Source organism: Sulfurimonas sp., from assembly GCF_023228785.1.
Classification (GTDB): domain Bacteria; phylum Campylobacterota; class Campylobacteria; order Campylobacterales; family Sulfurimonadaceae; genus Sulfurimonas.
The window spans coordinates 1-46741 of record NZ_JALOAN010000017.1 but is presented as its reverse complement, the minus strand read 5'-3'; the positions used below and the strand labels follow the sequence as shown (position 1 = coordinate 46741).

Here is a 46741-nt window from a genome sequence, read left to right as displayed (position 1 = left end):
TTTGGCTTAATTACTATGTTGATGGAAAGCGTATTCAAAAATCTACCAAATTAAAAGATACGCCTAAAAATATCAATATCGTGACTAGTAAAATTATACCAGCTTTGGATATAAAAATTGCTACAGTAGAAATATACAAGAAAAAACCTAAAACTTTCGAGTATTATGGAAATATATTTCTACAGCAAAAAGATAGTAATCGAAGTTTTACAGTTAAACAAGAATATTATCTAAGAGTGATTGGGTTTTTTAAAGGTCGTGAAATTGACACGATTACAAGACTAGATATTAAGAGATATCTAACTTCATTAAACATGAAGTCAGTTTCATTAAAAGTTTACAAAAGTTGTGTAAATGAGAGTTGGCGAAATATTGGGTTTGCAGCTTGGTGATTTTAAAAATGGATATATTCATATAAAGAGGACTAGAACCAAAGGAATTATAGGAACTGGCAAAACTATAAACTCAAGAAGAGTAGTTCCTTATCCTAAATATATTTTATCTGAAATCAAAAAGATACAAACAAATAATATTTTCATATTTGGAAATATTGATGATGCTGATAAGTTAAAAAAACGCTGGGCAAAAGTTGTAAAAGATAGCGGAGTTGTAAGACATAAGCTATCTTCTACAAGACATACATTTGCCACATTAATGCTAAAAGATAATATCGTAAGTATTAATGAACTATCGGGACTTCTTGGACACAATAAAGCTAGTACAACACTAGAATATTATGCAAGTATTATAGAGTCTAAAAATATAGATTTAGGTGTTAATTTTTCTTTGTTTGATGATGATAATCGGTTACAAAACGGTGACAGTAAAAGATTAATTAACTATAAAGCCCAGAAACAAGTCAATTTAGGGGTAAGGACTAAACTCACGAAGAGTTTAGTTCTTACCCACTCTATAAGTTTTTTCTTCAATAAGCAGATCATCAAGTATTTTCATAACTGATTTAGATGCTTTTTGCGCATTTTCGAAGTATGTCTTCACATTCTCTGCTTCTTGTGTGCATGTTCCATTTTTAACACACTCAATAGCTTTTTGAATGTTGTCATGAACTTCTTTATGAGGTCCAGCTAGCTTAGCATAACTCGCTGCTTTTCCAAACTTCTCTTTGCCAACACCACTTAAGTACCACTTACCAAGTCTACACTCTGTTTCACTAACAAATTCAGCATCTATTTTTCCATCAAAAATCGTTTTATAGCCATTTGCTTTAAAGAGTAGATGATCTAGCTTAGTTAACACTACAAAAATTTCATATGTTATATTTATAGTCTCTTGTTCTATCTTTCTTGAAGCTATAGTTAGAGCATCTGTCTTTTCATGAAAAATGATCATCTGATCATTTGCACTTTGACTTAGCTCTTCCATAGACTTAGAGTGTTCATGTACTTCTTGAGTGTTTTGTTTTAGACTTTGAACTGTTATCTCTACTTCACTTGTAGCTTTTTGAGTTCTCTCTGCAAGTTTACGGACTTCATCAGCAACGACTGCAAAACCACGTCCATGTTCACCAGCTCGTGCTGCTTCAATTGCCGCATTGAGGGCTAGTAGGTTTGTTTGATCTGAGATGTCTTTTATAAGGCTTATCACATCTGAGATATTCTCAACATTAGAGTTAAGTGTACTTACTTGATCAAATGTACTTGCAATATGTTCTAAAAGAGAGTTCATTGTGCCAGTCATTTCAACTACATCAGTAGAACACTCACTCATATCTTCTTCATTGCTACAGCTTTCATTTTCTATGTCTTGTAGACTTGATAGATTGTCAGCTAAGTTTGACTGTAACTCTTTTAAATCATGTTCACAAGAGTTTGTTAATCCCGTTGTCAGTGCTTTTATAAGGTCATTCATAACTTCGCTTTCGCGATCTTTGCTTATGTCTCGTTCTAGCTCACGTACTTTATCATCAGCTTTTTGCAATGCTTCTTTTAAACTTTCTATCTCTAGATCTTTAGATCTTAAGTCTAATTCTAGCTTTTTCGTATCTTTAAAAAACATTGACACACACCCCATTCTGAGTTTTTTTGTTATATCAGATATAGTACACTTGGTAACATTACAAAGACATAAAAGAATAATTTTTTTTTATATTAGTTCTATCATTTCAGTTACTTTTCCTTGAACAATATTTATGTCTTTCTCAAGCAGTTCTTTCAATTCATCCATTTGCATAACTCCAGATGCTATCAAAGAGATGCCAATCGTGTCGGCTATAAGATTAAGTGAGGCTAGGGCTTGTTTACTTTGAGTTAAAAAGTAATCACTCTGTGCTTTGATGTAAACAGGTCTAAACTCTTGCAAATATTGATAATCTTCGCCCTCTGCGATAAACTCAAAAATTCCCATATCGATATTATATTTATCAAACAGATCTTTATAGCTTTTAACTAAGATAGTGTTTTGTCGCATAAACCTATCTGGCATCTCAATTATAAGCTTAAAAGGAAGAGCTTTAGCATGAGCATCTAAGAGTTTATTCATCCTAGCAAAAACACCTTCTTCTACGAGATAATCATACGGAAGTCTAAGTGAACATAAAGAGTTTTTAAGAGTCATATTTGGAACTTTAAACATCATATCAAGCACATTGTCATATATCTTAGAGCTTAGTCCTAATTGATTTGCTGGAGCCATAAACTGCCCATAATAATATGTCGTCTCTTTATCTACTTTTAAATTTATACTTAAAACATTGTGTGCTATTTTCTTTCTCTTTGCATCTACTACCTTCCATGAAACAAACTTAAATTGATTGTTCTGGACCGCTTCTTTTATAACCTCTCTCCAAGCATCTTTACCCATAACTTCAACCAAGGTTTGTGCTTTAGCTAAATATGTCTTGCTATCGCTAAACTTTGCTTGTGCTAAAGCGTTATCAGATTGTGAAAGAAGCTCTCCGATACTATCTTTGTAGTTGTACTCATACAAACCTAAAGATACATAGGTATGATTTGTATCTAGAGCAAAACCTTCAGTTATTTTTTGACACGATTTATAGATATTTTTTGCTAATTTTAATCCATCTTTATCTAAACAATCAGGAAGCAAGATAGAAAACTCCGTGCCGTTCATTCTCGCGACAATTGAGTTTTCATAGTTACTAGCGTGTGCATCAAATATATTTGCCATTGATAAGAGTAGTTTATCTACCTCTTTGTGTCCTATCTGCTCATTAGCCTCTATCACGCCACTTATAGATATCATCATGTTGATTCCACCTTTTGAAGTAGCATCTATCTTTAGATACTCTGGAAGTTTATCTATTAGGTATTTTCTATTTTTAAGTCCTGTAACTTTGTCTATATACTCAAGTGCCTTTTGATGCTTTAGTTCTTCATTAGCTTTAACTAACATAGCTTTTACTTTTGATACCATATTGTTCATGCCCAAAACTACATCTCTAAACTCTACTGTTGAGGGTATATTTTGCTGAATTATAAACTCATTTCTTATAACTGCTTCAGCCTGTTTTTGCACACCTTTTAGAGGTTTTAAAATAGCAACTAAAAGAAGATTTAACACCACAAGCCCGATAATTGAGATAACACTAAAAGAGATAAGCAGATCTACTAAGATAGAGTATAGTTGTTTGTATGCATATGAGTCATCACTTTGAACGCTTAAGATACCAACCTGACTCCATCCAGCCGAAACATTTGCTGATGCAACTGGTGCTTTGATATTTACAAATTTTAAAAACCAAGATGGCACATCTATGCTCTCTCTTTGAAGCTTTCTATCATATAGGAGAACTTCGTCAACATCTTGAAGCATTATATGACGATAGTTTCCACTGTCAAAGTTAGCATTTATCATAGTTGTCATCATAGAGAGATCGCCATTGGCACCACCCAACGAGAGGCTGAGTGAAGTTGCACTATTTTTAGCATCTTCATAGAGTCTCTCCTCAACTGAATGATTTGCACTTTTAAAGTTTAGTGTTAAAACCGTTGTTAGAAATATAAGCAAAAATATTGATAACATAGATGCTATTTGTTTAAATAGTGTCATATTTTCTTCCTTTTCATGTTTAGTTTTAGTTCATCAAATTTTTTGTGAGCTTTTTGATTTTGAACTTCTTTTCCAGTTTCGGCTCTATACAAGCTCTCTCCATTGAAGTTATAGATAGGTGTTAAATCTTTTCTTTGTGAAGCTTTTAGCACTTTAAAGTTGTTGTTGTCTAAGATAAGTGGTTCACTACGAGGTGTTTCAAAGTAGGTTAAAACCATATGTGCCTCTTTAAATTCGCTTGAGCGAACATAGGTAAAAAATAGTTTTTTTGCATCTACTTTAAGATACAAAAGAGCAAAATATTTAGAGATCACATAGTCTTCACAATCCCCTCTATCTCGTCCTAAAAATTCCCATGGAGTAGCCCAATAATCAGCTTTACCATAAATTTTCATGTCAGAAGAGTATCTTACTTTATTGAAAAATGAATTTACTGTTTCTAACTTTTGTAGATCACTTTTATTTTTTACTTTATCAAGACTTTTTTGAAGATAGAGAAATCTTTTCTTTGCAAAAAGATTATACTTTTTGGTGATCTTCTCTAAAAGAACAGCATCTACATAGGGCTCTGCCCAAAGTGAAGAAATATTAACAAACAGTAGTGATATAACAAAAAAGATTTTCAACTTGACCATTTGATGATTATATCAAAACTTATCTGACAAGATATACAATATTAAAATAGCTTAAGCTTACATCGTAAGCTTGATCATCTTATCTTTAAAACAAATGGATACAAAGCTGTATTTAGAGGGGAAGCTACTGATGAGTTTAAAAGTGATACTGAGTGTAGGCTTGGGAAGTGGTACTTTGATGGAAAAGGTAAAGAAGACTTTGAAATGTGTTCAAGCTATCAAGCATTTGCAACTCAGCATAAAGAAGCAAAATAGTAACTCTTAATACTCCAAGGAGTATTAAGATCTAAATATTTCTAGTTTATTATTGAGCTCTTCTGTCATATTGTTAAGATGTTCAGCTGCTGCGGCTATCTCTTCAACATTTCTAGCGTTTACAATTGAGATCTCATTAATAGTAGAGACTTTTTGCGATATGTCTTCAACATTTTTACCCGTAGATTCAAAATCACTCACTGTTTTATCATTAGCAATAACTGCTAGATTTACAATAGAAACGCTTTCATTTATCTTTATCTCAACTTCAGATGCAGATGTAGCTAGGGCTTGAATATCTTCTGAATTATCACTTATTTGTGTACTTGCTTCAAGGATAGACTGAACTATTACACTTATACTTGCGTTGATCTCTACTAGTGATTTTTGAGTTCTCTCTGCAAGTTTACGGACTTCATCAGCAACAACTGCAAAGCCACGTCCATGTTCACCAGCTCGTGCTGCTTCAATAGCAGCGTTTAGTGCAAGTAGGTTTGTTTGATCTGCAATATCGCCTATAACTTCTAGTATGTTTTTCACTTCATTTGCATCGTGAGAAAGAGTAGTCATTTTATGAGATAGTTCAACTTCTGTTTGTGCAGTTTCTTGAACTTTTGCGTTCATTGCCTTCATCTCATTACGCGCAGTATTTAGGTTTTCATTTGCTCTGATTATCTCTTTTTTACTCTTTTGAGCGTCTGTTATAGAAGTTCGTATCTCCTCTTTGATTTGCGATGCTCTTTGGTTTGCTTCTTGCGTAACTACTACTGATTTCTCAACATTTCCTCCAACGCCTAGAGCTGTAGTAGAGAGTTCATGTGCGATTGATGCATTTTCATTTGAAGAGCGTTTTGTGTTGTCAATGAGATCATGAAGTTGGTGTGTAAAGTTATTGAAACTAACCGCTATGTCATGGATCTCTGTTGGTGCATCTGTATCAACTTTAATAGTTAAATTATGCTCATTTGCAATTTTCAACATAGCTTCTTTAAACTTATTCAATGGTTTATTTATGCCTACTGTGATTATATACCAAGCAACACCCAAACTAATCACAATAGCAATAATTAAAATAAAAATCATCATAGATTCTGAACCATTTAAATCATCTATGCTGTCTTGTGCCATTCGTTTTGTAGCGTTGAACCCTGCAAGACTTACTTCTTCTATCAAAGGAAGAGTGCTAAGAGCAGACTGCACTGTTTTTTCTTTAATTGACTCAATTTGAAGATTTATTGTCATTATCTCTTGAAGATTATCTTTATAAGCGATAGTAGCTTCTTCAAATATTTTAAATGATTCTATATTTTTTGCGTTTCTTGCATCTTTACGAAGTGCTTGGATGGGAGCCAACACTTTTTCAAAATCTTTAAGTGCGTTTTCTAAAATAGTTGCGTCACCACGAGCACTTGCTCTAAAGTTCTCTAAACGAAGTTCTAAGCCACGAATGAGCGCGTCATAAGATATAAAAAGTCTTTCTGTGCGTAGTGGCGTCTCTACTTTAGTTTGAGCCGATTTTCTCATCTGCTTTTGTTGGTTTTTTAGTACTAGTTGAGCATGTTTAGTAAAACTACTTGCCTTTATATCTAGTTCTTTTTCGAGCTCTTTTTTCTTTACAATAAGAGTTTCAACTTCTTGTGTATATGATTTATAGTTATTAATCCCTGATTCAATAAGTGGAAGTTCCTTTGCCAAAACTTTTAAGTTAGGGTATTTTTTAGAGAATTCTTTGAGTTCATTTAATTTTTCATATACATTTAAAACGTGCTTTTGTGCACCTTTTATAATCTCCATATCTTCAGAATAGAGAAATTTTACTATATCAATGCGAGCTTTTGCATAGTTTCTCTCCAAAGATGTAGCAAGACCAACTTCTGCGATATACTCATTATTGAGTTTTTCTGAGTTACTAATGGCACTCGACATACTACCAATGGCAATCATTCCCATAATGACCATTGCCCCTAGGATAATTGCGAATCCTATACTTATCTGCTTGCTTAAACTAATCGTAGACATATTGTTACCCTTGCTGTTCTTAATTGTTTTAGAATTATACAAATGAAATACTTAATGTAAAGGAAGTAAAATAACTATAGTGTCAATAGTTTATCTATTTTGCCTCTTGTTAAACCCAGCTGTTCCCTCTTTAGCATCTACACTCTGTTCTTTTGCATAATGTTTTAAGTAAGTTGGCATAGCTCGTCCTTTTAACTTCATCATATCTTTTATCATAGAAGTTGCTATCAGTTCAGCGCCCAACTTTTTTTCATCTTTAAGATATGAAAAAAGTAGTTCACCTTGCCTCTCAAGCGAGATCTTGTAAGTAGAATCTGTTTGAGTGTAGATCCACGAACTAAAGTTATAAAAACTTCTAAAGACCTCATTTGTGTCCATCCAAAGAAGTTTTACACTCTCTTTAAAATTTGAACTATTATAAAGTAGATCCCAAAATCTAGCAAATCTTTTCATGATTTGGATATCTATAAACGTAAGATTATTATTTTTAAGTATGTCGTATGGCGGAATGTCGCTATAAACCATTCCATGCTCTATGTCATGCCTATTTATAAAGGTTCCAGAGAGTTTTTTAAGTATGCCTATCTGTATCTCACAACTACTAAGAGAGACTAACTCATCAAGATTTGCCCCAAAACTCTCCAAGCTCTCACCAGGTAGTCCAACTATAAGATCTAGATGGATGTGAGCATCTGTCTCATGTTCTAAAAAAGAGATATTCTCTTTTATCTTATCTAGTTTTAGTTGTCTTGAGATGTTTTTTGCCACTTGAGTATTTAGCGTTTGTATGCCAATCTCAAGTTGCAAAGCACCTTTGCTAAAGAGCTTGATCTTCTCTTTTATAGATGAGGGAAAATGATCAGGTATAACTTCAAAGTGTGCAAAATAAGGCTCATCTTTTGCTAAAAAAAAGTCTAAGATTGCGTTTGCACTCTTCATATTTAGGTTAAAAGTTCTATCTACAAATTTAAAAGCTCTAGCACCTCTTTGCCAAAGTTTTTCAAACTCTAACATCACAGCTTCAAGGTCAAAAGCACGAACCCTCTCATCCATAGAGGAGAGACAAAATTCGCACTCAAAAGGACATCCTCTTGAGATCTCTACATAAAGGTAACGGTTTTTTATATCATCATCTGTATAGTACTCATAAGGAAGACAAACATCTTTTAGTGAGGGTAGAGCCATCTTTATAACTCTTTGAGATGCTTTGTTGTCAATTATATCTCTGCAAAGTTTGTAAAAGGCAAAATCTCCCTCGCCTTGAATAATAAAGTCAGCCGCATCAAAGTTAACACGAAAAGGTTCATGAGTGACTTCTGGTCCTCCGAGGATTACTTTGATCTCGGGCGAGACTTTTTTTATAATACTCACTAACTCATGAACTTCTTTAGCATTCCAGATATAGACACCAATACCTATGATTTTTGGAGAGTGTAAGAGTAGTTTTTCAGCTATGGTTTGCAGAGCATCATTTATGCTAAACTCAACAATTTTTGCATCATCGCGTAACTCTTTTAAGTTAGCGTAAAGGTATCTTAGACCAAATGAACTGTGAGTATATCTTGAGTTTAGTGTTGTTAGGATTATCATGTTAGAAGTTTATCATAAAGAAAACAGACTAAGGGAAAAAAGGGGAAGTAACCTTAGTCTGTTTATAAAATTTATAGGATTCTTTGTCTCGATTATGAAAGGGGGAAACACAATTGAGATTTGAGATTATATTTATTATAAGTTAACATAAAGTAAATATCAACTATTTCTCATAAAACTCTTCTATCATATTGTTAAGCTTACTGTAGAGCTTTTCAGATGCTTCTTCCATGGCTTCAAAGTTTTTCAAGATAGTCTTAGGATTGTCAAACTTTAGAGTTGTGCCATTTTTAACAAACTCTAGGTTTTTAAAGACCGATTCATGAACTAATGCGTGAGGCGCTTCCATCTCTCTAAACGCTTTAGTATGTCCAAATCTCTCTTCTCCTGTTTGCGCATACCATTTACCCATACGACAATTTTTATGATCTGCAAAAACTCTTGTTTTATCAGATTCAAGTACAGTTGAGTAAGCATTTGATTTAAAGATAATATGGTCAACTTTAACCAGTGTTGTAAAGAGACGATTTTGAATCTTAACAGCTGATGAGGATGAGAGTTTAGCTAAAGAGTTAAGCTCTGTAAATGTTCCCTCAAATTCATGTATAACATCATTAGAATCTTGTGCAATTTGTGAGATATTATCAGAATTTACTCGCATATCATTTGCATCTTGTTGTAAGGTTGAAATATTTATCTCTATCTCATTTGTAGCTTTTTGAGTTCTCTCGGCAAGTTTTCTTACCTCATCAGCAACAACTGCAAAACCTCGTCCATGTTCACCTGCACGAGCAGCTTCTATGGCAGCATTGAGGGCTAATAAGTTTGTTTGGTCTGCTATATCTTTTATAAGACGAACAACTTCTGAGATCTCTTTTGAACGATTCTCAAGACTAACAATTCCTTCATGACTTGAGCCAATTAACTCTAAGAGTCCACTAAGTCTTTGACCAATATCTACAACACTTGTAAGACTTTTTGAAGATTCTTGTGCAGTTTTATGAGCCACCTCAGCTATCTCATTTGCATCTACTTGAGAAGTGTTTATATCTTCTTGTATAACATTTAACCCAGAACTAATTCCACCACCTAACGTGCTTAGTTTTTGCGCTAATTCTCCTCTTATTTTTGTCTCATAACCATTAGCTATAGAAGTTATCGCAACATTTAAGCTCTTAGAAGTAGTGTTAAATATCCCATGTAAACCTCTTGGATAGGTTCTTCTATAAGTTTTTCCAAGAGAAGCATTTTCTATCGTTGTCTTAGTATCTCTCATAAATGCTTCAAGCTGATCTAGAACATCATTTAAAGCCCATGCTCTAGCAGATAGTGAAGAGTTGTCATCTGGAATATTTGTTACTCTATCTTCTAAATTACCAAGAGCCGCACTTTTTAAAACTCTTTGCATATTTAACCCAAGTGCATCAGTAGGTTCTTTAGAGCTTCCTGCAGGAATAATTGCCGCTACAATAAGAGCAAAAATCACAATCCCAGCCAAAATGAACTCAGATATAACCAAAGCATAAATAACCACACAAATTAGTGCGACAAACAATAATATAGTTCTATTATCCTTGAAGAGAGATGATATATTCATCGTAGCTTACTCCTTTTTCTTTACATATGTCAGTTAAAACTTTAAATGAAGCATCAACACCACTATTTTTCTCAATTTCTATCATCTTTTTATATAGTGGGATAATAATTTCAAGAGCTTCTGGATTTGGTTTTCTTCTTACTGAATAGTAACCTATGATATTGCCTTTTGTATCAGTAGATGCCGTAACATTGGCAAATACCCAGTAGTCATTATTGTTTTTTGTTTTATTGACTATAAAAGCGAAGACCTCTTTTTTTTGAACGATTGTTTCCCACAAATACTTAAAAATAGCCTTTGGCATATCAGGATGTCTTAAAATATTATGAGGCTTTGCCAACAATTCTGATTCGCGGTACTCAGACATATCTATAAATATCTTATTCGTATAGGTCAAACGACCTTTTAAATCTGTTTTAGAGACAATAAAATCATCTTCTTGTAACTCTCTTGTCATAAAATGTCTCTCCGTTTTGTGTTATTTTGTGGCATACTTTTTCTAAATCATTATAACACACATCTTTGATATAATGTTTAATCCCAATCAAGAAACGACTCTAAAAAATGCAATTTATTCTCTCTTTATTTTACTTTTTATACTTTGCAATTATTGGAGTATATATTATATTCTTGCCTAAAGTTCTCTCGATGCTTGGCTATAGTGCTAGTGAGATAGGTATCATATTTGCAGCTGGTCCTCTTGTTAGATTTTTACTCCCTTTCGCTTTTGTCAAAGGTTTAAAACTAAACAACAAAACATTTAATCTAGCCATACTTATAATGCTCGCAAGTAGCATCTCTTTTTATTTTTGTGTAGATACTTTTTATGGACTTTTGCTCTCAAATATAGGTCTTGGCATGGGGCTTAGCGTTATTCTTCCTTTTGTTGAAGTTATTTCTCTAGAGACCATGAAAAAAGAGAGTTATGGAAAGATCAGACTCTTTGGATCTATAGGTTTTATTCTTGTGGCACTTGTCTTAGTTAGGTATTTGAGTTCTGCGCAAATTGCGCTAAATTATTTGTTACTTTTTACGTCTTTAACGGCTATTGTGGCGTTTATCATAGCTAGAAGCGCATCAACAGATCCAAAAGGACATAAACAACAAACAAACGATATAAACCTTTTAGCCGATTGGAAACTATGGCTAGGACTAACACTTATGCAGGTTAGTTTTGGTCCCTTTTACAACTTTTTTACTATCTATGAGACAAATCATGGGATCTCTTTGGATATGACTATATATCTTTGGACTTTTGGCGTAGTTGCGGAGATAATTATGCTCTATTATCAAGGTGGGTTTTTGCGTCAAAACCTACTTTTGATCTTAAAGATCACAACCTTTGCAACTGCGATAAGATGGTTTTTACTATTTCTATTTCCGCAAAACCTTGTGATGCTCTTTTTATCTCAACTTCTTCACGCTCTTAGTTTTGCACTATTTCACTCTGCTGCTATTAGTTACTTGTTTTATCTATACAAACATAAAGCTCTAGCTCAACAGTTCTTCTCTGGTATCACTTATGGTTTAGGCGGATTTGTAGGGGCTTTATATGCTGGGTATGTTTATGAATTGTTTCCAAGATACCTATTTTTAAGTTCGACTTTTATCGCACTTTTGGCATCTTGGTTTATCTATCTGTGGAGTAAAAAACTGCAAATAGCAGTGAAATCTAGTTGTAAAACTAAAAGAGATCCTGAATCAAGTTCAGGATGACGATGAATCAAGTTCAGGATGACGGTAAATCAAGTTCAGGATGACGGTAAATCAAGTTTTGGATGACGATGAATCAAGTTCAGGATGACGATGAATCAAGTTCAGGATGACGCCCTCCCCACCGTCATTCCGTGCTTGACACGGAATCTCTTGTTAGCGCTGCAAAAAAGTCAGAAGTAAAAAACCTTACTAATAATCTATAATCAGGTTAGCTGTAAAAGTTTTATCTGTGTTTTCTTTTCCTGATGGAGGAGTGTTTACATAGTCTACTTTGTAGCTTATACCTGCTGAGAAAGTAGAGTTAAACTTACTAGATAGCGCACTTTTTGAAGTAACAAAAATAACATTAGAATCTTCAAACTCTGATCTATATGAGAGTTCTTGATCAAACTTTAGGTTTGATAAAATCTGCCAACCATAAATACCTTTGATTCTATATGCTGCATATCTATTGATCTGCCCATTTTGTGTTTTTACAACTGCAAGATTGTCAGGGTTTGGATAAGGGATAGCGTTTCCAGCTGCATCATACTTAGTATCTTCTACGCTATCTTGTGAATAAAGCACACTTCCCTCAAAGCTAAGTTTATGATCTTGTGTCTTTATAAATGCATACTTAAGACCCGGACCTGTATAGAACTGATAGTCATAACCTGAAAATTTATCTTTTTTATAGCCAACTAAATAAGTCGCTGATAATCGCTGAGTTAACGAGTAGTTATATCCTAACTCTGTTGTATATTTGTTTTTCGTCTCAATCTTATCATCTGTTGCATACTGAGCATCAAAAGAAAATTCTACAAGATGAACTTTACTCCAGCCTTTTTTTACATTTAGATCTAAGTTAAATGTATCAGTATTTGTATTTCCTTGAGTCTTCATAAAACCTAGCTCTGCACGAGCTATAAGTTTTGCGTGTGGAAGCTTAGCTTGTAAATTTTTTATCTTATCATCAATAGCTGATTTTTGTGCTTTAGCCTCAGCTATTTCTGCCCTTAACTGCTCTTGTGAAACATCATCTGCCATAATTAATGAGCTAGCTACCATGAAACTTAGTACTATTTTTTTCAAATCTTTCCTTTTTTATTTTTGGGTATGAACATCTAGTTGAGGATACGGTATAGAAATACCTTTCTCATCAAATGTTAGTTTTACTATCTCTAATGTGTCAAAATAGACATCCCAGTAATCTTCTGTTTTTGTCCATGCTCTAAAAACAAAGTTCACACTAGAATCTGCTAACTCGCTAACTGCTACAAAAGGTGCAGGTTCGCTTAAAATTCTCTCATCATTTAGCATAATCTGCATCAGTGTCTCTTTTGCAAGCTTTAAATCATCACCATAACCTATACCAAAAGTATGACTTATACGGCGTGTGCTCTTCTTTGAGAAGTTAGTTATATTTGAACTTGTAATAGATGAGTTTGGAACTATAATAGTTCTGTTATCAGCAGGTGAGATCGTAGTTGAGAAGAGATTTATATCTTCTACTGTTCCACTCGCTCCAGCAGCCTCAATAAAGTCTCCAACCTTAAACGGGCGAAAAACTATAATAAGAACTGCCGAACCTATGTTTGAGAGTGAATCTTTAAGCGCTAAACCAACCGCTAAAGATGCCGCACCAATTATTGCAAGAAAAGAGGTTGTATTTATCCCCAGAGCATTTAAAGAGCTCAATATTACAACTACAAGTAGTGAAAAATAGATAATACTCTCTGCAAACTCAACTAAAGTATTGTCTACTTTTGCTTTTATCATAACTCTCTTGCTTAACGCTGTAAGTTTCTCAACTGCCCACTTTCCTACGAAAAAAATGAGTATAGCAGCTATAACTTTTAAGCCATACTGACTCATATATATAAGCACCATATCAAGGTATTTTGATATATCCATTTTATCCTCTCTATCAAAAATTTTGAAATTATAGCAAAACTCTAGTGAGCAACCAGTGAGCTTTTTTCATTTTTCTTTTTCTAGAGACAATTATGATAAATTTGGAGACAGTTAAAGTGATTTTATGATTATAAGATGTACAATAGTATATGAAAGAAAATAAATATATTTATAAAATTAGTTTATTATTTTTAACACTTTCTCCTCTTTATGCCAGTGCACAGGAGAGTAATTCTTCGCTTATATATTGGCTTATTTTAGGCATGATCATTTTAGCACTTGTGTTTGTTTTATACAGATACAGCATCATCGAAGAGTACTCAAAAAATCTACAACAAAACATAGATATTATAGACAAGCATGTGCTTATCTCATATAGCGATAAAAAAGGCAATATTACTTATGCTAGTGAGGCTCTTTGTAAATTAACCGGTTATACAAAAGAGGAGTTGATAGGGAAAAATCATAGGATTTTTAAACATCCAGATACTCCAAAAGCAGTCTTTAAAAAGCTTTGGCAGACCATAACTCAAGGTGAAGTTTTTAAAGGCGAACTTAAAAACATGAACAAAGCAGGGGGAGCTTACTGGATTGATGCAACTATTACACCCATCATAAACAAGTATGGAGAGATAGAAGGCTACAGTGCCATTCGCCAAGATATTACAGATAAAAAATATGCTCAAAAACTCTCTGTAACAGACAAACTAACCCAGATCTACAACAGACTTCATCTAGAAAATATCTTAGCGAAAGAGACGCAAAGAGCTAACAGATATGGAGAGATCTACTCAGTTATTATCATAGATATAGACTACTTTAAATCTGTCAACGATAACCACGGACACGATGCTGGAGATAAGATCCTCATAAGCGTCGTAGAAATTTTAAAGTCAAAGATAAGACAAACAGATGTTTTAGGTCGCTGGGGAGGAGAAGAGTTTCTTATAATTTGTCCTAAGTCAGATATGGATCAAGCCTATATAGTAGCTCAAAAGCTAAGAGTTGCCATACAAGAGTATGAGTTTCCAATTATTGGAAAATTAACCTGTAGTTTCGGTGTTTCTCAGTATAGATCAAAAGATAAAAACTCAGATGCTGTTATAAAAAAAGCAGATGAAGCGCTCTACGATTCAAAAGAAAATGGAAGAAATATGGTGAGCATTAAGTACTAAAGTATCGACATATTTTTTCGCCAATATCCACGACCACCTTTTAGCGAGATGCAGTGGTGTTTGGGAAACTTAAGCCTATACTCCTCAAGTCTATCAAGAGTCGCTTTTCCTGTGTCACAGTAGAAGACAAATACGCTTCCCTCAGGTTCATCTTTTAAAAGAAACGGGTTGTAAACTACAGTTTGGGCTTTATCTATAGGAGAGAGTATAGTATCAATTAGCAAGACTTTTATACCTTGCTCTTTGAGAAGCTTTTTATTTTCTAAAAACTCTTTTTGAGTCCACTCATCACTAAATGTCATTGTTACTTACCTTTTTGCTACTTAACAAGACTATAACACAACTAAGTAATGCTCCCAAAAACACAATGCTGTAGCCAGTTGGTAGATCATAGTAGTAAGAGATGATAATGGCACTTATACTAAAAAACCACCCAAAGGCAAAACTACCAAGATAGACTCTTTTTAGTTTTAAAGAGATGGAAACTAAAGCAGGTGCAATAAGTAGAACAAAAACTACTAAAACGCCAGCCAATGCAACTGAAGAAGTAACCGTAAGTGCCAAGAGAGAGAAGAACATCAACTCTTTTAAAAAGCCACTTGTTTTTGGGTAGATCTTCCATAAGACAAGAGCAATAGCTGCGTAAATGATTGTACTTTTTAGAACTTCTGATGGAGGAGTAAACAAAATATCACTCGCAAGAAGTGACTTAAAGTGTTCCATCCCCTCAGCAGAGTGAGAAAGAACCATCATAATCCCACTAGCTCCAAGCACATAGAGTAGCCCTATAAAAGCTTCAAGTTGCAGTTTTCTTTGAGATGCTATGGCTATAAGAAATGCGCTTAAGAGAGCAAAACTAAGAGTTAGCAGATAAAAATACTCCTCATGAAAGTAACCAAGACTAACTGAAGATCCAAGAGCTGCAAACTGAGCGATGGCTAGATCTGTAAAGATGATGCCTCGCTTTAAGATCCCCATACCAAACCAAGAGTGCATCATAACAAGCACTATAACTAAGGCTATTGGAACTAGTAAAATATCACTCATTTTATAGCACTCGTTAAGTAGTCAAACAAAGAACTTAGATCTCCAATGTTTTCTAATGCTTCAATATCATGAGGCATCAAAACTATCTCGATCCCACTCTTTGATGAGATAAACTTAGCCGTTTTTGTTGAGTGATAGACATCATGCAAGATGCAACAAGGCTTCTCTTTTTTTATAAGTTCTATAAGATCTATAGTATGTCTTGAAGATGGCGGGATCCCTGGAAGTGGCTCAATAGTACCAATGTTTACAAGTCCATAAGCATCGTTAAAATAGGCCAAGTTATCATGAAACTGTATAACTTTTTTACCTTTTTTATCCGCCATTTTTTCTTTCCACTCTTCTATCTTAAGGCTCCACATTTTTTCAAACTCTAGGTAGTTTTTCTCATAAACACTTCTATGCTCTATATCTATAGAGATTAAAAACTTCTCTATAGTCTTTGCTAAAGTTTTGATATTTTCTGGATTTAGATGAAAGTGTGGGTTTCCATCGGGATGTACATCTCCACCTGATCGATCAACTAAAGCTGGTTTATGCAGTAGATCTACATGATGAGAGAGATTTAAAAATGTACTCGCTCCCACTTTTGCTTTTGGGTTTGAGGCTCTATCTATTAGAGGTGGAAGCCAACCGATCTCTAGTTGGGCACCATTCATAATAAGGGCATCAGCAGATCTGACTTTTGAGATAAGCGAAGGACGAGGAACCACGAAGTGTGGATCCCAGTTCCCTTTTGCTAAAACTACACTATTTATATGATCACCACCTATCACTTTTGTTAACGCTCCAATATATGGATAACTAACTGCGATATTTAGATGAGCAAAAAGTGACAATGGTAAGAGTAGTAGTAAAAATTTATTCATTACTGTTCCTTTTGCGGATTATAATTGAGTGTTCTGAACAATTATTAAGTTAGATCCTGAATCAAGTTCAGGATGACGTGTGTTCTGCAGGCTGGCTTGTGTCCCGTCATTCCGTGCTTGACACGGAATCTAATTTATAGCTTAATCAGAGTGTTCAATTAAAAACTATGAGCTCCGTGAGCACCGATGGAGATATTTACTTGAAAAGTAAGAGTATCTATTTTTTGTCTTACATCGTTATCATTATATAGAGCGTTGTTGCGATCATATTGAAGTCTAAATCTTGCAAACTCACTTGTTGAGTACTCGATCATCGCAGAGTATTTATCCATATTAGTTGGCATGTTTTGATTAGTACCAGCTGTTTTTACATCATTTTGATATATTGTGTCATATCTAGCTCCTACTTTCCAGTTTTGGTCATACGCATATATGAGTTGAGAGTAAAGACCTGCTTGTTCTTTTGTAAGATTTACACCATTTGGCTTAGCAGCATTATACATTTTTCCATCCATATCACGCATCAACCACTCACTCTGCCATTTTAGCGAGCTATAAGAATCAAAATAGTGCTTAATAACTAAATCAGCTCCATATATCTTAGAATCGGCACTAAATGCATGTGCATTAGCATCTTTCATATGGTCAATTCTTGATTTTCCTTGTGCATAAGATAAACCACCTAAGATAGTAGTATCTCCAATGTCAAAAGATGCTTTAGCATAAGCGATAAAGAGTGATGGCGCATCAGCTGCTTCAATTTCTGTACCCCCAATAGCAGTTAGATCTATCTCACCATTTCCAAACATCTGCTCATTTTCACCTTGAAGAACTTCAGCTCCTAACATCAAGTAAGTAGAAGTTGGTGCTGTCCATTGAAATTGAGCTCCCTTTTCATTTATGCCGTGCATCCCTAAAAAAGACTCATAAACTAGAGGCATATCTGTAAAATCCCAGTAGTGGTGATGTTGCTCATTTAGATAACCAAAGTTTGAGTTAAACTTTCCACCCTTTACTCTTGTACCATATCCTAGAGCTGTAGTTGTAAAGTAAAGCTCTTCTATCTCAACTCCATTTTCGCTAAAGTGGAAAACTCCATCCATAGTAAAAAATGGATCAACTGAACTTGAGAGAACTAACTCTGCATAGTTTAGATTGAAGCCATTGCTTGCATTGTAAGTTGCATGATCGTGATCATCGTGAGAGTGAGATCCTAAGAGTCCATGAGCAACTCCCGGAACTTCAAGGTGTTCAAGTTCATGATCTTTTTTACTTCTGTCAACATAAGACATATCCATAATCAAAGAGATATCTGGAATAAACTTCGACTGAGCAAAAGTTCTTTTCTCAACTGGCAGAACATCTGCACCAAAAGCCATAACTGCACAAAGTGTGCTTGATAGTAGTATTTTTTTCATAATTGTCCTAAATAGTATAATTTTTTATATTTGAATGCTCCAAATAGGTATCAAGCTAGATCCTGAATCAAGTTCAGGATGACGTGTTTCCCGCAAGACGACGTGTCTTTCGCAAGATGACTTGCGTCTCGCAAGATGACGTGTCCCTCACAGGATGACTTGTTTCCCGCAGGATGACTTGTCTTTCGCAGGATGACTTGTCTCTCGCAAGACGACTTGTGTTCCGTCATTCCGTGCTTGACACGGAATCTAGTTTATAGCTTACTCAGAGTGTTTATTTGTAATAATTTTTTTGTTTTAGGAGTTAGAAGGAGGTGCGCGAGTCTGGTATGAGTGATCTTTTATATGTGTGTGTTTGACTAAAAGTGTAGAACTAATATTGCTAAATCTTACAATCTCAACTTCAGTAAAATCATCGATAATATCCGCTGATACTGAGTGGTTATCAACTACACAGATGAGACATGTAGAGCTATCGTGTTCATGCCCAATATGCTCTAGTTCATGTATAGCAGTAAGAGTTGTAGCAATGATAAATAAAAATGATATCAGCAGTCTTAGTTTCATAAATGAAATTATAGCAGATTTTGATATTTACTCTCATCGTTTTATAAATATTGATAAAATTTAGTAGGTTTTACACTTTCTCTTTTAGCAAAATTATAGTGGCAAAAAGAGATACTACTATCCCAAAAAAGACACTCCAAGTTATAGATACACCATGCCAAAAGTACGACATAACTGCAACAATAGCTGGGCTTAAATATAGATACGCCATAAGTTTTTTAGACCCTAGCAGTGCTGCACTTTTTTGATATAAAAAGAGTGTTAAAATAGTACTAGCAAGGGCTAAGTAGAGTACATAGTAAAAGTAATCACCTTCAATTTTTTCCCACTCAAGAGGAATATTTAAAATTTGCATCGTTAAAAACATAGCGATAGATCCACCTAAAAGCGTACTAAAGACAAAGACCAAAGTCTTATCACCTTTTCTATGCAATACTTTTAAAAATATAGAATAAAATGCCATGCATATAGAACCTAGTAAAAATATTATATCTCCAGAGTTAAGTGAAAAGCTCAAAAATAGATCTAGATCTGCTTTAAAAACAACAATGATCGTGCCAAACATCGCAACAAGATAGACTAAAAATTGTTTTTTACTTATCTTTTCTTTAAAAAAGAAAATACATAAAATCGCAGTTATGAGAGGAATGAGAGTGTAGAGAGTACTTGTATTTAGGACTGTAGTTGTCTCTAAAGCCTTAAACATCCCGATAAAATATAAAGCGTAAAATATACCAACGACAGAACCTCTTAAAAAAGTAGAAGCGAATTTTTGGCGATACTCTTTTTTTATAAAAATTAGAGATAAAACGATAACCGCAATAACAAACCTGTACAAAGTTATAGAGATAGAATCAATAAGTCCAGAGAGTTCTGCTGAGACTAAAAAAGAACTAGCAATCAAGATAGTGGCTATAGAGAGATAGAGGTGAGCGAGTAAAATAATAATGCCTTTTAAAAAAAACAGATTGTATCATATATCTTTATAAAGCTATTTCAAATGATGTTTTTATATAATAGTGCTTAACTTGAGTCATGCAAGTGTATTGCTTTATAGTTAAAATTTAAAATAAGGGATATTTATGAAGATAGTACTATATGCGTTGATAGGTTTTTTACTTATTGGTTGTGGTGATGATGCTTCAACACAAAACAAAGTTGTTGAGAAAAAAACTCAAGTAAAAGAGCAGGTAGAAGAAAATGTAGAGTCAGCGAAAAAAGCAATTACCGAGACTGCACAAGAGGTAAAAGAGACAGCCCAAGAAGTCACAAAAGAAGTAAAAGAAAAAGCTAAAGAGGTGACAAAAGAGCTAAAAGAGACGGCAAAAGAGGCTATAGAAGAAGTCAAACAAAAAGTTGCTGTCACTAAAGATGGATCTACACTTTACAAAACTTGTGCAGCATGTCACGGAGCAGACGCTTCAAAAGCAGCCTTAGGCAAGTCGCAAATCATAAAAGGTTGGTCAGCACAAAAAATTGCTGATGCACTAAATGGTTATAAAAGTGGTACTTATGGTGGAGCGATGAAAGGTCTTATGAGTGGACAAGTTAAAAATCTTAGTCCTGAGGATATTGAAGTTTTATCTCAACATATTTCTAAGTTTTAAAAAATCTTACAAACAAGCCAAGAGTTTTATGCTTCTTGGCTTGTTTAGCTTCACTAAGACATAATCTCTTCGATCGTAATATAATCCCCGACACGACCTGTCATCTGCTCAACGTCAGTGTTTACTGGAAGTGTTTTTTTACCAGGTTTCCAACCAGCTGGACAAACTTCACCAGTTGACTCTGCATGTTGCCACGCTCTTACTTGTCTTAAAAATTCATGTACATTTCTTCCAACCATTGGAGCTTGAACTTCTTGAGCTACTACAGTTCCCTCTGGATTGATTAGAAATCTTCCACGAAGAGCAACACCCTCTTCTTCGATCATTACACCAAATGCACGAGCAACAGTTCCAGTTGGATCTGCACCTATTGTAAGTTTTAGACCTTTTAAAAGTGGTTCAGTCTCTACGAATCTCTTATGAGAGAATTTTGTATCTGTTGAGATTGCTAAGATCTCAGTATTTAACTCTTGAAACTCATCATATTTTGCATTCATTGCCGCTATCTCTGTAGGACATACAAATGTAAAGTCAGCTGGGTAGAAACATACTACTGTCCATTTGCCTTTATAATCTTCGCTTGAAACTTCTGTGTAGTGACCTGTTTTAGAGTCATACGCTTCCATTTTAAACTCTGGTGCTTTTCTTAAAACTAAACTTGAGCTCATATTTTTTTCCTTTTTTTCTATATTATTATCATTGCTAGAAACTACTGTTTCAACTTCTTCTATTGGTTTTGAACCTGAATCACAAGCCATAAACTTTCCTTTATTTTAAAAGTGATGTAAGTATAACTAAAAGATAAATATTATCCTTTAGATAGAACTATTATAATATTTAGTTAAGATTAACATAAGTAAAAATATGGTTATTTTAGTAGTTTTATTATATCTATGTAGCGTTGTTCAACTTCTAGGCGGTCATCTATCTCAAACAAACCTTTATCTGCTCCTCTAGAGATCATCTCTGCATGACGCAAAAGTGCAGTTCTGTCTTCTATGCGATTTGCAGACTCACCAATCACAGCAATAGTCTCTAAAAGACGAATAGTTACAGCGGCACTAGAGTGAGCGTATTGTCTTATTTGGTTGAGTGCTGCGTCCATCATTGTTGAAAAAGTGACAACAGATGTAACCAACCAAAGTTCGCCCTCCTCGTCATAACGATAAGGTAGCGGCATCTTTCGCTCAGTCAAAAGAGATAGTGCAGATCCTAGTCTATCTACACAGGTCATAGCTGTAAAAGGATCGTTTATCCCTGGAGAGAGCGCCCTTAGGGCAATTTCTACTAATTGGTTTACAGTGCACTCTATATCTTGACGAGGGATTCGTTGATTGCCCAGAGTAAATACCCCATGTAGTTGCTTTATGAGCTCTTCATCTACACTTTGTGCAGGCCAAACCATAAGCAATTCTCTCTTAGCTACAACATATTGACCAGGTCGCCTCTTTAGTTCTATCACAATATTTTTCTCTTTAGCCAATGCGAGCAAAACACCATAGTCAACAAACTGTAAATATCCATCTTTATTGGCATCAATAGAGTATGCATCTCTGTGAAGTATTTTTAAAAAGCCATCATCATAACTCTTCTCATGGATCTGCTGGGCACTCTCTTCGTTCTCCTCTTTATCAGGAAAAAGACTCTCAATACCATCTGACAACTCTTTACTTACTCGCATTACAATCTCATTTGCCTGAACTGAGACAGATACATGATGGATGAAATATATCAACACCCCCAAGCTCACAACAGCAAGTATAACACCGAGTGAAACAGAAAAATGTGGAGTTAAAACAACACTTCCCTCTATATTTCTAATGTTTCTCAAAACGAGTAAGCTATAGATAAAAGTAGCGATAAATGTACCTAAAACGACCTGTGTAGTAGTGTCACTCATAAAGTTACGAAGCATACGAGGACCAAACTGGGATGAGGCAAGAGAGAGAGCAACTAGCGTCATGGAGAAGACCACTCCCGTTATAGTAATCATCGAACCAGCAATAGTTCCAAGCACTACGCTAGATCCCTCTGCACTACCTGTAAAACTCCAGTTAAGAGTACGCTCAAACCACTCTGTAACTACTATGTCAAAAGAGAGTGCCATAAAAGCCAATATCATAGCTCCCAGAGCCATGCTGATTGGAATAAACCAGAAACTCGAACGAATACGATCCCAATATTTTAAAATCCGAGTTTTCATTCTCAAACCCCTAGAGTTAAGATAACTTCTTTATTTAACTACATAGTATCATAATAACTTTCTATGTTTTATCAAAAAACTGTTGAGTTGGTTTGCAAACATTTGGGCATCTTTTTGTGAAAATGGCTTTGGTCCACTTGTCATCTCACCACTATCACGGATGCTCTCCATCAAGTTTCGCATTGCAAGGTATTGTTTTATATTGTCAACACTATAGAGCTCTCCACGATGATCAATCGCATGGGCATTTTTGCTAATGACTCTATCTGCAAGAGGAATATCTGCTGTGATGACCAGATCTCCCTCTTTAAGCATCTCGACAATTTTATTGTCAGCCTCATCGGCAAGAGTCTCTACTATGATGTACTCTATATGCTCAGATCTACCTAGATCTATCTTCTTGTTTGCCAAAACATAGGTTTTGATACTGAGTCGCTCAATAGAGCGAAGTAAAATAGGCTTTAAAAGATTAGGAAAAGCATCCCCATCTACATATAGGTTAAGCATTTAAAACTCCGTTTATCAATTTTCTTTCCCTCGCTCCCATCGCTCTGCGTGGGAGTGTATATATTCTCATCCATTTTTACAGCTTAGCCAAGGCTTATATGCATTCCCACGTGGAACGATGAGAACGAGAAACATCTACAACAGATATATACCATTTTTCCTGCTCTTCATCCCAAAGAGTACGCACCTTTTTCTCTTCAAAGAGCTTGATTGATTCATTTGGCTTCATCGGTTTTTCCTTTAGCAATCATTTAGGGCATTATAACTTTTTAAAAAAATCTTCTAAAAAAGTATTGCAATTTGTTGTGTTTAATTCTAATTTTATTTTTTTGTGTCTTTTCTAACTGATGTTATAAATTGATAATATAAATATCCTAGTAGTATTTTATTAGTAAATAAAATAACAGAGAATTTTTCATCAAAAACTTTTTGATTCAAAATATTTGTAAATTGTAAAATACTTTCAAATGAAAACTCTTTTCCTATTAATACATAAAATAAACTAACGATACAAATTGAACTGATAGCTACAAAATATTTGCTATTAGTCACAAATGAAAATAAAATTAATATTAGATGTAAACTTCCTGATATTATAAAAACATCAAATGCAAAAACTCCTTGTCTTATAAATCCTATGTTTGTATGCATACTAATACTTATAATCCAAATTAAAGGTAACAAGTAATCTCTAGAGTGCCTTGAAGTTAATCCATGAAAAAAGAAAATTATAAAACTTAAAAAAATATCCATACTTTTGTAAAAATCTTTTTTTAATTCATTTTCTCTTGCAGATAATTCAATACTATGAAATTTATTGGCATCAATTCTATTACCTATTTTTTCAAAGGAATGTTTTATTTGTCTAGAAGTTTTACGAGATATTTTATTTATATTTATATCAAACTTAAACTCTTCAAAATTTGTTTCATCTGGGATTTTTGCTGAGTCAAGATTTATTGTATTTAAATATTCCACATTATAAAAATCTAATCTTATTTCAAATGTAGTATTTTCAAGATTAAAATAATTCTTAACAAGAATATTTTTTAGTATAGTATTTTTAATAGAAGTATCATTTAAAAAAAGTTCTTCAAGTTTTAAATCTTTTAGTTTGAAAAAATTATTAATTTTACTGCCAGCTGTGTTAATGTTTCGTATGATTTTATTATTGCTTTTATTGCCAACTATATTCAAGTTTTCAATTAAACTCATTTGAATTCTTAAAGATGGAATATCACAATCTACAATATCAATATTATCAAATTTGACATTAGTTATATACAGTTCGCCAATAATTAATGTATTAACTACTTTGAATTCTTGTAGTGTAAATTTATTTTGTTCATATGAAGTAATATTTGTATTATCATAAAATATACACTCTGATAAAAGAATATTATTAGGAGCAAGTTTTTCAAGAACTTGACTAAGTAAAAATGGTGTTTCTTTAGATATAGGAAAATGTATTTTTTCAATAGTAAGCTCTTTTGTTTTATTTTTAGAATATATTTCAATAAAAGTATTCCAAAAAAAATCTAATTTAGATTTTTCAATGTCTAATGTATTTTGTTCAGGGCCGAAAATTAGAGAGTCCTGAATAGAATACCAATTATTTTTGTTGCAATGTAAAATACATTTTTTATTTTGGAAAACTTGTAAATTACAATTTTCTTCGATACAGCTCATATCTAAATCTCCTCCACAATCTTTATCTCTTTCTCTGTTTTGTGTTTTCGAGATTTTAATTCTTCTTTAGTGAAGTTTTTTAGAACTGACTTTTGAAACATTGACATATATAACCTCTTGATGGGATCTGATGAAGTTTATTTTATCTAAAAGTAACTGAGAGTGTTTATTTCTCTATAAGCGAGTTTTCATTGCCTTGGATCTTAGCTATTCTTCTGTTTCGCTCTCTCTCCCACTCTGTTGCTGGGTAAGTTTTATGCCAAGCTTCAAACTTTTGCATCTCTTGTTTTGAGAGCTTCATCTCGTACTGCTTGTTAAAGTAGAGATAGGTTCTTGCTATTGTGCCTCTTAGATCTTCTCTTACATTTACTCGTTTTGCTTTAAAGTTTACTTCAAACTTACACTCTCCATATTGAGTACCCTGTGCGATCTCAAAGTCAAAGCGGTAGTTACTTCTATCAGCGTTTAACTCTCCTATGGCAGGGTATAGATTGTGCAGATCTGCTTGCATGATGCGGTACTTTTTCTCTACTTTTTCACAACACTTTCTGCCTTTATACTTCTTGCCTTTTGAGTTAACGCACTTAGCATCGCCATCTCTCCAACAACTAAAGTGCCGACCAAAGTTCTCAGCAGGGATGAGATGCTCCCACTCGATGCGTCTAGCTCTTTGGTTTTTATTACCCTTTTTTGTGTACTCGTTTCTTGGAGTGTAGCCACAACTTTTTCTATCTATCATATTGTTTTTATCTTTGTAGTTGTATTTACATTCACAATAGATTGTTACTTGCTTGTCTTTGTAGATCTTACGAAGCTCTTTTTTTGACTTTGAAAAAGATTCATTTTGAGCAACTAGCCCACTCACACCAAAGAGTAAAAAGATAAAAACTAAAACCAATTTTTTAAAGTTAAAAACAACTCGTTCATTTTCGTTTATATACACGCTATAGCCTCCTGAAATAGGGCTGCAAGTATATACTAACGATCTAAAAAGAAGCTTCTAATTTTCTCTGATTTTTATAGTTCTTATAGCAATTTTTATAAGTGGTTTTGTAGTGATGAAAAATATCATATTTTATATTTAACAGATGGATTTTTTGATGAGATCTGATGAAGTTTATTTTATCCAAAATGGCTAGGAATGCTTGTAGGTCTCTTTTTTTAAAGGCTGCTATAGTGTCATAGCTTTCTAGGAAGATACACTTAAGAGTTTTTTCGATAAAATCTCTTGAAATTATAAAAAAAGAAGATCAAATGAAATTTTTTTTACCGATACTTTGTTTACCTCTTTTTCTCTACTCTTACACACTAAATGAGTTGCTAGATCTCTCTCATAGCAACAAAGTTGTAAAGTCAGCAGAACATACATTGGCGTCTAAAGAACTACTCTATGAAAGTTCTAAAGATTCATATCTTCCTACCATAGACATAGGAGCTAACTTTCAAAATGCTTCTAAAGAGACACCTGCCGTTGCCCAAAACACACTTAAGCTTCAAGCATCCGTAAAATACACACTCTACGATGGCAATAAAAAAAATAACTTGTATAAACAACTTGAATCTTCCATAGACTCTAGTAAAAGCAATGTTGAAGCGACTAAAAATTCCATCTCACTAGATGTTACAAGACTCTATTTTGAGTATCTTGGACTTGAGGCTGATAAAGAAGCAACCACTCAGGCGATAGAGCAGTTAAAAGAAGAACTCAAACGAGTTGAATTTTTTTATGAAGCTGGGACAATCACAAAAGATGAAGTTGCAAAAATCGACTCAAGGGTAAAAAACACTCTTGTTTTACTTCAAGAGATAGAGCTAAAGAGCCTAAGAGTTCTACACACTTTAGAGTATTATGTATCTCAAAAAGTTGAGAATCTTGATGGCACTACAACTATAAAATTGCCTACAGTCGAAGAAAAAGTTTTAAGAGCAGATATAAAAGCTCTAGAACAAGAAGCGATTTCAATAAGACATGAAGCTACTATAGAAAAAAGTCAAAATAGACCCTTGGTTTATCTAGATGATACATTTACTCACAGCGATTATTATTTTGATAACGAATCTTTAAAAAGTAGCTTTTTAGTGGAAAATCAAAACATCGCCATGGTAAATATGACATGGAATATTTTTGACTTTGGAGCTAGAACTAAAGCGTACGAGTCTAAACTCCAAGAGTATTTGAGCAAAAAATCATTAGTTGAGTATGAAAAAGACAAAGCAAGTGTCGAGTACAGATTGGCTAAAAAATCACTCGCAATTGCACAAGAAAAAGTGAAGTCAACAAGAGCAGTTGCCGAGGCTGCATCTTTAGCGTTTAAACTTATAAAGTTTAAGTACGAAAACCAGACTATAGACAATGTTGCTTATCTTTTGGCACTTAGCGAGAAGTACAATGCACAAAGAGATAGCAAAAGAGCTCTTTATGAGCTTGAGATTCGAAAAGCAGAGTTAATTTATTTTAGTGGAAAAGACATTAAGGAGTTTTTATAGATGAAAAATTTAGTATTTTTAACAGTGGTTTTATCTCTGTTCTTAGTTGGTTGTAATGATGAGAAAAAAAATCCTCAAGATGTTCCTAAAGCAGCCCAGAAGCCACCTTTATCGGTAGAAGTATATACCGTTAAATTTGAAAAAGCTCCTTTGATTAACAATTATTCTACGCTTCTTAAACCTTTTAACGAAGTTGATATAGTTGCGCGAGTAAGCGGGATTCTAATGAGTAAGAATTTTGATGAGGGTGCTTATGTAAAAAAAGGTGACACTCTCTATGAGATCCAAAAAGATGAATATGCGGCGACTCTAAACGAAGCAAAAGCCTCTCTTTTAAAAGCCGAGGCAAATTTCAACAAAGCTCAAAAAGAGTGGGATCGCAATGAGTATCTTTTTAAAAACAATGCGATCTCAGCGGTGATGCGTGATGACCTTTTTTACACTTTTGAAGATGCAAAAGCAGAAGTGACAAAAGCAAAAGCAGTGCTTCAAAACGCCCAAATAAAGTTTGACTATACAACTATAAAAGCATCTATTAGCGGTAATATCGGGATGAGTAACAGCGATGTTGGATCTTACATAGATGTTGGTGAAGATAGTGCTATGTTAGCAACGATTACAGCACAAGATCCAATATATGCTGAATTTTCTCTACCAAGTGGTGATGTCACAAAGTATATTTCTCAGATAAAAAATGGTTCAAAAGTTATACTCAGTGTTAATACAAAAGAGTATATGGGAGAGATTGATTTTATCTCACCAAAGATAGATGCACAGACTGATACTCTCAAGCTTAGAGCAAAGTTGCAAAACAAAGATAATGAGCTAATAGTGGGCTCTTATGCAGAGATTCAAATAGATGGATTAAGTTATGATCGTATTGCAAAAGTACCTCAAGAAGCTCTTATTAAAACGCAAGATGCAACGGTTGTCTATATTGTTAAAGATGGAACTATCTCCATGAGACCTATCAAGAGCCTGCAAGTGCAAGATGGCATCGCTTATGTCCAAGAGAATATTGAAGAGGGTGAAAAGATTGTTATAACCAATATCGCAAAACTGAGACCAAACTCAAAAGTTACTATCGTGAAGGGTAACTAAAATGTTTTCTAATTTTTTTATAAAAAGACCTGTTTTTGCATCTGTTATCTCGATTCTTATCGTTTTAGCTGGTGTAATTTCAATGCGTGCTCTGCCTATTGGAGAGTATCCTAGGGTCATTCCGCCACAGATTGTAGTTACTGCTACTTATCAAGGAGCAAGTGCGGAGACTATATCAAAGACAGTTGCAGCTCCTCTTGAAGAGCAGATAAATGGCGCTAAAGATATGCTCTATATGAACTCAATCTCTGCTGATAATGGTACGCTTACTATCAGTATATTTTTTGAAGTTGGAACAAATCCCGATGATGCGAAGATAGATGTAAACAATCGTGTTCAAGCAGCTCTTTCAAGACTTCCTGAACAAGTTAAAAGACAGGGTGTTAGAGTTCACGAGAGATCTCCAGATATGCTTCAGGTTATAATCCTACACTCACCAAAACAGTCCCGAGATGTTAGCTTTTTATCAAACTATGCTCTTTTAAATATTGTAGATGATTTAAAGAGAGTTAGGGGGATTGGAGATGTAGTTATCTACGGTGCAAAAGATTACTCAATGAGAATCTGGATAGACCCGTCAAAACTTAAAAAGTACTCTCTTACTGTAAATGATCTAGTTGTCTCCATCAGAGAGCAAAATGAACAATATGCTGCTGGAAAACTCTCAGCAGATCCCATCTCAAACAAAGAGATGTTTACATACACCATCGAGACTCCCCAAAGACTTAGTGAGCCATCACAATTCTCTGAGATTATCATAAAAGCCAATGAAGACGGAAGTTCACTAAAACTCAAAGATGTAGCAACTATAGAACTTGGATCTCAAACTTATGATAGAGAAAATAAGCTCAACAACTCTCCTGCTGTACCAATTGCCATATTTTTACAAAGTGGTGCAAATGCTATAGAGACAGCAAAAGAAGTTCGTAAAGTGATAGACACGATAAGTAAAGACTTTGTTGAAGATGTGGACTACACTATTCCTTATGATATTACTGACTTTGTTGAAATTTCTATAAATGAGGTTATTAAAACTTTTATAGAAGCTATTATCTTGGTTGCTCTTATCATATTTTTGTTTCTGCAAAATGTTAGAGCTACGCTTATCCCGCTTTTAGCCGTTCCTGTATCTATTATCGGTGCTTTTGCAGGTATGTATGTGCTAGGCTTTAGTATCAACCTACTTACTCTTTTTGGGCTTGTTTTAGCCATCGGAATAGTTGTTGATGATGCGATTATTGTTATAGAAAATGTTGAGAGGCATATAAAAGAGGGACTAACACCAAAAGATGCTTCCATAAAAGCCATGCAAGAAGTCTCTGGTGCTTTAATCGCCATAGTTTTAGTGCTCTCAGCGGTTTTCCTTCCAGTTGCCTTTTTAGGAGGTCTTAGTGGGGAGATGTATAGACAGTTTGCTGTTACCATCGTTATATCTCTTGCTATTTCAGGGCTTGTTGCACTTACTCTAACACCTGCACTTTGTGCTTTAGTGCTAAAACCAACACATAAAGAGCCAAAATATTTCTTCAAATGGTTTAACAACTTTTTTGAAGCGGCTACAAGAGGTTATTCAAACGCCTTAAAACTCACTATACGCTACGCTTTTTTAAGCATGTTACTTTTTGGTGGGCTTATATATATAACTTTTGATATGTTTACAAGTCTAAAAACAGGACTTGTACCGATCGAAGATAAAGGGACTGTTTTTGTATTTAGTTACAACCCTCCAGCAGCATCACTTAGTAGAACAGAGGCACTAGCCGAGGAGATCTATAACATAGCTTCTAAAGATGAACAAAATATAAAAAATATCGTGCAGTTTATAGGAATCGATTTTTCAACATTTTCAAATAGAACAAATGCGGCAGCTACTATTTTAAAACTTCAAGATTGGGATCAAAGAGAAGGTCCAACTCAAAGTGCAGCATACATTGCATCAAACATAAGCAAAGAACTCTCACAAACAAGTGATGGTTTCTCTTTTGGGATAGTCCCTCCTCCAATCAGAGGGATGGGGATATCTGGTGGGTTTGAGATGTATGTTCAAAACAAAACTGGCGCAGATCTCCAAGAGTTGCAAATGTATGTTAATGAAATCATTCAAAAGGCAAATGAAAGACCTGAGCTTATGGGAGTTAGAACTACACTAAATACCTCTATCCCTAAGTATAAAATAGAAGTAGATACTGCAAAAGCAAAAGCAAAAGGTGTAAACATTGATGAGATCTACCAGACAATCAATGCAACTTTTGGAAGTTTCTATGTAAATGATTTTAATCTCTTAGGTAGAACTTATATGGTAAATATGCAAGCTAATGAATCCTTTAGAAAGAAGCCTCAAGATTTAGAGAAAATCTTTGTCAGAAGTGAAAAAGGAGAGATGATAGCTCTTAGCTCACTCGTCTCACTAGAACAGAGTTTTGGTGCAGATCTAGTAGAGAGATTTAACCTATTTACCGCTGCAAAAGTCTCAGGTCAGGCAACTCTAGGATATAGTTCAGGAGACGCTTTGAGAGTTATAGAAGAAGTCTCAAACGAAGTTCTACCAGAAGGCTATAGTATTAGTTGGATAGGAACTGCATATCAAGAGAAGCAGATCTCAAGTGCTGGAAATCTTGCATTTATCTTTGGTATCATCTTTTTATACCTAATACTTGCAGCTCAATATGAGAGATGGCTTATGCCAATAGCAGTTATCTTGTCTGTTCCATTTGCTATCTTTGGGGCTGTTGTTGCCAACCATTTAAGAGGACTTGAAAATGATATCTACTTCCAGATAGGGATACTTGTTCTTGCAGGACTTAGTGCTAAAAATGCTATCTTGATAGTTGAATTTGCGATGCAAAAAAGAAAGCAAGGGATGAAACTTGTTGATGCTGTGCTTGATGCTGCAAGAGTTCGTCTGCGTCCAATTATCATGACTTCTTTAGCTTTTACTATAGGGGTTATTCCTTTAGCTATTAGTAGTGGTGCAGGAGCGGCAAGTCGTCACTCTATAGGAACAGGCGTCATCGGTGGAATGTTAGCAGCAACATTTTTAGCGATACTCTTTATCCCTCTTTTTTATATCTTAGTCTCAAAGATAAGAAATAAAGATGAAGACAAAGAAAAAGATATAAAGAGTTAGATCTAGTGCCACACTCCCTCAAGGGAGTAGGCACAATATAGATACTTTAAAATGTAGCTTTAATCAGCAAATCAACCTGATCGCGCACACACATAAATACCATACATGGCATTTCGATGCCATAATCACTCATTAAGATCATTGAAGAAGCATCAATTACTAAGCTCCCTTCTAGAGTGGTTATTTTAGCATTTGCACTCAACTCTTTTTTTTCACCGTGAAAATCAAGTATGCCATTTATAGTATAACTATCTTCTTCATCGATTTTTACAACATCTGTTATAGTGTATGTAGCAATTTCAAATTTATCTGTTTGAAGCTCCTCATACATGCTCTTATCTCTATCGCTTTTATCACTAGTAAAGAGAGTCATCTCAACCCAGAATTTACCCCTTATAGTAGTAATATCATTATTCTCTATAGCTATACTAGCATTAAGATGATTATTTATCGGATCAATATTATTGTCCATAAGCATCTCTGTATGTGCAGCCACATAACCACTCTTTAGTTCCAGATCAAGTGCTAATAGCGGAAAAGCCAAAAGCAGTATCATTAATATCTTTTTCATCATAAATCCTCATTATATAAATTAACTCAATTCTAGCATATATCTTATTTTAATATATAACCTCTAAAAGTGCAACTGTCAAACCAAGACCAGATGCTATCCAGCCGACAAAAATCATCATAAAGGCAAGCTTATAGATGTTTGCTTCTTTGCTCAAAGTCGTAAAAACCACAACGTTATAGTACGAGATTGTAAAAGGATAAAGCATAGCTAGTGCAAGAGTCCACCCAGAGTATGAGAGCATATAGCTCCCAATAAAGATGACCGCTATAAAAATATGTTTCTTTATTTTTGAGATCTTAAGATAGTAAGCAGCCGCAAGACCCAAAAGATGAAATGCTATGATTGTATAAGTGTGTGTTGACCAGATTCCCAAATCTGCATGTCTTGATAGAGTTTCAAAAAGATTGGAGTCTAAAAATATCCATAACATCAAAGGCAGATACTGTAAATATGGATGTGAAACCTCTTTAGAATCTGCTTCAACCCTATAATCTCTAAGCATAAATGCACTAAAAAGCGCAATTAGGGTAAATAAAACAGCCATAAAAGTTCTGTGTTGGGCATCATACGTAAAAAAGTAAGTACCTATCGTATAAGCAATAGCAAGTGCAAAAAGGAGCTCTCTTTGTTGCTTTACTTTAAAGAGGTAAATTCCCAAAGGAGCCATAATACCTACTGAAATACCTAATAAAAAAAGAGTGAAGATATTGTATTGAGGATAGATAAAGGACAATATTAATTGCAGGCTTAAGGCAATTGTTATCTTATGTATAGGCTTACGAACTCTTCCCCAAGATACTCCGCCTGCGATAGTTCCAAAAATACCTCCCACAAACATAGGAAAAAGCGTTATTAAATCGGAGTTATAGTATTCAACTACTCCTGTTTGAACTATTAAAAGATAGTAACATAACTCAAATCCAAGAAGTAAAACAAGAGCTAAAGAGTGAATCATAAGCGGCTTCTAAAAACAAGGTATATAAGAGCATAAAAAATATCATAAAAACCTACAATAAGCCCCAAAGCATCTATTGTCCCTAAATAAAATAGAGAGAAAAAGATGGTGCCTGTAATCAGGCGGGCGATAGAGGTATAGTATGCCAAAAAATGTGCCTCTTTGGTTATCCCAGCCAGATGTAAAATACCGACAAAACCCATAAAACCAAAAACAAGGTAGTAGTATGGAGTGAAAGATAGCCCTAAAAACTCAAACAGCACAGGCGCAGAGATAAAGAGTAAAAGCGCACCCAAACCATCCGACATAAAGCCGTTTATATGATACAACTCAAGCAAAGACGGCTTTGCAATTTTTATCTTTTTTATAATGAAATAAATTAGTCCCCCAACTGCTACTACTCCGCCAAAGAGGCGAATCCACCACATAGAGATTACATCAACTGCGAAAACTCCAGCTTCTCCAAAGCCTGCAAGAGAGAGCGCTACAAAGATAACTCCTATAACAAAAAGCCAAAAGTGCATAAACTTATCCGGCAATTTGTAAAAATACTTCAAGATGCTAAGAGACATAAAAAATATACCTACCCCGATAGCAACATGAGCATGCGCAATAATCAAATCATTTCTGTGAAACGGCCAGCGTATCTCGGGAATAAACAGTATATTTCCCTGAATCATTACAAACAAAAACGCCCAAATGGAGATTATAAGATAAGGTGTCTGCTTAAAAGTTATCTCTGCATCTCTGCACCACTTAATCAAAAGCGGAGCATAAGCAAATGTCAACCATTGATAAACCCACTCCTCCCCGTACGAGAGTTCACCTCTAAATATTCGAGTACCCACAGAGAGCGCATATCCGGCAAGAGGAATTATCCAAAAAAGGTGCCATTTTGGGGTAAAACTCTCTTTTGCATGTAGCTTTATCATAAGATAAAAAAGTGGAATAAGCGTAAAACTCATCCCTAAGGTATTGTCTCCATGAGGTCCGATTAATGTTTTTTCAACCTGTCCGAAAGTGGGGTTCATTAAGACCAGAAGCGATATAGGAGCAACAAATAGAAGCGTTTTGGAGACTTTTACCCATAACGGCGTAATCGTATAATGCTTTATTGTTTTAAATATGGCAACTATATAAAAAATTCCAGAAGCTGCAAGTATAAAATTTAACTCATAAGCAAAATCATAAAAAGGCAAGCCCCTTTGAACCCCGAGTAAAATAGAGACAACAGCCATAAAAAGAAATAGATGCCACAATAAAAAGTAGTTTTTAAGTGGCTCTACTGCTTGGCTTAAATCAAGCTTGTCTTTTGCAAAAAGTGCAAAAGGAAGCAGCGACAATGCAAGCATTATAGGACCATAAAGCATTAGAGTAATATGCAGAGAACGGGTAGTTGAAGCATTTAAAAGTGTAGAGTCCAAAAGTGGAAAGCCCAACATCTGCGCCCCATAGATAGTCCCTGCTATAATAGAGAGTAAAAATATAAAAGCCCAAATAGGCATAACCGAATCTACTAATTTATAAAATTTGTCCATCTTTTAACCTGATTATTTGAGTTGCATAGTTCTCTATCCGCATATCATGAGATGCGACTACTACTGTAGTGCCATTTTTTAGAGCATCTGCTAAAAGTCCATAAACTATTGTTGAGTTTTTTGAATCCAAACTGCCTGTCGGCTCATCTGCAAATATAATCTTTGGCTCATTAACAAGCGCTCTTGCAAGAGCCACACGCTGTCTTTGTCCGCCAGAAATCTCATTTGGATAACGCGCTGAGAGTTCCAAAATACCGAGTTTCTTAAGCATTTTTTTTATATTGTGCTTTTTATCTTCTAGTGCGGCTAATGCTATGTTTTCATATACACTTAGATAATTTATAAGATAGTGAAACTGAAAAACAAACCCTACCTTACTTTGGCGAAAATAATCTATATTTTTAATTTTATCAACCGACTCATCATCTATCAAAAGCTCTCCGCTTGATGGCTTTAAAAGAGTTGAGAGAACAGAGAGAAGTGTTGATTTTCCACTTCCACTTTCTCCGCTTAAAAATAAAAACTCACCGCCCTTAATCTCAAACGAGAGATCAAAAAGAACCTGCTCCTCACCGTAAAAATGTGAAATATGTGATGCTTTTATCATGCACATCCTTGATTTATCAGAAGTATCGGGTCTGTTTTGGAAGCTATCCAAGCCGGTACAAGCGAGCCCAGAAGGGCCATAAAAAGTGTTGAAGCCAGAACATAGATGGCAGTAGAGAGCGAAAGAGTGCCATTTACATACCCCTGAAGTATCTCTATATGTGGTAGCATTGCCAAGATGCCAAGACTTAAAAGAAGTGCAAATAAATAAGCAGAAATACTCATTATAAACGTCTCAAAAAAGAGATTTTTAATAATAAAAAATCTACTTTTACCAAGTGCACGCATTATCCCAAACTCCTCTTTGCGTGAGTTAACAATCATGCTCATAACCGAAGCAATCCCCATTAGCCCCATAGCAAACGCGAGTGTCGAGATTACAAGGGATGAGTTCTCAATAATCTTGAACTGGTTATACTCTTTTACAAAGTTTTCTGTAGTCTTTACCTCTACCTCATCATCAAAAAGAGAAATTTGCTTAGCAATATTATCTGTATTGTTTGGTGAATCAGAGGTGACTAAAATAAAAGATGCTGAACGATTAAAAAGTCGACCAGCATCCTCTATATTCATAACAACCCCACCCTCTTCAAAGCCTATTTCGCTACTAAAGATACCTGAAATTTTAAAACGCTTGTTCCCTATGTTTACACTTCTAGTTGCAAACTGTTTAGCCAGATTTGCTCCCAAAATAACTTCACCATCCTTTGGATATTCTCCTTCTGATAGCTTATAGTGTGAAAAATGATTTGCGGTTGTGCCGTAAATTCCAGCTATTGGAATATGCCCTATTGGAGAAGCTCCGACTATCATGCCGTAGCTTGAATCCACACTCTTTAGTTTATCTATCTTTTTAATTAAACCAATATCAACATTTGAAAAAAAGGTATCTGAAATACCTTTTTGAGTAATGATAATATCTCCATCAGTTTTTATCATCTTCGAGTACATCCCAATTACACCCTGAGATACCGAACTAATAAGAAAAATAGCCATTACCGCGATGGTAATGGATGAAAATATTAAAAGGCTTTTAAAGGGGTTTTTTCTGAGTGCTTTTAGCGATATCATTTCTCAATCGCTGTTTTTAACTCTTGTTTTGAAGAGATAAAAGATATCTCTTTGATTTTTGAATCCTCTATATAAAGTAGTGTGATTTTTTCCTCTTTGTTTGGAACTACATTTTGAAACTTATCACCATAATGCAAGTAGATAAGATGTTTATATTTTTGAAGTTTTGGCAAAGCAAACATACTTGTAATAATAGAGGGCATTTTGTTTATGTCTGCAATAAATATAGAGTTATGTTTAAGAAGATAAAACTCGTTTTGAGTATCAAGATACTCATTGATTAAGGCTCCAGTATCTTTATCAAAAGCAACCATTACCAACTTTGTTTTTTGTGGTATCTTCATCTGACGACCTGTAGGCGTCTCATACTTAAAGTTGTCTAGCGTATTCAGAGGAGAATCTATTTTAAGAGAATCCGCACCTAACAAAGCAACACTCATAGTTAAAACTACTAAAAATTTATTCATTTTTATTCCTTAAGTTATAAAAATAAATTATACTACCATTATGTTAATTAATGGTAAAAATTGGAATTTCGGATGAAACTTTATATCTAATGTTAACACCCCAATATCCAATCCCCCTACAGACATAAAGAAGTGTGTCTTTATGTCTGTAGAGTCCAGATATATAAGGTTGGAAATACTTAACAACAATGCTAAAGGGGTATATCTGACCACCATGAGTATGCCCACTTAACTGAATATCTATACGAAAATTATCTATAAGTGAGATATCTTTTGGCTGATGAGTAAGCAGTATTGTTGATAAGGCAGGATTGAGTTTTGAAAAAAGTTCTTTTATGGGTCTCTTAATTCCACGTATAAAGCTATATCTATCACTAAGTCCAACTAGCTGCAAAAGAGAGCCCTTTATCTTCAACTCTACTATTTTATTATCAAGACAGATAATTCCACTCTCTTGCATTAGAGTTTTAAGATCTTTTAGACCATAAAAAACATCATGATTTCCACTCACATAGTATGATGGTACTTTAAGCTCTCTAAAGCATCTCAGTTGCTCTCTTACTTTCAAAGCAGAAGTTTGAAGTATATCTCCACTAAAAAGAATAAGATCAGGGTTTATCTTGTTTATTTTTTCTACAAGAGATCTAAGATAATCAACCTTTACACTTTTGCCAAGATGAAGATCAGATAGTTGAACTATGCGCAATCCATTTAACGCAGTGCAAAAAGTATCACTTTTTAATGCAATTTCGTCGAATGGAAAGTGCTTCCAACCGACCTGCAAAGACACTCTACTCCAACCTAGTCGGCAAAATAATTTTTAACATGTTCTATCCATGCATCAAGAGCAGGCTTTATAGCTTCTAGGTCCAAAACATCAGCACTTAACACAACTTTTTTATCTTTTATTATATTCATACTTTCAATCAATACTTTATCTGTTGCAGAATCAACAATGCGCTTTTCACCTAATATTCTTACATTTTCATCCATGTAGGAGTTGTAGGATGTTACGGTAATATCCATCGCTATTGGAGAAAATTGATTCCATTTTTTGTCATCAAAGTGAACCTCAACTGCCGATACTGCCGACTCAAATATTAGTGTATCTGTACCTTTTTTCTCTACTATCTTGTATTTAGTGCTTTTTTGAATCTCTCTTTTATATCCTTCGTCTAAGTAGTTTGAAATCTCTTTGTAGAATCTCTTTTGTGAAACTGTTTGCTGTTGAAGCGGAATCGCAGATACAACTAAAGCCGGAGCAATTAAAATAGTTTTATACTTTGAGAGGTCAACCTTCTCTACACTCTTTGAAGCACTATAGTCATTTTGACTTTTAAGTTGCGTATAGTCTTTAAAAAAACCGCTATTTTTGGCATCTGTTCTCTTACCTGCACAACCATTCATTAAAAACATTATTCCAAGAATAACCGTGCCCAATATTATTTGTAATCTCAATTTAATCCTTTGTCGGCAAATTGCCTATTATAATTTTCACAAGAAGTTCTTGTAAATTATCAAAACTACCTACAGCTTAAGCTAGGCTCAGCTTATGTCGAAAATTATACCACCACTTTCAAAAATATGGTTGAAGATTACAAGCCTAGTTCCACACACCCTCTAAAATATAAGCACAATATGGGCACTTACCATTTTCATCAAGCTCATTTGTGACAAATTGCCCAATATTTCCACTTCTATCAATAACTCTATTTTTACAACTTGGGCAATATGTAGACTCAAAATCCCCATTATCAACATTGCCGATATAGAGATACTTTAACCCCTCTTCTTGACCTATCTTGTAAGCACGAAGAAGAGTTGACTCTGGAGTGCGAGGGATATCTAGCATTTTATAAGTTGGATGAAATGCTGAGAGATGCCACGGGATGGTTCTATCAAGGCTTGCTATAAATTTTGCTATATCTCTTATCTCCTCATCAGAGTCATTTTTATCAGGAATGAGAAGCGTTGTTATCTCTATCCAGATACCTTTTTCATGAGCATACTTTACCGCTTCAAGCACAGGCTTTAGACTTGCCCCACAGATCTCTTTGTAAAACTTTTCTCTAAAAGATTTGATATCTATGTTCATCCCATCTATATAAGGCTCAAGCAGATCTATAGCTTTTTTTGTCTCATAACCACTTGTGACATAGATGTTTTTTATCCCCTTTGCGTGTGCTAGTTTTGCGGTGTCATAGGTATATTCAAAAAATACAATCGGCTCGTTATAGGTGTAAGCGATGGATTCACAACTATGTTCAAGTGCAGCTTCTACGATTTTTTGTGGAGGAAATTCACGACCTGCTATCTTGTGAGGTGGCTCTTTTGGATATTGAGAGATATCGAAGTTTTGACAAAATTGGCAGGAGAGATTGCATCCTACTGTTCCTACTGAGAAGACTCTAGTTTTTGGCAAAAAGTGAAACATCGGCTTTTTCTCTACTGGATCTACATTTACAGCAGCAGCTAACCCGTAAACCAGGAGTTTCAGCTCCCCACCTAGAACTTGTCTAACTCCACAAACACCATACTCACCCTCATCAAGCTTACAAACATGAGCACAAGCCTGACACAAGATCTTCCCACTTTCTAACTTCTTACTAAGCCATGCTGTTTGTGACATTTTTTGCTCCTTTATCTCAATAAATCAGCGGAACGAAGGTAAAGCCATAGTGCTCATTAGCATCAAAGCTCCCATCCTCTTTTTTAATGATCTCAAAAATCGAACTTCGTATCGGGATGATAAGTTTTCCACCAACCCTTAACTGCTCTATTAACTCATATGGAAGTTCAGCCGCAGCTGCAGAGACTAAGATGCGGTCAAATTCCTCATCTGGGATACCTAGTTCATCCCCAGCTTCTACTATCTTAGCATTTTTAAATTTGTACTTTTTTAGGTTTGTGTTTCCAAACTTCACAAGCTCACCAACTCTCTCAACTCCTACTACGGAGCCACTCTCTCCCACAATATAAGCCAAAAGTGCCGTTGTCCATCCAGAGCCACTTCCTATATCTAAAATCTTATCCGCCTCATTTGGCGAGAGCATCTCAAGCATCATAGCTACAGTTCTAGGTTGAGAGATTGTCTGTCCGTTGCCTATACTAAGAGGATAATCCTCATAAATATTTTTAGAATACCTATCAACTACAAAATCAGCTCTATTGATATTTCTAAAAGCTTCTATAACTCTGTTAGAGCGAAGTGTCCCGACATTTACAAGATAGTCAACCATTCTGTTATTTGCTGCTTTAAAATCTCTCTCAAGCATATTCTCTCCTTACAAATTATAAATATTTTATGAAATAATCCCCAAAACAATATATGGAACAAGATTAAATAAGAAAACCGATAGCTTCCAAAATGCCATCGCACTGTAGTGAATAGAGTCAAATTTTTCATATGATATTTTAAACCATCTGCTGTGTAGGTTGTAGATAAATTCATGAGCCACTACAAACATTGCAAACCATATCAAAAGTATAGAGATGTTGATAAGAGAGCACCAAAGTAAGAATGATTGTAAAAGTATTAAATCCATTTTTTATCCTTGCGTAACAACTTGATTAACATGGAACTATTGTATAGAGATATTTCTTAAGAGAGACTTGGGGATGTTTATAGACTAGTAGTATGATAGTGGTGGACAGTGAGGGATTCGAACCCTCGGTAAGTTACCCTACACTACCTTTCCAAGGTAGCGGATTCGGCCACTCTCCCAACTGTCCACATTTAAAAGAGTGTGATTTTACCTTTATGTTACTAAATCTACTCTAAAGACTTATATTTTAACAATTTTCTCACAACAAAACCAAAGTAAAAAATAAGCTAAAGCATAGTAACTGTGATGTAAAATGAGTAAAAGTATATTTTTGGAGTACAAATGATGGACAATTTCTCTATTCTTGCTGTGGATGATGAACCTTTCAATCTCGACTTAATAGAAGCCGCATTTTTGGAGTACACAAATGTCAAAATCACAAACGCTGTAAATGCACAAGAAGCCTTAGATCTATTGGAACAAAAGAAGTTTGATGTAGTTCTTCTAGATATAAGTATGCCTATGATGGATGGCATGGAAGCTCTAAAAATTATAAAACAAAATCCAAAATTAAAACTACTTCCTATACTTATGGTAACTGCAAACACAGAGAGAGAAAGCGAGGCACTAAAACTAGGTGCTAGCGACTTTATAAGCAAGCCTTACGATATAGAAGTCCTCTGTGCTAGAACTCTAAACTATGCAAAACTAAATCGCTATCATGAACAGATAATCAACCAAACCGAGATCTTGGAAAAACAGGTACAACTTAGAACCATTGAGCTTCAAGAAGCTCTAAAACTCTCCAAAGAGACTGAGTATGAGATCTCCATAAGACTTGGTCGTGCTAGTGAATTTAGAGACTTGGAAACTGGTGGACATATAAAGCGTATGAGCCTTTACTCTGAGCTTTTAGCTAGACTTTATGGCTTAGATAAAGAAGAGAGTGAGCTTGTGCTTTATGCTGCACCACTTCATGATATTGGCAAAGTTGGGATCCCTGACAAGATCTTACTAAAGCCTGGTAGATTTGAGCCTCATGAGTTTGAGATTATGAAGCAACACTCCGTTATTGGGGCTAAGATGCTTGAAGGGGCTGAGAGGTTTCCTGTTATAAATGCAGGTCGCATCATAGCCTTGCAACACCATGAAAAATGGGATGGGACAGGCTATCCAAATGGACTAAGCGGTAAAGATATTCACATCTACGCTAGGATAATTACGGTTGCTGATGTTTTTGACGCACTAAGTTCAAAGAGATGCTACAAAGAAGCTATGGAACTTGAGAAGGTTTTAAGCATAATGAAACAAGATTCAGGCACTCATTTTGATCCACTTCTTATAACACTTTTTTTAAATAATCTAGATGAGTTTTTAAAAATCAAAGAAAAATATAGAGATGAAGATTTTACTGACTGTGATATACGGACTCTTGAGGAAAGACAATGAAGATACTTTTTGTAGATGACAATGAGTTAAACAGAATAGTTTTAAATGACATGATTGAGATTCTCTTTGAAGATGTAAATGTAGAAACGTATGAGAGTGCAAATGATGTTTTAGGGCTTGAGATCTCAAGCTATGATTTGATTTTGAGTGATATTGATATGCCAGAGATAAATGGTTTTGAACTTCACGATATCTTAAGAAAAGAGCACAATTTTTTAAAGCCCATCATAGCTGTAACTGCACTTGCTGTCTCTGGAGATAAAGAGAAAATGCTGATGCATGGATTTAACGACTACATATCCAAGCCCATAGACATGAATGAACTTGAGAGCACTCTGCAAAAATACATCTAAAGGTATATGAAATGACACAAACGCAAATAGATGAGTTGTTGGCTAACTTCCTAATCTCTAAAGAAGACCTTGAATCAAGAGTCGTTTTTTGTGAATTTGCTCATTCTATCTCAAATATAGTTGTTGATGATTTTGTTAAGAACTATCTACTTAAAAATCCTAAACTCTCTATCTACTTAGCTCACACAGATGCAAATAGGCTTATAAAGAACATAAAAGAGTTTATTGCTTTTGTGCTGACTGCTCCCATTGACGAGTCTTATATAGACAGAATCCACTACATAGGCTCTATCCATTTTTCTATAAAACTTGAGCCTCCAAAAGTCGTTCATGGCTTTTTAGCCATAAATGAAGTTTTAAAAAAACTAGCCAAAGTAAATGAGTTTGTAAAGCAGCATATATGTCTCATCAAAAAAATACTTAGACTCGTAGAGTATGTGATGAATGATGGATACTATATACAAAAAAACAAGATCTACACCGACTCTATCCAAAACCTAAAAGGTTTTAATGCACAAAATGAGCTCTACATAGGTTTTGAGTATCACAAGCAAAATATGAAAAAGATAGATAGTATTAAAGACGCCAAAAGTACCATAAAAAATATAGATAACATTCAAGAAGATTCAAAAAAATGTGCTTTTGGAAAGATTTTAGATATTTTAAAAAATGATGAAAAATATGAGTATATCTTAAGCGATAAACTACAAAGTGTCACATCTTTGCATGATGAGTGGCATAAAGAGTTTGTAGCTTTTAAACAAGCTCTAAAAGAAGATGACAAAGAGTTAATGCAAGGCTCTAAAGACAATATCTCAAACATTACACAAGAGTTAAAAGAAGTACTAGACAAATCATTAAACAAGTCCATAGAAGATGGTCATGTAGCCTTAAATGCAGGTATAAAATCTATGAAAAACATTACCGAGCTTTTTCATAAAAAAGAGTATTTTGATGATTTTGATAAGATGTTTAGGAGTGTTTTACAAAAAACTTTTGATGAGTTTCAATGGGCTATTGATGATATTTACATAGATCACAACACGCTAGCAGATGATAGTTACAACATCAAAAAGATGTTAAGACACTCTGCTAAAAACATCTACTTAGGCATAAGACTAAAACAAGACTACGCAAACGATTATGTTTATGAAATGTTAAGTATACTCATAGAAGTTTTAGATCTACACTTTTCTGCAAAAGAGAGAGAAAGCTCACTTATATCTTTTGCTGATAAGGCTGAAAATGCTAACAAATCAAAAGATATCTTTTTAGCAAATATGTCACATGAACTTAGAACTCCACTAAATGCAATAACTGGTTTTTCTCAAATCATAATGATGAAAAAAGATACACCTGATACTATAAAAAACTATGTAGTCAAGATCCATATAGCTGGTAAAAACTTGTTGGATCTTGTAAACACTATCTTAGATTTTGCAAAACTAGAAGCTGGAAAGATGCAGTTTAGTCCTAAACTTAGCAATATTTCAAGTGTTATAAGCGAAGTCTCAACCCTAGTGCAACCTTTAGCACAAGAGAAAAACATTAAACTAAAGATGCCAAATATCGTCTCACTAAACTTATATATAGATGCAAAACTTTTTAAACAAGTTCTTATAAATCTACTAACAAACGCTATAAAGTTTACTAACAATAACGGGAATGTTAGTCTTAATGTTACTTACGATGCAAAAAAACAGATGTATGAATTTGAAGTAAAAGATAGCGGTATAGGTTTATCCACAGAGTCTATTTCAAAACTCTTTCAAGCCTTTTCTCAGATAGATAGTGACTACCAAAAGCTTCAACAAGGTACAGGACTTGGGCTTATGATAAGTAAAAAAATAATCGAAGAACTACATAAAGGCAATATATGGGTTCAGAGCAAACTAGGAGAAGGAAGTAGCTTTTTTGTTAATATGCCAACACCAATGATAGAATCACATACATACAGCATAAGTGAAGCTCCAAAAGATGCAAGAAATGCACTTATTGTAGAAGACTCAACAAGCTATCAAAAAATATTGGCCGAGCATCTTAGAAAAAGTGTAAACCTTACTTTTACAGATACCGTAAACAAAGCAAAAAGTCTACTTCTAAACAACAAGTATGACTTTGTAATTTTAGACTTTTTTCTAACAGATGGTATCAGTTCAGAAGTTTTAGAGTTTATGGAAAAAGAGGGCATTCTTGTATCAACTATAGTAATCTCTGCCGAAGATGAGATTACTATCTCATCATCTCTTTCAGGATCTACAAATCTAGAGGCCATCATAAACAAAAACAACATAGATCAAATCTGTGCATCCATAAAAGGCGAGAATTTTAGTGAGTAATTTTTTAAAGAAAATATTTAAAAACATTATGGTACTTCCAATAATTATCATAACTGTTGTCATATTTTTAGGACTTTTTTATCTAGTTCCACATCTATCAAAAGAACAAGATAAAGAAAATGCATTTTTTGAGGCTCAAAGATTTGCTCAGTATATACAAACCTTTAGAGCCTACTACACAAATGATATACTTACCAAAATAAAAGACCATAGTGACTTAAAAATAGACTTTGACCATAAAGAGCACAATAACACTATTCCTCTACCTGCAACAGTTGTGCATGACTTAGCTAGGCTTTTTACCTCAAAAGCAGATATGAGCGTAAATATGTATAGCGAGTATCCTTTTCCAAATAGAAAAACAAGAGTCTTAGATAAATTTCAAAAAGAATCTTTAAAATTTGTTTTGACATATCCATATAAGCCATATGCTAGAGAAGATTTTGTTGATGGTAGAGTTGTGTATAGAACTGCTTTTGCTGATATGATGTCTGAAAAAGCTTGTGTTGAGTGCCACAACACTCATCCAGATACTTTAAAAAATACATGGAAGCTTGGAGATGCTAGAGGTATTATAGAAGTCACTCTGCCACTCTCTAGTTCTAAAGAATCCGCACAAACACTAACTACAAACATTATCCTCTTTATCTTACTTAACTTTATAGTTTTGACTATCTATTACTTTTTAGTTAACTTCTTTAGAAACAAAAGACTTCAAAATACACATACAAACTTACAAGAGAAATACACTTATAACAACAAGATACTCTCTGAGTATAAAAGAGCTGTTGATATGGGAGCTATTGTAAGTAAAGCCAATAAAAAAGGTGTTATCACTTATATAAATGATGCTTTTATCAAGATCTCGGGCTACACTGAAGATGAACTTCTTGGAAGATCTCACTCTATTGTTAAGCATGAAGATACCCCAAAAGAGGTTTTTAAAGATCTATGGAAAACCATTCTTAGTAAAAAAGTTTGGCAAGGAGATATTAAAAATAGAGCAAAAGATGGAAGTATTTACTATGTTTTTGCAACTATTGTGCCTATACTAAATGACAAAGATGAGATAGAAGAGTTCCTATCTATTCGTTATGACACTACAAACCTCCACAAAGCACTAGATGAAGCAAACGAAGCCGAAAGGTCTAAGGGGCGTTTCTTAGCAAATATGTCGCATGAACTTAGAACTCCACTAAACGCTATTATAGGTTTTTCTCAGATTTTACTAAGACGCAATAACTTAGATGATAAAGACAAAGAGTATATAAAAAAGATAAGACTCTCAGGAGACAATCTTTTAACCCTCGTAAATTCCATACTTGACTTTTCTAAAATGGATGAAAATAAGATGTTAGCTCATCCAAGCGATATAAAGATAAAAGAAACATTCCTAGAAGCTATTGTAATGTGTGAAGCACAGATGATAGAGAAGTCTATAACTCTAAATATGTTTGAAATTGATGAGGATACAACTATCTATGCTGATAAACAACTGCTAAAGCAAGCACTTATAAACATCCTCTCTAACGCTGTAAAATTTTCTAAAGAGAATGGAACCATAGAGATAACCCACAAGGTGAAAGAGTCTAAACATATCTTTGGTATTTGTGATAATGGTGAAGGTATGGATAAAGAAGATGTAGATGCACTCTTTACACCTTTTAAACAGGGTAAAAATGCACGCACTAATGTTATACAAGGCACAGGGCTGGGACTAGCCATAACACACAAGATCATAACAGAGTTACACAGAGGAGAGATCTGGGTTGAGAGCGAGCTAGGTGTAGGAACTTGTTTTTATATTTTGATTTAGTTTCAATACGCTTTAGGTCTAAAATAGTAAGCCCTCAAAGCGAAGGCTAAGAGAGAATTAAAAAAGCTACTAAGCCAGCAAATCACTATAGTCATATTTAGAAGTGTCTAAATAGTGCTTTTTGCCCATACTAATAAATCTACTGTCATCTTCTTTGATCGCTTTTTTAAATTTTTGTTTTAGTTTTTTAAGTTTTTTCTCACTCAAAGAACTCTCTTTAAAGTACTTTTTTAAAGAGATAAGAGTTGGTTTTTCTTCATCAACTTCTATCTCTGCTTCTACAAGTTCTTCACTCTCTATAACTAACTCTTGCTTTGGAATATGCTGTAAAAACTTAGATGATATTGCATTTAACATATTTTTTAACTGTTCATCTTTATCTTTGTAGATCTTCTCTATTCTAATTCTCTCTTGGATTAACATCTGCTCTTTTTGCTCTCTAAGAGATTTTGTTTCCCATTCAAGTTTATCTACTTTTTGTCTGAGTCTCTCATTTT

At 34.4% G+C, this 46741-nt stretch carries 44 protein-coding genes, 1 tRNA gene and 2 pseudogenes; 13 read left to right on the top strand and 34 right to left on the bottom strand.

Annotation, left to right across the window (positions count from 1 at the left end):
* Window positions 1–392, top strand: a pseudogene (locus M0Q24_RS06060) (hypothetical protein); the annotation flags it as partial.
* A complete protein-coding gene (locus tag M0Q24_RS06055; RefSeq protein WP_295048460.1) occupies window positions 355–960 on the top strand; it encodes a site-specific integrase in 606 nt (201 codons plus the stop codon). The pseudogene M0Q24_RS06060 and the gene M0Q24_RS06055, both read left to right, overlap by 38 nt.
* Here the strand turns inward: M0Q24_RS06055 and M0Q24_RS06050 are convergent.
* The 3 genes from M0Q24_RS06050 to M0Q24_RS06040 all read right to left on the bottom strand — a co-directional run bounded on the left by M0Q24_RS06050 (window position 895) and on the right by M0Q24_RS06040 (window position 4664).
* Window positions 895–2016 (bottom strand): methyl-accepting chemotaxis protein, encoded by a 1122-nt coding sequence (locus tag M0Q24_RS06050; protein WP_295048458.1) that lies wholly within the window; start codon window positions 2014–2016, stop codon window positions 895–897. The two genes, M0Q24_RS06055 and M0Q24_RS06050, sit on opposite strands and share 66 nt — an antisense overlap.
* An 87-nt stretch (window positions 2017–2103) precedes the next feature.
* On the bottom strand, window positions 2104–4029 hold the full coding sequence (locus tag M0Q24_RS06045; RefSeq protein ID WP_295048457.1) for a LapD/MoxY N-terminal periplasmic domain-containing protein: 1926 nt from the start codon (window positions 4027–4029) through the stop codon (window positions 2104–2106).
* Window positions 4026–4664 carry a transglutaminase-like cysteine peptidase gene (locus M0Q24_RS06040; RefSeq protein WP_295048455.1) on the bottom strand — a complete coding sequence of 213 codons (639 nt, stop codon included), beginning with the start codon at window positions 4662–4664 and terminating at the stop codon, window positions 4026–4028. The genes M0Q24_RS06045 and M0Q24_RS06040 overlap by 4 nt, the downstream gene beginning before the upstream one ends.
* Window positions 4665–4745: 81 nt before the next feature.
* Between M0Q24_RS06040 and M0Q24_RS06035 the strand changes: the two genes are divergently transcribed.
* Complete coding sequence (locus tag M0Q24_RS06035; protein WP_295048464.1) at window positions 4746–4919, top strand: CZB domain-containing protein; 174 nt, start codon at window positions 4746–4748, stop codon at window positions 4917–4919.
* A 24-nt stretch (window positions 4920–4943) separates the two neighbouring features.
* On the opposite strand, the gene M0Q24_RS06030 is transcribed toward M0Q24_RS06035, so the two are convergent.
* The 4 genes from M0Q24_RS06030 to M0Q24_RS06015 form a co-directional block, all read right to left on the bottom strand.
* Complete coding sequence (locus M0Q24_RS06030) at window positions 4944–6938, bottom strand: methyl-accepting chemotaxis protein (RefSeq protein WP_295048453.1); 1995 nt, start codon at window positions 6936–6938, stop codon at window positions 4944–4946.
* Between the two features lie 90 nt (window positions 6939–7028).
* Complete coding sequence (locus M0Q24_RS06025; protein ID WP_295048450.1) at window positions 7029–8528, bottom strand: B12-binding domain-containing radical SAM protein; 1500 nt, start codon at window positions 8526–8528, stop codon at window positions 7029–7031.
* A gap of 163 nt (window positions 8529–8691) precedes the next feature.
* On the bottom strand, window positions 8692–10125 hold the full coding sequence (locus M0Q24_RS06020) for a methyl-accepting chemotaxis protein (RefSeq protein ID WP_295048448.1): 1434 nt from the start codon (window positions 10123–10125) through the stop codon (window positions 8692–8694).
* Window positions 10097–10582, bottom strand: coding sequence for a PAS domain-containing protein (locus M0Q24_RS06015; protein ID WP_295048446.1), 486 nt, complete (start codon window positions 10580–10582; stop codon window positions 10097–10099). The genes M0Q24_RS06020 and M0Q24_RS06015 overlap by 29 nt, the downstream gene beginning before the upstream one ends.
* A gap of 107 nt (window positions 10583–10689) precedes the next feature.
* On the opposite strand from M0Q24_RS06015, the gene M0Q24_RS06010 reads away from it, so the two are divergent.
* Window positions 10690–11841 carry an MFS transporter gene (locus tag M0Q24_RS06010; RefSeq protein ID WP_295048444.1) on the top strand — a complete coding sequence of 384 codons (1152 nt, stop codon included), beginning with the start codon at window positions 10690–10692 and terminating at the stop codon, window positions 11839–11841.
* A 189-nt stretch (window positions 11842–12030) separates the two neighbouring features.
* Here the strand turns inward: M0Q24_RS06010 and M0Q24_RS06005 are convergent, their stop codons facing one another.
* Together M0Q24_RS06005 and M0Q24_RS06000 are read right to left on the bottom strand one after the other, a co-directional pair.
* Window positions 12031–12912, bottom strand: a complete 882-nt coding sequence (locus M0Q24_RS06005; RefSeq protein WP_295048442.1) for a DUF481 domain-containing protein — start codon at window positions 12910–12912, stop codon at window positions 12031–12033.
* Between the two features lie 12 nt (window positions 12913–12924).
* Complete coding sequence (locus M0Q24_RS06000) at window positions 12925–13734, bottom strand: mechanosensitive ion channel domain-containing protein (RefSeq protein ID WP_295048440.1); 810 nt, start codon at window positions 13732–13734, stop codon at window positions 12925–12927.
* 263 nt (window positions 13735–13997) lie between these two features.
* Between M0Q24_RS06000 and M0Q24_RS05995 the strand changes: the two genes are divergently transcribed.
* Window positions 13998–14909, top strand: coding sequence for a diguanylate cyclase (locus M0Q24_RS05995; protein ID WP_295048439.1), 912 nt, complete (start codon window positions 13998–14000; stop codon window positions 14907–14909).
* On the opposite strand, the gene M0Q24_RS05990 is transcribed toward M0Q24_RS05995, so the two are convergent.
* From M0Q24_RS05990 to M0Q24_RS05965, 6 genes are all read right to left on the bottom strand, one after another.
* The gene (locus M0Q24_RS05990; protein ID WP_295048438.1) at window positions 14906–15211 is read right to left on the bottom strand and encodes a hypothetical protein; all 306 of its coding nucleotides are present in this window, start codon (window positions 15209–15211) and stop codon (window positions 14906–14908) included. The two genes, M0Q24_RS05995 and M0Q24_RS05990, sit on opposite strands and share 4 nt — an antisense overlap.
* Window positions 15201–15956: a metal ABC transporter permease gene (locus tag M0Q24_RS05985; RefSeq protein ID WP_295048436.1), complete on the bottom strand. Its 756-nt coding sequence runs from the start codon at window positions 15954–15956 to the stop codon at window positions 15201–15203. Before M0Q24_RS05985 ends, M0Q24_RS05990 begins: the two co-directional genes overlap by 11 nt.
* Window positions 15953–16825 carry a zinc ABC transporter substrate-binding protein gene (locus M0Q24_RS05980; protein ID WP_295048434.1) on the bottom strand — a complete coding sequence of 291 codons (873 nt, stop codon included), beginning with the start codon at window positions 16823–16825 and terminating at the stop codon, window positions 15953–15955. The genes M0Q24_RS05985 and M0Q24_RS05980 overlap by 4 nt, the downstream gene beginning before the upstream one ends.
* A gap of 158 nt (window positions 16826–16983) precedes the next feature.
* Window positions 16984–18243, bottom strand: a complete 1260-nt coding sequence (locus M0Q24_RS05975; RefSeq protein ID WP_295048432.1) for a hypothetical protein — start codon at window positions 18241–18243, stop codon at window positions 16984–16986.
* Window positions 18244–18540: 297 nt separating this feature from the next.
* Complete coding sequence (locus tag M0Q24_RS05970; protein WP_295048430.1) at window positions 18541–18810, bottom strand: hypothetical protein; 270 nt, start codon at window positions 18808–18810, stop codon at window positions 18541–18543.
* Window positions 18811–18880: 70 nt separating this feature from the next.
* Complete coding sequence (locus tag M0Q24_RS05965) at window positions 18881–19753, bottom strand: DMT family transporter (RefSeq protein ID WP_295048462.1); 873 nt, start codon at window positions 19751–19753, stop codon at window positions 18881–18883.
* 139 nt (window positions 19754–19892) lie between these two features.
* On the opposite strand from M0Q24_RS05965, the gene M0Q24_RS05960 reads away from it, so the two are divergent.
* The gene (locus M0Q24_RS05960; protein ID WP_295048428.1) at window positions 19893–20417 is read left to right on the top strand and encodes a c-type cytochrome; all 525 of its coding nucleotides are present in this window, start codon (window positions 19893–19895) and stop codon (window positions 20415–20417) included.
* Window positions 20418–20470: 53 nt separating this feature from the next.
* Here M0Q24_RS05960 and M0Q24_RS05955 read toward each other — a convergent pair whose 3' ends face one another.
* The 6 genes from M0Q24_RS05955 to M0Q24_RS05930 all read right to left on the bottom strand — a co-directional run bounded on the left by M0Q24_RS05955 (window position 20471) and on the right by M0Q24_RS05930 (window position 25759).
* A complete protein-coding gene (locus tag M0Q24_RS05955) occupies window positions 20471–21175 on the bottom strand; it encodes a peroxiredoxin (RefSeq protein ID WP_295048426.1) in 705 nt (234 codons plus the stop codon).
* 110 nt (window positions 21176–21285) lie between these two features.
* Window positions 21286–22620 (bottom strand): DUF2254 domain-containing protein, encoded by a 1335-nt coding sequence (locus M0Q24_RS05950; RefSeq protein ID WP_295048424.1) that lies wholly within the window; start codon window positions 22618–22620, stop codon window positions 21286–21288.
* A 48-nt stretch (window positions 22621–22668) separates the two neighbouring features.
* On the bottom strand, window positions 22669–23127 hold the full coding sequence (locus tag M0Q24_RS05945) for a YaiI/YqxD family protein (RefSeq protein WP_295048421.1): 459 nt from the start codon (window positions 23125–23127) through the stop codon (window positions 22669–22671).
* A 94-nt stretch (window positions 23128–23221) separates the two neighbouring features.
* Complete coding sequence (locus M0Q24_RS05940) at window positions 23222–23356, bottom strand: hypothetical protein (protein ID WP_295048419.1); 135 nt, start codon at window positions 23354–23356, stop codon at window positions 23222–23224.
* Window positions 23357–23448: 92 nt separating this feature from the next.
* The gene (locus M0Q24_RS05935; RefSeq protein ID WP_295048417.1) at window positions 23449–24816 is read right to left on the bottom strand and encodes a hypothetical protein; all 1368 of its coding nucleotides are present in this window, start codon (window positions 24814–24816) and stop codon (window positions 23449–23451) included.
* Window positions 24817–24982: 166 nt separating this feature from the next.
* Window positions 24983–25759, bottom strand: a complete 777-nt coding sequence (locus M0Q24_RS05930) for an endonuclease (RefSeq protein WP_295048415.1) — start codon at window positions 25757–25759, stop codon at window positions 24983–24985.
* A 311-nt stretch (window positions 25760–26070) separates the two neighbouring features.
* On the opposite strand from M0Q24_RS05930, the gene M0Q24_RS05925 reads away from it, so the two are divergent.
* Genes M0Q24_RS05925 through M0Q24_RS05915 form a run of 3 tightly spaced genes read left to right on the top strand, consistent with a single transcriptional unit; the run spans window position 26071 to window position 31531 of the window.
* Window positions 26071–27303 carry a TolC family protein gene (locus tag M0Q24_RS05925; RefSeq protein WP_295048413.1) on the top strand — a complete coding sequence of 411 codons (1233 nt, stop codon included), beginning with the start codon at window positions 26071–26073 and terminating at the stop codon, window positions 27301–27303.
* Window positions 27304–28404: an efflux RND transporter periplasmic adaptor subunit gene (locus M0Q24_RS05920; protein WP_295048412.1), complete on the top strand. Its 1101-nt coding sequence runs from the start codon at window positions 27304–27306 to the stop codon at window positions 28402–28404. It begins immediately after the preceding gene.
* 1 nt (window position 28405) lies between these two features.
* The gene (locus tag M0Q24_RS05915) at window positions 28406–31531 is read left to right on the top strand and encodes an efflux RND transporter permease subunit (RefSeq protein ID WP_295048410.1); all 3126 of its coding nucleotides are present in this window, start codon (window positions 28406–28408) and stop codon (window positions 31529–31531) included.
* A gap of 46 nt (window positions 31532–31577) precedes the next feature.
* On the opposite strand, the gene M0Q24_RS05910 is transcribed toward M0Q24_RS05915, so the two are convergent.
* The 12 genes from M0Q24_RS05910 to M0Q24_RS05855 all read right to left on the bottom strand — a co-directional run bounded on the left by M0Q24_RS05910 (window position 31578) and on the right by M0Q24_RS05855 (window position 40474).
* Entirely contained in the window at window positions 31578–32102 is a 525-nt protein-coding gene (locus tag M0Q24_RS05910) for a YceI family protein (protein WP_295048408.1), read from the bottom strand.
* A 49-nt stretch (window positions 32103–32151) separates the two neighbouring features.
* Entirely contained in the window at window positions 32152–33060 is a 909-nt protein-coding gene (locus M0Q24_RS05905) for a hypothetical protein (RefSeq protein ID WP_295048406.1), read from the bottom strand.
* Window positions 33057–34598, bottom strand: a complete 1542-nt coding sequence (locus M0Q24_RS05900; protein WP_295048404.1) for a hypothetical protein — start codon at window positions 34596–34598, stop codon at window positions 33057–33059. Before M0Q24_RS05900 ends, M0Q24_RS05905 begins: the two co-directional genes overlap by 4 nt.
* Window positions 34582–35205, bottom strand: a complete 624-nt coding sequence (locus M0Q24_RS05895) for an ABC transporter ATP-binding protein (RefSeq protein WP_295048402.1) — start codon at window positions 35203–35205, stop codon at window positions 34582–34584. Before M0Q24_RS05895 ends, M0Q24_RS05900 begins: the two co-directional genes overlap by 17 nt.
* Window positions 35202–36275, bottom strand: coding sequence for an ABC transporter permease (locus M0Q24_RS05890; RefSeq protein ID WP_295048400.1), 1074 nt, complete (start codon window positions 36273–36275; stop codon window positions 35202–35204). The genes M0Q24_RS05895 and M0Q24_RS05890 overlap by 4 nt, the downstream gene beginning before the upstream one ends.
* Window positions 36272–36742, bottom strand: coding sequence for a hypothetical protein (locus M0Q24_RS05885; protein ID WP_295048398.1), 471 nt, complete (start codon window positions 36740–36742; stop codon window positions 36272–36274). The genes M0Q24_RS05890 and M0Q24_RS05885 overlap by 4 nt, the downstream gene beginning before the upstream one ends.
* Before the next feature lie 43 nt (window positions 36743–36785).
* Entirely contained in the window at window positions 36786–37526 is a 741-nt protein-coding gene (locus M0Q24_RS05880; RefSeq protein ID WP_295048396.1) for a metallophosphoesterase, read from the bottom strand.
* 17 nt (window positions 37527–37543) lie between these two features.
* Window positions 37544–38200 carry a DUF3313 family protein gene (locus tag M0Q24_RS05875; RefSeq protein ID WP_295048394.1) on the bottom strand — a complete coding sequence of 219 codons (657 nt, stop codon included), beginning with the start codon at window positions 38198–38200 and terminating at the stop codon, window positions 37544–37546.
* A gap of 145 nt (window positions 38201–38345) precedes the next feature.
* Entirely contained in the window at window positions 38346–39371 is a 1026-nt protein-coding gene (gene amrS / locus M0Q24_RS05870; RefSeq protein WP_295048393.1) for an AmmeMemoRadiSam system radical SAM enzyme, read from the bottom strand.
* Window positions 39372–39387: 16 nt separating this feature from the next.
* The gene (gene pcm, locus M0Q24_RS05865; RefSeq protein WP_295048391.1) at window positions 39388–40017 is read right to left on the bottom strand and encodes a protein-L-isoaspartate O-methyltransferase; all 630 of its coding nucleotides are present in this window, start codon (window positions 40015–40017) and stop codon (window positions 39388–39390) included.
* Between the two features lie 27 nt (window positions 40018–40044).
* Window positions 40045–40287 carry a DUF6868 family protein gene (locus tag M0Q24_RS05860; RefSeq protein WP_295048389.1) on the bottom strand — a complete coding sequence of 81 codons (243 nt, stop codon included), beginning with the start codon at window positions 40285–40287 and terminating at the stop codon, window positions 40045–40047.
* 99 nt (window positions 40288–40386) lie between these two features.
* A tRNA-Ser gene (locus M0Q24_RS05855) sits at window positions 40387–40474 on the bottom strand.
* A 155-nt stretch (window positions 40475–40629) separates the two neighbouring features.
* Here M0Q24_RS05855 and M0Q24_RS05850 point away from each other — a divergent pair.
* From M0Q24_RS05850 to M0Q24_RS05835, 4 genes are read left to right on the top strand one after another with little or no spacing between them, the layout of a single operon-like run.
* The gene (locus M0Q24_RS05850; protein ID WP_295048387.1) at window positions 40630–41736 is read left to right on the top strand and encodes an HD domain-containing phosphohydrolase; all 1107 of its coding nucleotides are present in this window, start codon (window positions 40630–40632) and stop codon (window positions 41734–41736) included.
* Window positions 41733–42089, top strand: coding sequence for a response regulator (locus M0Q24_RS05845; protein ID WP_295048385.1), 357 nt, complete (start codon window positions 41733–41735; stop codon window positions 42087–42089). The genes M0Q24_RS05850 and M0Q24_RS05845 overlap by 4 nt, the downstream gene beginning before the upstream one ends.
* A gap of 11 nt (window positions 42090–42100) precedes the next feature.
* Window positions 42101–44428 carry an ATP-binding protein gene (locus M0Q24_RS05840; RefSeq protein ID WP_295048383.1) on the top strand — a complete coding sequence of 776 codons (2328 nt, stop codon included), beginning with the start codon at window positions 42101–42103 and terminating at the stop codon, window positions 44426–44428.
* The gene (locus M0Q24_RS05835) at window positions 44421–46244 is read left to right on the top strand and encodes an ATP-binding protein (protein WP_295048381.1); all 1824 of its coding nucleotides are present in this window, start codon (window positions 44421–44423) and stop codon (window positions 46242–46244) included. Before M0Q24_RS05840 ends, M0Q24_RS05835 begins: the two co-directional genes overlap by 8 nt.
* Window positions 46245–46313: 69 nt before the next feature.
* Here the strand turns inward: M0Q24_RS05835 and M0Q24_RS05830 are convergent.
* Window positions 46314–46741: pseudogene (locus M0Q24_RS05830) on the bottom strand (DNA-binding protein); the annotation flags it as partial.

What these genes read in the sequence shown, in the direction of transcription:
- M0Q24_RS05995 (WP_295048439.1), top strand. Translation starts at nt 13,998, where the DNA reads ATGATCATTTTAGCACTTGTGTTTGTTTTATACAGATACAGCATCATC.
- M0Q24_RS05940 (WP_295048419.1), bottom strand. Translation starts at nt 23,356, where the DNA reads ATGAAGCCAAATGAATCAATCAAGCTCTTTGAAGAGAAAAAGGTGCGT.
- M0Q24_RS06055 (WP_295048460.1), top strand. Translation starts at nt 355, where the DNA reads ATGAGAGTTGGCGAAATATTGGGTTTGCAGCTTGGTGATTTTAAAAAT.
- M0Q24_RS06025 (WP_295048450.1), bottom strand. Translation starts at nt 8,528, where the DNA reads ATGATAATCCTAACAACACTAAACTCAAGATATACTCACAGTTCATTT.
- M0Q24_RS06020 (WP_295048448.1), bottom strand. Translation starts at nt 10,125, where the DNA reads ATGAATATATCATCTCTCTTCAAGGATAATAGAACTATATTATTGTTT.
- M0Q24_RS06000 (WP_295048440.1), bottom strand. Translation starts at nt 13,734, where the DNA reads ATGGATATATCAAAATACCTTGATATGGTGCTTATATATATGAGTCAG.
- M0Q24_RS05985 (WP_295048436.1), bottom strand. Translation starts at nt 15,956, where the DNA reads ATGAGTGATATTTTACTAGTTCCAATAGCCTTAGTTATAGTGCTTGTT.
- M0Q24_RS05955 (WP_295048426.1), bottom strand. Translation starts at nt 21,175, where the DNA reads ATGGCTTGTGATTCAGGTTCAAAACCAATAGAAGAAGTTGAAACAGTA.
- M0Q24_RS05860 (WP_295048389.1), bottom strand. Translation starts at nt 40,287, where the DNA reads ATGGATTTAATACTTTTACAATCATTCTTACTTTGGTGCTCTCTTATC.
- M0Q24_RS05925 (WP_295048413.1), top strand. Translation starts at nt 26,071, where the DNA reads ATGAAATTTTTTTTACCGATACTTTGTTTACCTCTTTTTCTCTACTCT.
- M0Q24_RS05905 (WP_295048406.1), bottom strand. Translation starts at nt 33,060, where the DNA reads ATGATTCACTCTTTAGCTCTTGTTTTACTTCTTGGATTTGAGTTATGT.
- M0Q24_RS05885 (WP_295048398.1), bottom strand. Translation starts at nt 36,742, where the DNA reads ATGAATAAATTTTTAGTAGTTTTAACTATGAGTGTTGCTTTGTTAGGT.
- M0Q24_RS06050 (WP_295048458.1), bottom strand. Translation starts at nt 2,016, where the DNA reads ATGTTTTTTAAAGATACGAAAAAGCTAGAATTAGACTTAAGATCTAAA.
- M0Q24_RS05935 (WP_295048417.1), bottom strand. Translation starts at nt 24,816, where the DNA reads ATGAGCTGTATCGAAGAAAATTGTAATTTACAAGTTTTCCAAAATAAA.
- M0Q24_RS05945 (WP_295048421.1), bottom strand. Translation starts at nt 23,127, where the DNA reads ATGCTTAACCTATATGTAGATGGGGATGCTTTTCCTAATCTTTTAAAG.
- M0Q24_RS05895 (WP_295048402.1), bottom strand. Translation starts at nt 35,205, where the DNA reads ATGATAAAAGCATCACATATTTCACATTTTTACGGTGAGGAGCAGGTT.
- M0Q24_RS05890 (WP_295048400.1), bottom strand. Translation starts at nt 36,275, where the DNA reads ATGATATCGCTAAAAGCACTCAGAAAAAACCCCTTTAAAAGCCTTTTA.
- M0Q24_RS06015 (WP_295048446.1), bottom strand. Translation starts at nt 10,582, where the DNA reads ATGACAAGAGAGTTACAAGAAGATGATTTTATTGTCTCTAAAACAGAT.
- M0Q24_RS05975 (WP_295048432.1), bottom strand. Translation starts at nt 18,243, where the DNA reads ATGAAAAAAATACTACTATCAAGCACACTTTGTGCAGTTATGGCTTTT.
- M0Q24_RS06040 (WP_295048455.1), bottom strand. Translation starts at nt 4,664, where the DNA reads ATGGTCAAGTTGAAAATCTTTTTTGTTATATCACTACTGTTTGTTAAT.
- M0Q24_RS05910 (WP_295048408.1), bottom strand. Translation starts at nt 32,102, where the DNA reads ATGAAAAAGATATTAATGATACTGCTTTTGGCTTTTCCGCTATTAGCA.
- amrS (WP_295048393.1), bottom strand. Translation starts at nt 39,371, where the DNA reads ATGTCACAAACAGCATGGCTTAGTAAGAAGTTAGAAAGTGGGAAGATC.
- M0Q24_RS05900 (WP_295048404.1), bottom strand. Translation starts at nt 34,598, where the DNA reads ATGGACAAATTTTATAAATTAGTAGATTCGGTTATGCCTATTTGGGCT.
- M0Q24_RS05920 (WP_295048412.1), top strand. Translation starts at nt 27,304, where the DNA reads ATGAAAAATTTAGTATTTTTAACAGTGGTTTTATCTCTGTTCTTAGTT.
- M0Q24_RS06045 (WP_295048457.1), bottom strand. Translation starts at nt 4,029, where the DNA reads ATGACACTATTTAAACAAATAGCATCTATGTTATCAATATTTTTGCTT.
- M0Q24_RS05970 (WP_295048430.1), bottom strand. Translation starts at nt 18,810, where the DNA reads ATGAAACTAAGACTGCTGATATCATTTTTATTTATCATTGCTACAACT.
- M0Q24_RS05950 (WP_295048424.1), bottom strand. Translation starts at nt 22,620, where the DNA reads ATGAAAACTCGGATTTTAAAATATTGGGATCGTATTCGTTCGAGTTTC.
- M0Q24_RS05915 (WP_295048410.1), top strand. Translation starts at nt 28,406, where the DNA reads ATGTTTTCTAATTTTTTTATAAAAAGACCTGTTTTTGCATCTGTTATC.
- M0Q24_RS05840 (WP_295048383.1), top strand. Translation starts at nt 42,101, where the DNA reads ATGACACAAACGCAAATAGATGAGTTGTTGGCTAACTTCCTAATCTCT.
- M0Q24_RS05960 (WP_295048428.1), top strand. Translation starts at nt 19,893, where the DNA reads ATGAAGATAGTACTATATGCGTTGATAGGTTTTTTACTTATTGGTTGT.
- M0Q24_RS05990 (WP_295048438.1), bottom strand. Translation starts at nt 15,211, where the DNA reads ATGACATTTAGTGATGAGTGGACTCAAAAAGAGTTTTTAGAAAATAAA.
- M0Q24_RS06030 (WP_295048453.1), bottom strand. Translation starts at nt 6,938, where the DNA reads ATGTCTACGATTAGTTTAAGCAAGCAGATAAGTATAGGATTCGCAATT.
- M0Q24_RS06010 (WP_295048444.1), top strand. Translation starts at nt 10,690, where the DNA reads ATGCAATTTATTCTCTCTTTATTTTACTTTTTATACTTTGCAATTATT.
- M0Q24_RS05845 (WP_295048385.1), top strand. Translation starts at nt 41,733, where the DNA reads ATGAAGATACTTTTTGTAGATGACAATGAGTTAAACAGAATAGTTTTA.
- M0Q24_RS05850 (WP_295048387.1), top strand. Translation starts at nt 40,630, where the DNA reads ATGATGGACAATTTCTCTATTCTTGCTGTGGATGATGAACCTTTCAAT.
- M0Q24_RS05980 (WP_295048434.1), bottom strand. Translation starts at nt 16,825, where the DNA reads ATGAATAAATTTTTACTACTACTCTTACCATTGTCACTTTTTGCTCAT.
- pcm (WP_295048391.1), bottom strand. Translation starts at nt 40,017, where the DNA reads ATGCTTGAGAGAGATTTTAAAGCAGCAAATAACAGAATGGTTGACTAT.